Origin of the sequence: Bacillus sp. TH17 (assembly GCF_016651125.1) — a bacterium.
Lineage (GTDB): Bacteria > Bacillota > Bacilli > Bacillales > Bacillaceae_G > Bacillus_A > Bacillus_A mycoides.
On record NZ_JAEKEN010000001.1, the window covers coordinates 4209757 to 4265601 of the forward strand.

The following is a 55845-nucleotide window of genomic DNA, read 5'->3' on the forward strand; positions in this document are numbered from 1 at the left end:
TTTAACTAGCGCATCATCTGGAAACTTTGAAACTTTTTTATATAAAGCAATGTCACCGATACAACCTGCTGTTAATAGAATCCCTAAAAATGAGAGTGGCTCCAGATTCATAGCTAATCCCAATACAATTGGTAAAATTCCAGTTGGTAAAAACGGAAGCATTAACACTGTCTTCATTTGCTTTACTGTAATCACCTGTTTAGAATGAGCATATGCAGCACCTAATTTCCAATTGACGCCCCATTTTAGTTCACTCCACGGAACATCTCCGATATAACGAAATCCAATTAAATGTATTGCCTCATGAATACAAACGAGAATAATCATTCCAATAATCAAAAGAAACATAATCGGCAATGTAATTTCAATTTGAAACTCGCCTGAAAAAAGCGCATGTAAATAACCAATTCCAATCGCCAGAGCGAATATTATAAAAAATGAATAAACATTTAATTTAACCATTGAAACAGAGACAGTTGTTTCTTTTCTGTTATCCACCTTTTCACCTCCTAAAATGTAAATATACCTTTACAAAATTGTATAATATACCCAAAATATTGTAAAGATATGTTTACATTTATTCTTGAACACAAAAAAGAAACCGGCCACTTTACTTCGTAAAACAGCCGATTTCTTCTATATGTTTCATCGTACGCGCTAATACATCATCGCGCATAATAAAGCTAAATTTTCTATCAGTTTTAATATTATCAGGAATGTCTTTTAATAAAACAGACCCTTTCGTTTCTTCGTAATGCGTATGTTGCTCTACCGCACTAATTGTTGCAAAATAAATGTTTTTAATGATTATTTTGTCTTTTCCGGATACTTTGTATTGCCCTAAGTAAGTTAAATCAGAAACTATGCCGCCGGTTTCCTCATGAACTTCTCGAACTGCCGCTTCTTCCGGTGTTTCCCCGAGTTCTACTTTACCACCTGGAAATTCAAGACCACGGCGTAAATGATGCGTTAATAACCATTGATCCCCGTACCGGCATACAACCCAAACATGCTTTGGCTCAGGAGAAAATGGGTAACGTTCAAACGATAATTGTACAGTGTTGTGGTAATAATCTTTAAATTTGTACATGCCATTACTCCCCTATTGATGATTACAAGTTTTTCCTACCACAAATTGTAGCATATTCTCGCTTTTCTGCATAATATTATCCAATTACAATCCATTGATTATTCCCATTTGTGCGACTAATTCTTTCGTTTCATGATTCCCTAGATCATAAATCATTTTATATGCTTTTTGTAGTTGTTCATCATATCGATCATTATTCGAATCGTGATGATACTCAACGAATGGAACGTGGGAGCGTACATACGAACCTAAGTCCTCTTCATACGCTTGATCAAAATACTCTCTTAACTCCGTAATCTCTTCGTCATTTGCATAAATTTCAAAATTATACGTATCCGCCGTCTTCACTTGCGAAATTTGACCATTTCCAACTGATATATAATATGTTTTTTTATTCTCCATGTAACACCCTTCTTTCATCCTTTTAATTTCTATTGTTTTCATCAATTACAAAATTATGTAAAATAAAGAAAAGGAGGGATTTCATGCTCAAAATATTAATTATCGGCATTATAATCGTACTGATCATATTAGTACTCTCCGTTATGACGATTAATAAAGGCTACACATATAAACATTCTGTTGATAAGCCCGAAGATAACCCTTACTCGAAAAATAATAAGGAGGAATCATAGTATGCTTCGTATACTTCGCATCGCACTCGCACTCACTGTGATAATTATGTCGGCAATTGGGCTCTATACAGGTCAAAATAACTTTCTACCACTTTCACAATTTCTATTAGGAGCTTTAATGTTTCTCATCGCAATTGAGCAAATAAAAAAGAAGGATTCAGGAACCGGATTTATTTGCATTGTTGCTGGAGCATTCTCTTGGATTGTTCTCATCATTACATACATAAAATAGAAGGAGGATTCTTTATGCTAAAAGGAGTTCGAATTACTTTTTCACTTATCGCTTTATCTATAGCAATCTATGGTTTTATTACTGGAAATAGAGGAATTATGCCTTATATGTTTATCTTTTTAGGCGGTATGGCTTTCATTGTAAGTATAGAGGAAATGATGGAACATAAAAAAGTAAGTAGTACACTCGTTTTTTTAGTCGGTGCAGCAGTTTTATATCTAGGTATCTCAGAAATACTTCGTTAATTTGTCTATTTAAAGGAGGATTATATGTTAAAAAACATTCGAATTATAATAGCTACTATTGCCCTCATTCTCGCTCTACTTAACCTCTTTGCAAACCTCCCTATGCTTTTACCATTCGTATTTATCCTTTTAAGTATTATGTTTATCCTTTTTGGAATCGATGAAATAAAAGAGCAGCAAAAAGCAAAAGCATTTGTTTATTTTCTTGGTTCTGCCTTTATTTTATATGTTGGGGTGTCTAGTATGCTTTCATAAAAAGAAGAGCAAGTTTTCTCTTAACAAAATAAAAAAAACTGCCCTTTCACAGGCAGTTTTTCTTTCTATCCAAATACTTTCTCAAGTTCATCTTTATCTTGGCTTAACCAGAAGTTCATTAAGCGTTGTGCTCCTTCTAAGTCGTGAAGCTTCGCTTGACCACATTGTGTTTCATTTGCAGCTGGAATTTCTGTAATTTGAACCGCATCTTTTAATGTTAGTTCTAATAAATCAATAATTTCTCGAACCGTTGGTGTTCCGCTTACTACAAGATAATATCCTGTTTGGCAGCCCATTGGTGAAATATCGATAATATCAAAATGCGGATAACGATCAATATATTTACGTAAATTAAATGCTAATAAATGTTCTAACGTATGAATAACATCTGGTTTCATTGCTTGTTTATTCGGTTGGCAAAAACGAATATCAAATTTATTTACAATACCGTCACTACCTACATTGTGGACTCCGCAATGTCTTACATAAGGCGCCTTTACAATCGTATGGTCTAATTCAAAGCTTTCTACTGATGGCATACAACATCTCTCCCGCTTTTAATTTAATTCCGTTATATCCAATATGATATAACGGAAATCAACATTAGTAAAGAATTATGTACTGTCGTGCTATAATACTTTAAGACTATGCTGAAAAGGAGACCATTATGAAACAGATTTTTATCGGTATTATACGCTTTTATCAAAAGTTCATTTCTCCGATGACACCACCAACGTGCCGCTTTTACCCAACTTGCTCTCATTATGGATTAGAAGCGTTTCAAAAACACGGTACCTTCAAAGGATTTTGGCTTACATGTAAGCGTATATTAAAATGTCACCCTTTCCATCCAGGAGGATTTGATCCTGTCCCAGATAAAAAGGATGACAAAGTAAATTCTTAATTGTCGTAACCATTCACAACTAAATCTAATTTTCCTGTGTCAGGATCTATAACAAGACCGTGAACAGGTACTTCTTCCGGAAGTAACGGATGGTTGCGAAGTATTGACACACTATGTTCTACACTTTCTTCTACACTAGAGAACCCTTGTAGGAATCTTTCTAAATCGATTCCAGAATAACGAAGTGTATCTAATTTCTCTTCTGTTACGCCGCGCTCTTTCATTTTCTCAATTGTACTGCTTGCTTGAATTTTTGCCATACCACAATCATGATGACCGACAACACATACTTCATCAGCTCCAAGCTCATATACAGCGACTAAAATACTACGCATAATACTTCCGAATGGATGTGAAATAACAGCGCCTGCTACTTTAATAATTTTTACATCACCGTTACGCATATTCATAGCTTTCGGTAATAATTCAACAAGACGAGTATCCATACAAGAGATAATTACCATCTTTTTGTTTGGAAATTTCCCTGTTTCATACTCTTCGTATTTTTTCTCTTCAACAAATTTTTCATTGTATTGTAAAATCTCTTCTAATGACTTCATAGTAAAGAACCCTCTTTTCTCTCATTTACACTACATATATAGTGTACCAAAATTTGAAAAACTCAAAAAGGATATTGCTTTATAGTAAAAATAGGATGTTTTCAGATAATCGACATAATTCTTTCAAAATATACACACACCTTTGTAACAAGTCTCACATACTTTAAACGTTTTTTCACTATAAACTGATTGTAGATAATGTAAAAAAGGAGTGAATATTTATTATGTCCGACGTTCTGTTACTAAGTCGTTTTCAATTTGCAATTACTATTTTTTATCACTTTTTATTTGTACCTTTGACAATCGGACTTGTTATTTTAGTAGCATGTATGGAAACTCAATACGCCCGCACATTGAATCCAACATACCGAAAAATGGCAAATTTCTGGGGAAAACTTTTTACAATTAACTTCGTAATGGGGATTATAACTGGGATTACGATGGAATTCCAATTTGGAACAAACTGGTCTGAGTACTCCAAATATATGGGAGATATTTTCGGATCACCTCTCGCAATCGAAGCACTCGTTGCCTTCTTCTTAGAATCTACTTTCATGGGAATATGGTTATTCGGTAAAGACAAAATCTCACCAAAGTTCCGTGCTTTCTGTATGTGGATGGTTGCACTTGGAACAAATATTTCCGCCCTTTGGATTATTACAGCAAACGGCTTTATGCAAAATCCTGTTGGCTATGTAGTACGTAACGGCCGCGCTGAATTAAATGATTTCTGGGCTCTTGTTACAAATCCATATGCATGGAATATGTTCTTCCATACTGTAATTGGTTGTTATATTGTCGGTGCTTTCTTCGTTATGGCAATTAGTGCATATCATTTATTACGTAAAAACGAAGTTGAATTCTTCAAAAAATCATTTAAGTTTGGTTTAATGTTAGGTTTATTCGCTGCAACAATTACACCATTTATGGGCCATCAATCTGGTGTATCAGCGGCTAAGTATCAACCAGCAAAAGGAGCTGCAATGGAAGCTGTTTGGGACACTGGAAAAGGACAAGGTTTCTCAATCATTCAAATTCCTGATGTAAAAAATGAAAAGAACTTTGAATTCCTTACTATTCCAAAGCTCGGAAGCTTCTTCTATACAAACTCATTTGATGGCGAAATTGTTGGTTTAAAAGATATCCCGAAAGATGAACGTCCAAATGTTAACCTCGTGTACTATAGCTTCCGCTTAATGGTTGCACTTGGCATGTTCTTTATGGCATTAACTTGGTACGGTTTCTATTTAAACCGAAAAGGAAAACTAGAAAACTCAAAACGTTATTTAAAAATTACAATGTGGTCTGTTTTACTTCCATATATCGCAATTAACGCTGGCTGGATTGTCGCTGAAGTAGGTCGTCAACCGTGGACAGTTTATAAACTAATGCGTACAGCAGAATCCGTGTCACCTATATCAGTTCCACAAATTTGGTTCTCATTAATTAGTTTAATATTGTTCTACACTTTACTCTTAATTGCAGACGTATACTTAATGCTGAAGTTCGCGAAAAAAGGACCCGCTGCATTAGAAGAACCTGCTACTGAAGGAGGTACAGCTCATGTCTCATGATATGCTTGCAATTATCTGGTTCGGTTTATGGGGCGTAATTTGGACAGTTTACTTCATTCTTGATGGCTACGCACTCGGTAACGGAATGATTTTCCCATTCGTTGCGAAAGACCGACAAGAACGAAATCAATTACAAGAAGCAATTGGTCCATTCTGGGGTGGTAATGAAGTATGGTTAATTACAGCTGGTGGTGCAACATTTGCTGCCTTCCCAATCACATATGCAAATATGTTTAGTTACCTATATACACCACTGTTTTTAGTATTACTTGCACTATTTGCTCGTGCCGCTGGACTTGAATTTATGCATAAAGACGATTCACCAATTTGGCAAAAAACTTGTAAATGGGCGTTTACAATTGGTAGTTTCCTAATCGCCTTCTTATTCGGTGTTACATTCGCTAACCTGTATTACGGGCTGCAAATCGGAAAAGATGGTTATGAAGGAACTTTACTTAGCTTACTAAACCATTATGGTATTTTAGGTGGTCTTTTCTTCACTGCTATATTCGTCGTATCTGGTGCCCTTTGGATTATGATTAAAACAACTGGCGAAGTATCTGATCGTGCTTATAAAATCGCAAGACCATTTTCAATGGCAGCTGCTATCATTTTAGCTATCTTCTATGTCGCAACTGCAAATCGTACAAATTTATTCCAAAACTTCACGGAATATCCTGTACTATTCATTCTTCCAGTACTTGCAATGTTAATGAGTGTACTCACACTTATTATGGTGTACAAACATAAAATCGGCCTTGCATTCACATTCGTTTGCTTAACAATCGCAATGTTTATGACAACTGGTTTTGCAGGTATGTTCCCAAGAATGTTACCATCTCGTATTAACGACGCTTATAGTACAACGTTATACAACGCAGCTGGTAGTGAATTAAACTTAAAAATTATGTTCTTCGTTGCAATCGTCATGGTACCAATCGTTATTGGATATCAGCTTTGGAGCTACAGCATATTTAAAAATAAAATTCATAAAAACTCTGCTAAAGGATATCACTAAAATAAAAAAGACACTTCGAGCGAAGTGTCTTTTTTATTTTACGTATGATTTTCGATAAGATGTTACATTTCTAATCTAACAACTATGATAAAAAAGAATCACTAACAGCTCACAACTAAATTGTATCACAGGGCAAGCACATCATTTTATGCAATTTTACATATAAAAATTATAACGTAGATTGAATTACTTGGTCATACACATCGTTATCCGTTACATCTGCCGTACTAATACCACTGAATGTCCTCACATTTAATCCGGTATTTGAAGATCCCGATCCATTATAAGCTTTCGTTTTTTCAATCGGATGCACATTATATTTATCACCTAAATTAATTGTTCCGTTACAGTTTTCAATAATAACACCTTCAACGACTGCCGGCATTTTTTCACCTACTTTCATTTCGTTACTTTTATTTTATGAACATCGCCTAAAAAAATAGCATGTTTCAATAAGAAAAAGCACTCAAATTGAGTGCTTTTTCTCTAAGCATTAATGGCAAGTTTGGAGACAGTTGACTTCTTCAAAATTTTATTAGGGGTAATATTTTGAAAAAGAAAGCCTTTCATATGTAGCTTAACACCACTGGAATATATAGTAAATTGATAATCTTTATACGGAAGATTGCTAATGTTTAGTATAGATAGTTTGCACTACGTTAATAGTGGAAATTATCTATACTAAGAAACAAAAAGACGCCTTTCAAGAAGACGTCCTTTCCCCTGTATATATATACCCCATCCCGCTTTTTGTAAACACACACTAGAAAACAGAATCATGAATTGTTACAAGATTGTTAGGTACAAAAGAGTAGAGGTAAATATTAATATAAAATTCTGCTTTATAGCGTGTATCCACAACTTATATTTTAATCCTCTTCCCTTGAAAATAAACATAATATGCATAATTACATACCAAAAAGAAAAAGACACTCCACAGAGTGCCTCTTCAACCATTTTACTTTTAATATATCGCCTTGAATACATTTTACCATATTTAACTATATCAATTGTCGAGAAAATTCGAAATCGTTATTTTTTTATCAACATCTTCAAAATCATGTAATATTAAGGATGCAATAAAACATTATACAAATTGAGGTGTACTATATTTATGTATTTCGGAATTATTCCTCTTATATTGTTTATTATTTTTCTTATCTCTTACTTAAAAGATCCACGGAAAATAATAAATGGCTTTTTATTTAATGCCTTTTTCTGTTCTTTCCTTATTTTTTGCACTATTACATCCTATGATTCAGGCAATAATACCCTGCATTCAATCATATTGCTACCTATTTTAGCACTTATCATTATGATTCCTTTTGGTATTATCGCTTTAATGTTTGGGTTATTTCTGAATGCTAGAATTTTAATGAAACGAGAAGGAAGACGTTTCACTAACTGTTTAACACTCATTGCTGCTTTAGGTATTTTATTCTTTATGTTACTCCCTATTATAAATCCAGCAAGTTTGTTCTCATCACATTTCCAGCCTATTTTCGCTGGTATTTCTCTTATAACTGTATATTTCTTTATACACTTATCTAACTTCTTAACTGCTTATTTTTTATACCAATTCAACAGACCAAGGCGTAATCAAGATTTCATCATCGTTCTTGGTAGTGGCTTAATTAATGACAAAGTGCCACCTTTACTTGCAAGTCGTATTAATAAAGCAATCGACTTTTACTGGAAACAAGCCGCTGTGAATACACCACCAACAATTATTTTCTCTGGTGGACAAGGTCCAGATGAAGGGCTTCCGGAAGCAGAAGCGATGCAAAAGTACGCTGTTGAAAAAGGAATTCCGCTTGAACATACAGTGCAAGAAAATCGCTCTGTAAACACGTATCAAAATATGTCGTTCTCTAAAGAAATTATGGATTCTTTAAATCCTGAAGGTAAGTATAGAAGTATTTTTACAACGAATAATTTCCACCTTTTCCGTGCTGGTATATATGCAAAACAAGCTGGTCTTAATAGCCAAGGGATCGGATCAAAAACTGCATTTTATTACTGGCCTAATGCAATGATTCGCGAATATGTCGCAATTGTTGTGATGGGACGTAAACGTCATATGAAAGTTTGCGGAACGGTTTTAGGATTTGCTTTATTCGTATCCGTGCTTAGTTTTATTGTTTCTTAATAACTAAAAAAATGCCCCTTTTCATGAAAAAGGGGCATTTTTTAGTTAAATAATTAACATAAACGCATACAGAACATTAATAATTCCAAAAACAACTCCTATGATAGCAAACACTTTACTAGTCCCTGTCACCTTTTTATTTAAACCTAATATAGAAAAAACGATAGCTATAAAGCCAACAAGTCCCCACAAATTAATAAACCAAGATATTAATCCTGTTATAAAACCAACTAATGAAAACACCTCTATATCACTATTTGAATGACGATTTACTGGATTTCCCTTAACTGTTGCATAACTAAGACTCTCTCCACACTGTCCACAAAACTTATTACCATCGTTCGTTTCATTTCCACATTTCGCGTACAGTATCTCACAGAATCCCTCCTTAAAATCAACGTCCAAGTGTACATATCCATACTGTTCATTCCCACTTGTTTATATCAAATTATGACCACTCACTTATCAGCTACAGGCGTATTTAAATTAATAATATGGTGATAATATCCCCTGCATACATCCATTAAAGGAGAATTTTTTCAAATTAAATGTTAAAATGGAATTTAGGTGTGAATTACGTAACAAATAAGAAACTAGTTTGAAACGAGGAAATTACATGAAGAAAATTGTCAAGAGTAAGCCCAATAAGCTGAAAATCGCTTCAAAAGCTTTGATGATTATTATTGGGGCATTTATCACAGCGTACGGATTAGAATCGGTATTAATTCCAAATAACGTATCAGACGGTGGTGTGACTGGTTTAAGTATCGTTAGTTCAAGATTATTTGGATTGCCATTAGGAGCTCTAATCGCAGTTATTAACATTCCTTTCGTTTGGTTAGGATATAAACAAATTGGTAAAAGTTTTGCAATTTATTCTATTATCGGGATTGCTTCGTTAGCAATAGGTACCGTTGTCATGCACGGAATACCAATTATTATTGAAGGTGATACATTACTCGTTACAGTTGTTGGTGGTATTATTATCGGTTTTGGTATGGGACTAGCATTACGTAACGGCGGCGCATTAGATGGAATCGATATGCTAGCTGTATTACTTTCTCGTAAGTTACCTTTTGGAACAAGTGACCTTATTTTATTCTTAAATATGTTTGTCTTTATTTTTGTTTCAACAGTATTTGGTCTTCAAGGGGCTATCCTTTCGGCAATTGCTTACTTTATCGCTTCGAAAGTGATTCATATCGTTGAAGTTGGTTTAAGTGGTTCGAAAACATTTAAAATCATCACGAAAGAGCCTGAATTAATGGTAGAAACAATTCGCGATCGTTTAGGCCGAAGCGCAACGTATAACGAAGTATACGGTGGTTATTCAAGAGAGAAATTCAAAGAAATTTCTTGTGTAATTAACCGTTTAGAAGAAAGTAAAATGAAGGACCTGATTAATGAAATCGATCCTAATGCCTTTATTACAGTTTATGACGTAGCTGAAGTAAAAGGCGGTAACTTTAAGAAACGTGATATTCATTAATCATTATGAAAAAAGAGGCTGTGCCAAAATTTTGGTGCAGCCTCTTTTTATTATGAAGTTGGTAAATCGATATTCCTTTTCGAATCGTTGATATATTTTGAGCTACGATAGATATAATGGAAAAACCGTTGATATATTTTACTCCCCCCATCTTCCCCCGCTTTTAATCCAATCGACGTACTTTTGAAAGGCGGGCACTTCATGCTGAAAGCGAAGCGGAACATATAGAAAGAGAGTACATGTACACAGTATCCATAGAATACCTACTATAAAGTGAAATTTCATCGTTGTGCTAATAAACAAACTGAGGAATAAGACGAGGAACATAATCAAACTAAACCTTTTATATATACTCATAATAATCTCCTCCTTATAACTTAATTGCACCAGCTATAAGGAATTAATTCCCATAATAAAAAGACCGAAAAGCAAATTCCACTTTTCGGTCTCTATACTATCTTCTCTTCATAATTTTCCCTGAACCGCCAACCCTTGTTTTCGGGGGCGACGTATTCTTTGGTGGGGTTTTAATGGATGATTTCGGCTTCACATCAGATCCACTCGAGCCACCCGAATTTTTCGTAATTTTCCCTTTGCTTCCGGTAGAAGGCGGTGGCGTCGTTTTACTTCCTTTTTCCGTAATACTTCCTTTATCACCTACAGATGATTTCGGATCTACATTATCGCCTCGCTTAATAATAGATCCTTTCCCTTCCTTCGTAATTGGAGGCGGGGTTTTCTTTTCCTCTTTCGTAGGTGGTCTTTCCGGGATCACCGGTTTATGATTTTGTCTGTCATTATATCCGCGGTAATCACCGTATGATGATTTGCGTGAACCGAATATATCGTTTAATATACTCCCCATGATATATCCTTGTAAGAAGGATGGTTGGTAATTTTGACGGACAAATTCTTCATTGCTTATTTCAATTAACGTATCAGATGGTTTCTCTTTATCCTTTTGTAAATTATACATTTTATCAGAATAAACGAGGAACATTTGATTTTCGTCTTCTTTAGATGCTTGCTTCGGTTTCCTTTCGGCTATAAGTTCCTTTGCAACTTCAGGAACTGACCGATTGGCGGCCCTATACACGTAAGATTCTTGTTTACCATCCTTTGCGACAGACTCTAGTGGGTAACGGTCCTGAATTGACTTCGCCTGACCACTTTGACAGCCCGATAAAGCATAACCGGCAATAACAAGTAATGTAACGATAGCAAGTATAGGGATCACGAACGATTTAATCATGGTAAACAATCGGTTTGACATGATTACGCCCCCCTTATGTTGCTCTTATGATTTGTACATCAGCAGGAATAATTACTTCTCCCTCATACATCATTGTGCGACCATTTTGCCATTCAACACGTAATAATTTGCGGTTATCAGATTGGAATTCCCATACGTACTGTTCTTCTGAAGCAGCGAATGGTGTTTTCCCCATAACAACAACACGTCCATTATATTGTTCTTCCATATGATACTCTATATCATCCATTTCAATCGTCGTCGGAATTTCATCGATTGAATCTAAACGACCATCAATCGGTGTATACAATTTGTAATACGTATTTTCACGGTCTTCAATTTTCAAATAACGAATATCTTTCCCATCCTGCAAAGTTAAAATAATCTCCTTGCGAGAATGCATGCTCGTTTTCCCAGTTAATTCGTACATGACTAACGAGACTTCAATCATATCGCCAGGAGCCAACGTTAAAAGACTCTTTTCTGGCTTCGGCGGCTCCGGACTCTTCATTATATTTTTAATACGTTTAAATAAACTCACAATCTACCCCTCCTTTTCTCTTTATAAACAAGCACCTAAAATAAGTGCACCAACGATATGTAATGAACCAGCTAACAACGCATGTGCTATGCTGCCTTCTTTCGTTCCTTCTTCTAAATCTAAACCAGACATTTTCTTTAACACAAACTCAATGAACATTTCTACAATTAATAAAATAACGAATGAAACTGCTGAGGCAAGAAGCGCTTGCCATAAGTCATTCGCTTTCGTTATAGATTGAGATAAAATGTACCCTTGCGCAAATAATTTCATAACGAAACGCGTTGTCACTGCTGTATTTCCATTTTTCATTTCTTTTAAATCATTGTATTTTGTAAAAATCGAATCAACCCACATAATTGCAAATAAAAGTACCGCACTCGCTCCAGTCCATACAAGCATAGCTAAAATATTCATCCACGTCATTACAAAACCTCCTCTAAAAAAGTAAGAGAAAACCGACATGAATTCTCTTCAGACATGTCGGTTTCTTTGTCTATTCTATATTATTTCTCGTACTGCTTCATAATACGAGCTAATTCATCGTCAACAACAGAATTTTTGTTTAAGCTTGCGAATTCATCATCTAACGACTTTTCTTTCTTGTAAATTTCACCGCTTGCTTCTGCTTCAGCCTCTAATTGAAGTGCTTTCTCTTCCATACGGCTTAAACCAGCTTTTGCTGAATTTGAATCAAATCCAGACATCGCCTGATTAATATTCTTTTGTGCTTTGGCTGCATTTACACGTGCAACAAGTGTTTCACGTTTATTTTTCAGCTCTGTTAATTGCTTACGCATTTCTTCTAGCTTAAGACGAAGGTTATCAGCAGCTGCTTTGTTTTGCTCATAGCTCGCTTTATACTCATTCATCTTTTGCTCTGCATTTTGTTTTTCTTCTAAAGCACGGCGCGCAAGATCTAAGTTGCTAGCTTGAACAGCCATATGAGCTTGCTCTTCACGTTTTTTCACAAGTGCTTCTTGCTCTTCAAATAATATTTTGAATTTCTTCTCAAGTGCGATTTGAGCTGCTACACTTTTCTCAGCTTCTTGTACATCCGCTTGCATATCGCGTAAATATTGATCCGTCATCTTAACTGGATCTTCAGCTTTTTCAATTAATGAATACACATTCGACATTGTTAAATCTCTTAATCGTTTAAATACAGACATCCAAATTCCTCCTATGATATACCTCATATTTCAAATTCACTACTTGGAAAATTAAAAATCTCCCTTTTCAGTAAGAATATTCATTTTTACAACCTATGTGTTTATTATAACAAAACTAAGATGTCCTTACATGTTATTTCCAAAATACAACTAATATAATATGACATTCCAGATATAATATTGTATTCCTACTATATCCTTATTATTTCTGCCTCCAAAATTAACTTATTTTTGCGCGATTTCACTAAATTACATAATTGTAATGTTACTGTAAGCTAACTCGATAGTTACGTTTCAATATTTCTTATACACTAATACCAGAAGCAACGGAATAGCAAAAAAGCTTCTCATACTGTAAGGACTAATACAAAAACTGTATTTACTATAAAACATATAAAAAGGAGCAATCATCATGAAAAAATTAGTAGGAATCGGGTTAGCAGCAGCAATTTCATTCGGAGCATTATCAGGTTGTTCTTTATTAGGAGAAAAAGCGAACGGCTTAGTATTATACGGAACGGAAGATCAAGTTCAGCAAATCGCAGATAAAAACAAAAAAGATGTAAAAGAAAAAGATGTCTATAAAATGAAAGTTGCAACACTTGAAGGTAAAAAAGTACTTGTAATGGATAAGAAAACTGGTGAAGAACTCGTTAAGAAAGAACTACTTAAAAAAGTCGATAAAAATGATGACACAAAAGCAATTGATAAGTTACCAGCTGTAACAGCAGAACAAGGTGTATTATTTGCAAAAGAGAAAGTTGAAAATGCTACACTTGATGGAGCCAAATTAAAATATGAAGGTAACACAATTATCGGTGACGGCCGTTCTTATGGAGATATGTTTGCCATCGTTGATGACGCAGCATATGGAAATGTAAAAGGTGAAGAAAAATCTGTAGGTATTCTAAAATTTGATAAAGACCCTAGCAAAGAATTACCTGGAGCAAATGGAGTAGAAGCATCACAACTTGTAAAAATTAAAAAGTAAACAAAAAAGCTTTGCGAAATTCGCAAAGCTTTTTTCTATTTCTGAGCAATTTGCTCCATATCTGGACTACAAGTTTGCGATTGACATGACTTACTTAAAGAGCATGCTGCGCATTTTCCCTTTTTACTTCTCTTTACAAAATTAACTAACGTATATGCTGCATAACCAAAAATGATAGCTCCAATTATAATATTGACCATCACCGCGATACATCTCCTTCTAGAATCCGAGTAAGGACCCAACTTGGTATATAATGAGCGTTAATACATAAGCAACAACGAGCGGATAAACGACAGAGAAAACTGTCCATTTCATCGATCCTGTTTCACGTTTAATAACAGCTACTGTCGCTAAGCACGGAACATATAATAAAACAAAGAACATAAATGCATATGCTGATAGCGCAGTATAATGTGCTCCCATTACATTTCCTAGCACATCTTCTTTAACCGCATAAATAATTGCCATTGTAGAAACGACAACTTCTTTCGCTAAAAATCCTGTTAAAAGGGATGCCCCAGCTTGCCACGTTCCAAAACCGAGCGGTGCAAATAGTGGTGCGATAAATCCACCAATCATCGCTAAGAAACTGTCTCCCATATCAACACCAAATCCTGATGGACCTGCATAGTTTAATAACCAAATGACAACAGAACCACCGAAGATGAATGTACCCGCTTTACGAACAAATCCTTTACCTTTCTCCCACGTGCTCAGCCATAACGTTTTCGCTTGTGGCACACGGTAAGGTGGTAGTTCAATTACAAAAATAGATTTTTCTGCTTTTAAAATAGTAAGAGACATAATTTTTGTAACGAGTAATGCAAGAACAATCCCTGCGATATATAAAGAGAACACAACAGTCGCCTGACTATGAGGGAAGAAAACTCCCGCAAATAGTGCATATACAGGTAAACGTGCCGAACAAGACATAAACGGTGTTACAAGAACTGTAAGTAACCTTTCTTTTTCTTGTTCAATCGTTCTCGCTGCCATAATACCTGGAACGTTACATCCAAAGCCGATAATCATCGGAATAAATGCTTTTCCGTTTAAACCGAAAAACTCCATAATTCTATCCATAACAACTGCAATTCGTGCCATATATCCTGAGTCTTCTAATAATGAAATGAAGAAAAATAGTGCAAAGATTTGTGGAACGAATACTAATACCGCACCAACCCCAGCAATAATACCTTCTGTAACGAGTGCTTGAATAAAGTCAGAAGCCCCAACACTTGTGAGCCCAGCTGTAACCCAATCAGTAAGTTGTCCGCCAAAAAATCCATCAAGCATATCAGATAAAGGTGTACCAATCCACGTAAACGTAACCTGAAAAATAAAAAACATAACTGCTAAAAAGATTGGAAGTCCTAAAATTTTATGTGTAATTAACCTATCAATTTTTTCTGAAAAAGGAATTTTTCCTTCTTTCTCATGTTGCATAACATTTGTTTTTAACTTTTCAATATACGCTTCACGAGTCTTGTAAATGTGCTCTTCCAACGTACAATCAAGTTTTCCATCTAAACGAGATCGAATGGCTATAAGTTCCTTATAAATTGGTAATGCTTTCATTTCTTTTTCTACTACTTCGTTATTGCTTAAAAATTGAAGGGCTAACCATCTCGGATGCTCATAATTCGCTGTCTCTAAAAGAGCGATTACCTCTCCAATTCCTTCATCCATTTGTACACCATATGAAATAATGAATGGCTTTTTCTCTTTTTGTTTCTCTTCATGAAGAGTAGTAAGTAATTCTTCACAGCCTTTTCCGGTTCTTGCGATGACAGGAACGACTGTTACACCTAATATTTCTGATAGCCGTTTTACATTAATCACAATTCCTCTTTGCTTTGCCACATCAATCATATTTAAACCAATTGAAACGGGCTTACCAAATTCAAGTAATTGCAATGTTAAATGCATATTTCGCTCAAATTGAGAAGAATCCACTATATTTAACATATGATGAAATTCATCTGTTAGTAGAAAATTCGTAACGACACCTTCATCACGTGAAACTGGATTCAAATCATAAACGCCTGGTAAATCAATTAATGTTCCTTGCTTATCTTTTAATTTACCAACCTTCTTTTCTACTGTTACACCGCTCCAGTTTCCTACATATTCATAAGAACCAGTAAGTGCATTAAATAATGATGTTTTCCCTGTATTCGGATTCCCTAGCAAAGCAACCTTATTCACGCTAATTCCACCTTTATCATTTTCGCGTCACAATGACGAATACTAATTAACTGTCCACGACACTCCAATGTACAAGGACCTTTAAACATCGCTTTCTGTTTCAAGCGAAGTTCGCTTCCTTCCGCGAGACCGAAAGCAGCTAGTCTACGCTTTAATAACTGATCTAAAGACTGAATACTTTTTACTAACACTTTCTCGCCAATTTTAATATCTACTAAGCTCATAACCTTCCCCCTCAGAAGAGAATGATAATTATTTTCAGAAAAATTATATCATACTCTATTTCAATTGGACTATACCCTTTTGCTTCATATTTATTAACATTTCGCTACAATTCTATTTCAATAATTGTCATACGGTATTCATTTGCCATTCTCATCCATTTCGCTTACAATGAACAATAGCAAATAAAGAATCTCGTTATCACAGGGGGAGCCTTACCGCTGAGAGGGAACAATTCGTTCCGACCCTTTGAACCTGTTAGTTAATGCTAACGCAGGAATTGTGCAAACGTCCGAAATACACACCTCTTTTTTTATTTACGTATTTCGTATCCTCCTATGATAATGTTCTTTTTTGTGCAACTTGGATTTAGGGGGAGACAACATGCGTAACACCAATTTACAAGCGATGATCGAATCTGCTATTCTTGCAGCCTTCGCCTTGATTATCGATATTCTACCATTATCAATTAAACTTCCAACAGGCGGTTCCATCTCATTTGCTATGATTCCCATTTTTATTATCGCATACCGCTGGGGCTTCAAAAGGGCTTTCTTAGGAGGCTTAATTTGGGGACTTTTACAAATTGTCGTAGGCGATGCTTACATTCTAACACCAGTTCAAACATTCATTGAGTACTTCATTGCCTTTGCCTTTATCGGCTTTGCTGGTTTATTCTATCGTCCAATTCAAAAAGCACTTGCCTCAGACAACAGTAATGCAGAGCATTCAAGTTTTGGTAGTCGCAAAGATAAACCAAAACAAAACAAAGGAAAAAAAGCACTTGTTTACATTATCATTGCAACATTTGTCGGTAGCTTTGCACGCTATTTCTGTCATTTTATCGCTGGTATTATTTTCTTTGGTCAATATGCACCTAAAGGACAATCAGCTGTGCTATATTCATTAATTGTAAACGGCAGTACCATGATCGGTTCTTTCATACTATGTACTGTATTACTAATTCTTTTATTTACAACTTCACCACGCTTATTCAAAAGCATCGGTGCTTATCAAATGAATACACAAAAAAAGGGCGCTTAATTAGCGCTCTTTTTTTCATATCGTAATATCAATTAAAAATACAATAAATGCACAAAAGAAAATAAATACCATTATACTTAGCCAATTGCTATGCACGGTTCATCGACTCCTTACATAACCTCATTTTCTATTCAAATTATACTGCTCCAAAATAAAGATTAGGTAAAGATAATATGAAAATAAATTAAAAAAGCGTAGATAGTATTGTCTACGCTTTTTTCGGTAAATAGAAGTAAAATAACACACCATCTTCGGTATTCTTCACCCCATATTCAGCATCGTGCAATTCTAAAATATTCTTTGAAATTGCAAGACCAAGCCCTGTTCCACCTTGTGAACGTTTCCTTGCCGCATCCACGCGATAAAAACGATCCCAAATTTTATCTAATTGTTCTTCTTCAATGTGAGCACCTTTATTTTCAATACATACTTTTATATGATCCTTCCCGTCTATTGTGGAAATAATAATATCTTCTTTTTCTGGTGTATAACGTATTGCATTCGTAATAAAATTCACAATTACTTGTTCAATTCTATTTTGATTCCCAACCACTTCTGCTGGACATATATGTTTGTGCACACTCAGTTCTTTTTTCTCTATCTCCGCTGAAAGCTGTTCACATATTTCTTCAATCACTCCATCGATATAGAAAGAATCCATCTTCATGTTATATGTGCCAGACTCAAATTTAGCTAATTCAAGCATATCCAAAATTAGTATATCCATCTTGTCTACTTCTTTTTCCATCGCCTGAAAATAGTAGTCTTTCTTATGTTCAGCTACCCCATCTTTTAAAATGGAAATACAGCTTTTCATAATACTCAGCGGCGTTTTTAGTTCATGCGATACACCCGCAATAAATTCTTTCCTTGTGTTTTCTAACTTTCTTTCTTTTTCAATATCTTGTTCTAACTGTCCAATATGTGAATGTAGTTTATTAGATAATGTATTAATATTTTGCGATAAATCACCAATTTCATCTTTTGAAGTAATCGGAATTTTTTCTGTGAAATCCAAATGAGCTATTTTCTTCGTTGTATCATTTATTTTTAGTAACGGTTTTGCAATTTGTTTTGAGTAATAGAAAGAAGCTAGAAAAATTAGAACGACTACAAATGCAACAATATAGATGTAATAATCTTGCACCATTTGTACAGCTTCATCGACAGGTTGCAAAGAAGCCATCGCGTATATATATGTTACCGATCCGTCTTTTTCTTTTTTGGGTTTAATTAATAATTTATATTTTATATCATTCTTTTCATAGTCCGTTATTTGTGTTGAATACTGTATATGATTACTCTCTTTTAATAATAAATCAGTTTGAAATTCCTTTATTCTATCTAAGAATAAACTATTTTTATAAATTGGATTCACAGGACCTTTTACATCGGGGAACTGTACTTTCGTAACACGTCCTACTATGAAAGCATCTAATTCCTGAGCAGCTTGCTCCTGAACGGCCGGCTTCTTTTCCTTAACAACTTGTTCCTCAGCTGCTTTCTTTTTCTCCTGATCTAATTTAATCATTTTCTCATTAAATGCTTTTTCTAACGGTTTATTAGATCCACTTAAATTTTGCTTACCTAACGAGAAAGAGAATGGAATAAAACTTTCTTCTTTTCTCACTCCAGAAAAATAAATTTCTTGTCCTAAAAACTTCTCTGATAATTTATTATCAATCTCCTCTATATTGACGAGATTACCTAAGGGAATCTTGAATATTTGTTTTCCAAAACTCTTCTGTTGCTTACGGTCAATCGTTACCTCAAAATAAAAATCATCCGCATGTTTTAAATTCCCATACTGGTCTAAAGTCGTAATCCACGTATTATTTTCTCTTAAAAAATCTTGCTCCAGCTTCTGAATTCCTTCTGCATTTCCTACATAATTCAAATAATTCTTCTCAAAGGAATTTAAATTCACTTTAATATCTTCTACTTTTCGGTTCGCATAATATTGTTTAAAAAATATCGTTTGACCAATAAATATCGTCGCTAAAATCAACATACATAGAGCTGTTGTAAGGGTAAATAATTTAAGTACAATCCCTTTTCTCATATGTTCCCCTCGAATTTATAACCGGTTCGCACTACAGTTGTAATGTACTTTGCTTTCTCTCCTAATTTATTTCGCAAATTACGAATATGACTATTAACCGTTCGATCATCGCCAGCAAATTCGTACCCCCAAATTCTTGAAATTAACTGTTCTCTCGTTAAAACAATCCCTTGATTTTTCATGAAATAAGCTAATATTTCAAATTCTGTATGTGTTAAAGTAATGTCTGCCTCATCAACAGTAACAGTACGTGACGGAAAATGGACGTGAATGCCATGAATTGATAACGTATCATCTTCATTTTCTAAAGGTTTCTTTGATGCTTGTCTACTTTCTAATAATCGTTTCGCTCTCGCTAATAAAATAGGCGGACTATATGGTTTCGCAACATAATCATCTGCCCCAAGCTCAAATCCAAGTAACGTATCATCTTCATCTACACGTGCCGTCAGCATAATAATTGGGACCCCGGACGTCTTACGGATCCTTCGGCAAACAGACCATCCATCAAGTTCCGGCAACATAATATCAAGTATAACTAAATCGACCCCTTCTTCTTCAAATAAGACTAAAGCTTCTTTTCCATCTCTCGCTTCAAGCACTTTATATTGTTCACTCAAAAAGTAATCCTTTAATATTTCGCGTAAAATATCTTCATCTTCAACAATTAAAATGTTTTTTGACATAATCTATGTCTCCCCCTCTCATTTTAAGTAGCTAGCATTTTGTACTTGATAATTTTATTTTGAATTGCTCGTAATTAACTTTGCCTCGATAATATATCGATCCGGTGCATCCCCTATATAATCAAATGGATAGCAAGTCGTCAGTGTTAATGTCGGTTCTTCTTTTTTTACAATAACAGTGCGATCATCCGCATGTGTAATCCATGTCTTTTGAATTTCGTATGTGTAAATTTTATTATCATACTCCAAAATAAGGTTATCCTTTTCTTTTAACTCTCCTAAATCTGTAAATACAGTATCTCGATGCCCACTCAGTACAGTATGTCCCCCTCCAGATGGTGTTGTCGTTAAATCACTAACAAACATACCGACTCCTTTTTTCAATGTTGCATCATTTGCTCCCCAATATATAGAAAACTTCTTCTTTATTTTCGGTATATTTAACATTGCTACCTTTTCTCCTTCTTTATGCTCGGTTTGAGAAGAAGGTACTTGGGAAGTTACAGGTGTTTCATGTGAAAGTTGATTATCTTGTATATTTTTAAGGCTCTTTATTTCTTCTTTCGTTAATTCTTGAGCAGAGCTTTTTCCTTTATACCATTCCACAGCGTAATACGATCCCATGAATAGCCCTATGGCCATCAATATGATACCGATATAATTGAGTAACTTCATGTTCCATCCCTCCATGCAAAAAATGGTAGGAATAACCTACCATTTTTAATATATGAAATTATCCCATTCTTTATAGAAAAATATTTTATTTACGCCTTAACTTTATTACGACGCTTCAAACCAAATAATGTCCCTATCCCTACAAGACATGCGCTTAGTGCCATCATTGCTACATTATTTGATGCTGTGTTTGGTAATTTTTCACCTTGTACAGCTTGTTTCGCTACTTCTTTTTTCGCTGCATCATTCTTTTGCCCTGCCTTAATTGCTGCTTCTTTTTTTGCAAGAGCTTCCTTTTCTTGCACTTGTGGTGTTACTTCTTGTTTCGCTGTATCATTCTTTTGCCCTGCTTTTATTGCTTCCTCTTTTTTAGCCATATCACTTTTTTCTTGTACTTGTGCTGCTTCTTTTTTCTCTACTTCGCTCTTTTGCTGTTCCTTAATTGCTTCTTCTTTTTTAGCTTTATCTTGCTGCATTTGCGCTGATTCTTCTTTTGTTAATGTTCCAGTAGAAGCGCTCGCTACTGAAGAATATCCTACTGTTAAAAGTGCCATTGCACAAATTGGTAATAGTTTTTTTTTCATTTTATTTCTCTCCTTTTATACTTTATTCTAGTAACACATCACGTCGCACCGGATGTATTACTAGAATAAACAAGAGATGTAAATATAAGATGCAGATGAAATGGAATTCTGTTAAAGATTTCATTTTAGAAAAATAAAAAAACACCGTAATATATACGATGTTTTTTCGGGTGTGTGTCTCGATATTTATTTGTTACTTTCGCGTGATTGAGAAGTAGAAAGGGCCGGAGTGATAACTAATTGTCTCGGCTCAGTTTTCTTGAAGTGATTTTTGACGTTACACTTACGACATTGAACGACCCATGCTTTAATAGGATTTGTTAAAATAATTTTTTGCCTTTCGTTAGGGGCCTCTTCTTCCAATTTACAACTATCGCTCCACTTACTCCATTTCATTGTAAATTTAGAAGAAGAATGATCGTCTTCTCGATCAAACGTATGCAAAAAATCCATTTCTCCAGCTAGCATTACGGTGTTACTAGTTGCTAAAAAAGAAAAGGTCGTCCAATGTTTCTCCATGCCCTCCTACTCCTTTTTCACATATAGAGTGCCTAAAACTTAATTTACCTAAAATATGCTTGCCTTTTACCTTACACTTATAGTTTATCCAAAACACTACTATGCAACTATCGATTTGTCTTACAAATCACCTTACATTTTTGTAAGAAACGAAAAAACCTTCACTCTATATACGTGAAGGTTTCTCATTTCTTATCTATATGATCTTTCATATCATCAAGTCCAACTTCTTGCAGCTGTGACATCATACCGTGGGAAATTGCGCCTAATACTAAAGTCATTCCAATTAATGAAATCCGAATTGCAGGTACATCAATTATGTAAGCCAACATACCAAGAACGATTGTTAAAAGCAATGCTTTTATAAATGTTACACTTGTATACTGTTTCTTTTTCATCATAATCACCCTTCACGGAAGCGTTTTCTTAATATGATCAGTATATCATATCATCTGACTATTTTGTGGGCATTTCTGTAAAAACCTTATATCTTCTTTGACTTTTTTCTTTCTATCCTTTACAGTCGAAATGTTCACAAGTTTTACACTGTAGGAGGATTCAAATGAAAATTGAAATAAAAGACACTTTAATTTCTGAAGAACAATTACAAGAAAAAGTAAAAGAACTAGCACTTCAAATCGAACGTGATTTTGAAGGAGAAGAAATCGTTGTAATCGCTGTATTAAAAGGATCTTTCGTATTCGCTGCTGATTTAATTCGTCATATTAAAAACGAAGTAACTATCGATTTTATCTCTGCATCTAGCTACGGAAATCAAACAGAAACAACTGGAAAAGTAAAACTATTAAAAGATATCGATGTAAACATTACTGGAAAAAACGTAATTGTCGTAGAAGACATTATCGATTCTGGTTTAACACTTCACTTCTTAAAAGATCACTTCTTCATGCATAAACCAAAAGCATTGAAATTCTGTACGTTACTTGATAAACCTGAACGCCGTAAAGTGGACTTAAAAGCTGAATATGTTGGCTTCCAAATTCCAGACGAATTTATCGTTGGCTACGGTATCGACTGCGCAGAAAAATATCGTAACTTACCATTTATCGCTTCAGTTGTAACGGAGTAATATAAATAGAGTAAACTTCCATCAATTATTGATGGAAGTTTATTTTCTATCACGATTCGTAAAAGACAAAGGGAGAGAATAAAAATGACAAAGACAAAATTTGAAAAAGTACTCCTCATCGTAAATCCGAAAGCAGGACAAGGCGATTTACATACGAACTTAACAAAAATCGTACCACCTCTTGCGGCAGCTTTTCCTGACCTGCATATCCTTCATACGAAAAAACAAGGTGATGCAACAAAATATTGCCAAGAGTTTGCTAGTAAAGTAGATTTAATTATCGTCTTTGGTGGTGACGGAACTGTATTTGAATGCACTAATGGCTTAGCCCCTCTTGAAACTAGACCTACACTTGCAATCATTCCAGGCGGAACTTGCAACGACTTCTCTCGCACACTCGGCGTTCCGCAAAATATTGCAGAAGCAGCAAAACTCATTACAAAAGGACATATAAAACCAATCGATGTCGCAAAAGCAAATGGACAACACTTCTTAAACTTTTGGGGTATTGGACTCGTCTCTGAAGTATCAAACAATATCGATGCAGAAGAGAAAGCAAAGCTTGGTAAAATTGGTTACTATTTAAGCACCATTCGAACTGTAAAAAACGCTGAACCATTCCCAGTAAAAATCACTTACGACGGACAAGTATATGAAGACGAAGCTGTCCTTGTTATGGTTGGAAACGGTGAATATCTCGGGGGTATCCCATCCTTTATTCCGAACGTAAAATGTGATGACGGAACACTTGATATTTTCGTAGTCAAATCAACAGGCATTCAAGCGTTTAAAGATTATATCGGAAAAAAACTATTTGAAGACTCAAATGAAAATGACATCTTCCATGTAAAAGCGAAATCCATTCATATTGAAACAGAAGAAGAAAAAGAAGTAGATACAGATGGAGAAAGCTCACTTCATACACCGTGTCATATTGAATTGTTACAAGGACACTTTACGATGATTTATAATCCTAATATTGTGTAATGAAAAAAACGAGTGATATCACTCGTTTTTTTCTTCTAATCTAATTATGTCGTTGTATAATTTCTTGTATTTCTTTCACTCTCTCTAAAGTAATTCCATTTCTTTGTTCTATCGCTAAAGGGTGATCGGTTGGCTCTAATTCAACATACGGTGCCATTCCAACTTCTCTTATATGTACATTTGTCTTTAAATTTAGTGTTTCTGGATAAACTGGTATTTCTACAGATAACCAGCCAAAATGAGGATCACTATGCTCTCGTCCTCTCTCATCCCACTCTTCTAGTACTTGATCATAACTTTCTTTACTAAGTGATACCCACACAGTCCAGATGAAATTTTCGTGGTAATCAATTATAGGAATCTCTAAACAGCCTCTAATAAAATAATGTTCATCGTCCATTACACAAAGATCTGATGTTAAATGGAAGCGTCCCTCTCTTTCATGAGCCGCTACCTCGTAGTAATAAGATGGTGCTTCACTTCCGTAACATAAAGGGAATGTAAATCGGTTCATTTGTATCTTTTCTCTGGACTTTTTTCTTCTTTTCATCTATTATGAGTTCTCCTATCCTTTAAATTTCATTCACACTCAAAATCCATCCAATTTTTCCAATGTGTATTAGAATCCTTATTCACAATAACACTTGGATCTTTCTTCTCTATTGTAGCAGCTACTGATTGAAAAAATTCAATTTCACTAGAGTATAACATAGACATACTTGCCTTTTATTTTCTAATAATACTACTAATAAAATAGCAGAAGGGTCTGTTTGCATGCCCCAGTTCTTTTTAGATACAATGAAGGAAAGAAGCAACCTGATACAAGGGAGAGAAAAAACTGTGTTCAACCAACAGTTAGTTAATTTACGCATTGATTTTGCATTTAAACAATTGTTTGGTACGAATGGTAGTGAAGATATTCTAATTGCATTTTTAAACGCTATGTTACAAGAGTCTTTAGAGTCGCCCATTGCTTCTCTACAACTAGAAGATCCACATTTACATCGGGAATATGAAGAGGATAAGTTATCTATTTTAGACATTTCAGCGACATTAAACACAGGAACAAAAGTAAATGTAGAAATACAGCTCAATAATAATCACGATATGATAAAACGTAGTTTATATTATTGGGGAAAATTATACACATCCCAATTACAAAAGGGCATGCCATATAGCTCACTGCATAAAGTGAAACTTTAATCAGTGGGGGTTTTGTCCATCCCCCACTGATTATTAGTTGAACCAATCGGGCATTTACGGACAGCTATCTCCCACCTAACTTCCTCGCATTCGCCTAATTTTGAGGTGGGAGTTTTACTGCCCGTTAATGCGGGATAAAACCATCACCATAAATTTATTAAACTTCATAATGTTTTCAGAACAAAACGCCTTCCATTCAACGAGTATATTATGGAATACACAACAACAGAAACTCCTAAGTGACGACATAGAAATTCACATTGTAGAAATCCCAAAGTTAACAGAACAATGGCATGAAGAAAAAGTAAATCCGTGGAAAGATCCATTTGTTCGTTGGCTTTTATTACTTTCAGCAAATGAGGATGAGCACTTAACTAAAACATTGGAGGATATTGCTATGAACCAAGATCCTATTTTACAAAAAGCGATAAATAAATGGGAACGTATGAGTCAAGATTCTTCTTTCCGACAAGCCTATGACGCAAGGGAGAAAGTTTTAATGGATGAAGCAGCAAAATTCGCCCACGCAGAGACAGAAGGAATAAAAAGAGGAATGGAACAAGGAATAAAAAAAGGGATTGAACAAGGCATTGAAAAGGGTCGAAAAGAAGGGGTTCAGCAGGGGAAAATTCAAATGATTAAAAATATGTATGATCTTGGTATACCACTTGAAACGATTACTAAGGCAAGTAAATTAAGTGTGCATGAGGTTGAGCGTATTTTAGGACATAAATAGTAATAAAAAAGAGCTTGAATGGTTTCAAGCTCTTTTTTATCAACTTTCCTCAATTCTTTCCATCTTCCAAACTAAATTATCTGGATTGTTTTTCTCTAAAAAGGTTAACATCCACATAGTTTTTCCTTTGTCGTTCATCAACATCACTTTATGGTTTAACTTCCAAGCCACGTCACTAACATAATTAGACATTTTATACATATCTTCTTCTCTCATAAGCTTTTCCTTTTTGATTAATCGTCTCGTTCTATACTCCCTTATTTCTAAGTACATATCAGCATAAGCCACTTCATGCTGCCAAATTATACTACATACATATTTTTTATTCGGACTACTCTTCTTTATATATACAAGTTCATTTTTATAATCCAAATCCAGTACCTTATTGTATGCCTTTTCTAACATCTCTATATCCCAATCACATTCCACAGCTAAACTCTTCATTTCAGTATGAACGATTTGAAGTGCTAATTCTTTTTTCTCTCTATCTGATAAATATGGAAAATCCTTTACACTCCCACACTCTACAAACACATTCATATATTCAGGAAAAATTCGATATTTCTTCTCCCACTGATTTAATAATGAAATATCATCCACACAGTAAATCAAGATAACTTTTTCATAGTCTGTTCTTAACTTTGACATATGTCGCTCGTATAAAGAAGTAATACAGCTCGTTTCTTTTAAAAAAGATATCTCTTCCTCATAGTTACTCGAGGATGTTGATTGTAATATCTCTAGACTGCTTATATTCTCTTTTCTCTTTAGAAAACTTAATCGGATATCTCTTATAATCGGCATTTACTCTCTCCTTCTTAATTCTACGAATATATAATTGATTCTCTAGCGCCAACTAATCAATTTCAACCCATCCCATTCCCATATAGAGAAATAAAAGCCCCACTACAAAAAAGAGCGCACCAATTAAAAAGTAGAACGGTGCACCTCCCTGCAGCGCATCACAAAATAGCCCTAGAATGTTTTGTGATACTACTGTCCATTTATCTTTTTTTGAATCTTTTTCTTTTATTTATTTTACAAACCTATAAATACTTAGACCAATAAAAATGATGCCTATTAATAGGCACCCTACTATGATAAGAATTTCCAAATATAACACTCCATTTAAACCTTGCTATGTACACCCTATTTTAACTAAAAAAGCGAAAGAGAACATCATTTTCTCTTTCATTTTTCTGAAATCGCAATGTGATTTTTCAACGTAAAAAATCCAAAACCATACAAAGTGATTTTGGATTTTTTATAGTTAAAATGTTACATTGCATTTCGAACAAAAAGGAGCAGAATTGCCTCTCCTAATTTTCGCATCACATTTTGGACAATATACATATCGTTCTTCTATCTTTTGTCGCTCTATCCTATGTAAGGATACTATTCTCATACTACACATAAATCCAATTAAAATAAGACTAACAATGAGTAGCATCATTCTTGCCCCCTCCCACTACACTTTACCATAAAATAACAAAACCGATTCCTTCATTAAGAATCAGTTTTATACTTACAGTCCTAACTTAGCCTTCGCCCCATCAGGAATTTTATCTATCGTTACTTGCACTTTATCACGCAAGAACTCGCCTCTAGTAAGCACATGCCAGTACGAACCTTTTTGTAATTCATCTACTCCATCGATTGTAACTTCTTTTTCCTTACCATTTTCATCATAAGCTTTCACTTTATATTCACGACCTTTATCTCCACCTAACTCTTTGCCATCTGTATCAATTATTGCATAATGATCCTCTATATCAAGAAAGGGATTCATTTGATCTAGCTTAGCGCTCCCATTTAATAAATATACCGCTCCTGCCATGATGACAAGTAACGATGCAAGGATAAATCTTTTCATCTATATTCCACCTTTCATTATGTTTTTCTATAGGACGTTTCTAAATATAGAGTGTATTTCTTAATAAAAACTTGTACGGTTTCTTAACATTTTCTTAAACTAAAAGGGAACTATTAATTAGCAAGATCAAAAAAATAAAAAGTGACCCTTTACACCATTATTGACATTTTTACACCATACAAGAGAGGAAGATGTATGATGGACAAGCAAGAATTTATTGGATTAGTCAATTCAAAATTAAAACTCATTCGTGTTGAGAGCGATTTATCACAAGATAAAATGTCAGAAATTATTGGTTTATCAAAGAAAACATTAGTAGAATTGAAAAGGGTAGACGCACGCTAACATGGGCAGGCGCAGTTTGTGTCGTAACACTCTTCGAACAGAGCGATACAGTCCAAATGACATTCGGGGATGATGTGAATGAAATTATAAAAACGATCGCTTTTACACACTACAATACGAACTTCCCGAAGACTTTAGGAGGAAAAGTATGGTGGCGACAAATAAAAGAATTAAACGGTTACCAAATCCAACAAAATATTTTATCACAACATTATAGAATTTTAGATACAGAAGACCGCAGAATATGTCATTCATTCGAATTGGATGACATTGAACAAAGATTTACGGAAATGGCAAACTCGTCTCAATAAAATAAATTTCGGAGTATAATTCAAATGAAAAAACAGACAAATATCACGATTTTAAATACGTTAATCATTAGCACCTTAGTATTTAATTTGTTTATTTTCACATCGAGAATGAGCTTTTTACCTTGGTATATTGAAGATGGATGGGGATATTTAGGATTATTATTTACATCCTTTATTTTCTTACTTTGCTTCTTTCAATCTTCGAAGCTTCATAAAGATGGAAAGTTAACTACGCTACAAAAGTTCATTCCACTTGCTTCTGCCGCACTTTCAATCTTTGTTCTTATCACTCCATCAAGTGATTTTATGACTATATTAGCCAATCTGATCAATACAATCATATTAACAATTTATATAATTGTATTTCAGACAATGCCTAATGTAAGCAATAAGAAGCTATTACATTAAAGGGGAGAGTTATTCTACAAAATAACTCTCCCTAAGTATAAACCTCTATTCTACTTACTCATCACTGTATTTCTTCTTTGCTTATACAAATAAGCACCACTCGCAATAACAAAAACAATCCCGCCAAAATACGCGCCATACTTTATCGCAACTGCTACAATACTTTCAATATGTTGTCCAAATAAAGAACCGAGCACAAAATAAACAAGTGTCCAAACGAACCCTGTCGTATAGGAATATAAAGCATACGTCTTAAATGACATGTTATTCATTCCAACTAAATACGGCACAATATGTCTTACAACAGGTATGAAATAACTTGTAACTAACGCATAATGACCGTATTTTTCAACCATCTGTTGCGATTTTAAAAGATATTTTGCTTTTTTCTTTTTCATTAGCTTATCAAGTACTTTCGTACCAAATACTTTTCCTATTATATAACCTAAAGAAAGCCCTGATACAACGCCTAAATATGTTAAGACAAAAGCGGGAATTACATTTAATATGCCTAATGATGATACGAAACCACCACTCATTACAATCATTTCATCTGGAATCGGCATACCGATAATACCAAGCCATAAACAAAAAAATAGTGCCCAATAACCATACTGCTCAATGTATGACATTAATTCATGTAGCTCCATTATGCATATGCTCCCCTTAGCTCTTTTTTACAGCTAAAGACGTAAGCTGGTGGGAAATTGAACCACACTTTTTCTAGTGTAATTTCAGGGAAGAAATGCTGTATAAATCCTTTTTTCACAAGTGAATATTGGAATGTAATAAATTCTCCATTCTCATGTATCGTTTCCATTACACTGTTTAAAATGCGCTTTGAAACCTCTTCTGGTAAAGAAGTGAAAGGCAATCCCGATAAGACGTAATCAATACATTCTATATTCAATTGTTCCATATACTTCTTTATATTTTCCGCTGAGCCGTGTATAACAATCACGTTCTGCTCATCTTTAAATTTTCTCTTTAACTCTTTGAAAAATACTTCATTAATTTCAATAAGAAGAAATATTGTCTCCTTCTTCTTTCTCTTTATAATTTCTTTCGTAAAGGCTCCTGTACCAGGCCCTAGCTCTACAATGCATTTCGCTCTATTAAAATCAATTACATCTACCATTTTCTTTGCTAATATCTTTGAACTTGGCGCAATCGCACCAGTATGTTTCGGATGTTTAATAAATTCATTTAAGAATGTTATGAGCTGCATGTAACTTCTCTCCATTCGTTCAATAGTTTTCAACTTGTGTTTAAGTATAACTATCGTTTCTTAACAAAAATTGAGGAGATTTCTTAAGATTTTATGAAGATGAAGGAAATCTCCTTATTTACTATAAGCAGATATGAAAATTGAATTACAAGGATAAACGACTCGAACATATACGAGTAAGGCATCTTGTTTATTTACCATGAATGATCATGATCCTACTCCGATTTTGTATAGCGAAGTTACTATTTTTATGTTAGAATGCTCTAAGATATTTGGAATTAGTATAGAAATCATTTTTGGAGGCTTTATGAATAATCAAAACGATAATAAATCAAATGCATTATTTGCAGCTATACAAATAGTGCTACCACTTTTATTACCTATTCTTGTCCCTACATTTTTAATAGTGGGAATGAAAAAGTGGATACCCGATGAAGTTAAGTATCCAAGCATAATATCATTGTTCGCATTATGTATGGGATTTTTCATAGTAGGAATTCTCTTCTCTATTGTTTTACGTTTATGTAAATTATCTGAGGGAAAATTAAAGGAATTAGGATTTTTAGGATTTACACTTTCGGCTGTTAGCACATTTCTAAGTTTTTATGTAGGTTACTTTTTGTTGGCAGACCTTAACTTCACATCAGTTGAATTATCACCTCATGCCGTATTAATTTTCGCTATTCTATGTACCTTGCTATTGGAAGGTATTTTTAAAGTAATGGACATGTTTGATAGTTCGGACGAAAATAAAGCTCACGTATAGACAAAAAAGCATTCGACTAACATGTTAGTCGGATGCTTTTTTACTAAGATAAAACAACTCTTTCATTACTTCGCGCTCACAATCTTATAATAAGAGCGAACTGTTAAGAAGTAATATCCGATATAAATAACGCTGTATACTCCGATACTAATTAGAAGCGGAATCATAATTTCAAATGGTAGTATGTTCCCTAAACCTTTTAATGCAAACAAACTGTGTAGAATTCCGATTACTAGTGGAATTGCAAAGATAAAGCTCACTTGTTTTGCAATAGCTTTTTTCATTTCTTGTTTCGTTACACCGACTTTATGAAGGACAACGTAACGCTCACGATCTGCACTTGCTTCTGTTAGCTGTTTGAAGTAAATAATAGAACCTGTTGCTAGTAAGAATACAAGTCCTAAGAACATTCCGATGAACATCATTAGTCCAGTTGCTTCAAGTCCCATATGGAAACCAGTATAGAAGTCTCTAAATGGTGGTGCCATTTCTGATTCACTAGCTGGCATCACTTTTGTTAATTTTTCTGTTAATACTTTACTGCTTCTTTCATCTTTTACATCAATATTTTTTACAACACGTGTTCCAAATGCTTGCTTCGCCTGTTCATACATTTCATCTGAAACGACAACAACTAATTCACCTAAGTTCGTAATTGCATTATTATTTGCACCTTGGATCGTCAATGTCTTCGTTTCATTTCCAATTTGGAATACCGCTTTATTTCCTTTATATTCAGGGCTAAACTCATACCCTTCAATATAAGAACTATCATATATAAATGCTTCTCCAGTAGCTATATTCACTGTTTCCGCATCGATTTTTTTCGCAAGTTTGTTGAATTCAGATTGAGATATAAATTGATATTTCTCTGAGATACTGTAGTTCATATTAAAGATGAAATCGACTTTAGCTCCTTCAAACTTTCCTTTTACAGGAACCATCTCAACTTCAAATTGATCTTTTACAGGGTGATTCTCTTTCTCTTCAGCAAAAATCGCATTTACTTTCTTATCTAGTTCTGCATCTTTCTTCTCATAAGAGTAGCTGTATGGTGCAACTGCTTTTGATTGTGTAAATGTGTTGTAATACATCGTAACTGACGTACCAACCGCCGTTAATGTTACTGCACTTAAAATAGAAATTGTCGCAAGTGACTTTGCATTTCCTTTAATACGATATAGTAACTGTGACGTCGTTATCATATTCATACCGTTATAAAACGATGATTTATTATTTCTTGCACGTTTCAATACGAATACTGTAAAGAACATAAATAGTAAATACGTACCTAATACTGTCGCAAGTAATATATAAAGTGCGACTGCCATAAAGTTTGCATACATAACTGCCTTCATAAACATTAACGCTAAGAAATAACCTGAGCCGATTAAGAAAACTGAAATTAACGCCATAATTACGGATCCTTTTGGCATTGCTTCTCCTTCACGCTCTGCGCGGAAAAGTTCAATTAACTTAAAGCGATAAATTAAACGATACCCTTGAAGTGATGTATATAAAATAATCACAAAGAAAATAATTGCTGTATCAATAATCGCAGCCATCGGTACTTCAAAATGAACATTTAAGTTTAATCCCATCATACTTACTAGTAGTTCAAGGAATAGTTTCGAAAGGACGCTACCGATCGCAATCCCGATAATTAAAGACATTAATCCCATTAACATATTTTCATAAAAGAGCATTTTACCGATCTGTCTTTTTCGGATACCAAGTAACGAATATAGCCCAACTTCTTTTTTACGTTTTCTTGTAAAGAAACCGTTCGAATATATAATAAACACTGCTACGAAAATGATTAGCATTACACTGGAAACTTGGAATGCACCGCTAATCTTTTTTGATGCTTCCGCTGCTTTTTCCATTTGTGAATTATATTGCAGTGCTTTAAATGTAAAGTAAATTACGATACTAAATATCATAGATGCAAAATATACAAAGTAGTCTTTAAAGTTCCGCTGTATGTTGCGGAGGGCAATGCTAGATAAGGTCATCAGCCATACCTCCAGAAATGGAAGACATTACGTCAACGACTTTTTGGAAGAACTGTTTACGTGTTAATTCACCACGGTGTAATTCTTTATATAACTCACCATCTTTAATGAAAATAACTCGTTTACAATAACTAGCCGCAAACGCATCATGCGTTACCATTAAAATTGTAGAATTATCATATTCATTTAACGACTTCATACTTTCTAATAAATCTGTCGCTGATTTAGAATCAAGTGCTCCAGTCGGCTCGTCCCCAAATATCATACTAGGACTTGTAACGATCGCACGCGATGCTGCGCAGCGCTGCTTCTGTCCACCGGATACTTGATATGGGAACTGACTTAAAATATGATCAATACCGAATTTCTTTGAGATTTCAAGAACGCGGCGATCAATCTCACTCGCTTTCACCTTTGATAACGCAAGAGGTAACGCAATATTCTCTTTCACCGTTAACGTATCTAATAAGTTATAATCTTGGAAAATGAACCCTAAATGATCACGGCGGAATAACGCTAGCTTATCATCGTTCATCTTCACGATGTCTTTTCCATCAATTAAAATCTCACCGTTCGTCGCATTATCAATTGTAGAAAGAACATTTAAAAGAGTCGTCTTACCCGAACCAGAAGGTCCCATAATTCCAACGAACTCACCTTCTTTTACTTGTAAGTTAATACCTTTTAAAGCTGCAAATTTATTCCCACCTGTGTCATATACTTTTTCAATATTTTTTGCTTCTAACACTGTTTTCATCTCGACATCCCTCATTTCTTCTATTCTCTATTTTCAACTATATACACTCTCTACTCTTGCCACTATCGATGTTTCTTACACAAACATGACAGTTATGTAAGGCACATAAGTAAAGACATCAGAATTTAACCTAATGTACTAAAGTACTTTGTTACTATAACATCGGGATATCATGCCATCCATTCATTCTCCTTACAGGAACATTACAATTTTGTAAGGTTAAAAATGCCCCCACAAAGTTGTGCATGAAATGTCGGATGGAGCTATTTCGTTCCTGATATTCTATATACAAAGGAGGTCATATAATGGATTCACTTAAAAATATGAATGCGGCAATGCAGTATATTGAAGACAACCTTACACACGAAATTGATTTTAAAGAAGTCGCAAAAATAGCTTTCTGCTCCGAATATCATTTCAAAAGAATGTTTTCTTTTCTAGCTGGCATATCACTATCAGAATATATTCGCTGTAGACGTCTTACCCTTGCTGCCTTTGAACTAAAAGATAGCAATGTAAAAGTCATTGATGTCGCTATAAAATATGGATACAACTCACCAGATTCATTTACACGTGCATTTCAAAATTTGCACGGAATAACGCCTTCAGAAGCTCGAAGTACAATTCGTTCTTTGAAAGCTTATTCACCAATGACCTTCCAACTATCCATTCAAGGAGGAAATGAAATGAACTATCGAATTGAAGAAAAAGGGCCATTTCAAATCATTGGTATACAAAAACGAGTACCGATTGTTTTTAACGGTGTAAACGAAGAAATTGCTTCTATGTGGAAAAGTTTAGACAGCGAATCAATCGAAACATTAAAGTCCCTTTCAAATATTGAACCTACCGGAATTATTAGTGCTTCTACGAATTTTTCTGAAGGAAGAATGGAGGAAAAAGGCGAACTCGATCACTATATTGGAGTAGCTACAACAAAAGATTGTCCAAAGCAATTCAAACAACTTGAAGTCGCAGCTTCAACATGGGCTATATTTGAAGCTGTCGGTCCATTCCCTGATGCATTACAAAATGTATGGGGGCGTATTTATTCTGAATGGTTCCCCTCTTCGAACTATGAGCTAGCGGAAGGACCAGAACTTTTATGGAATGAAAGTAAAGATGTATCCCCGCCGAATTTCAGAAGCGAGATATGGGTACCTGTTTTAAAAAAGTAATATAAGGATCTAAACTGTTTCAAAATAAAGAAGCTGCTCTTCCTCTTTAAAGGAAAAGCAGCTTCTTATTTTATCCCGCTATTTGTGGGCAGTAAAACCCCCACCTCAAAATTCAGGTGGAGCAAAGAAGTTAGGTGGGAGTCGGGCTAATAATCAGTGGGGATGAACAAAACCCCCACTGATTAAAGTTTCACTTTATACTTCTTCTCGACTCGTTCTTATACAAGAAAATAGTAACAATCGTAAGTACTATAACAACTCCAAAAGTAAATACTCTGTAGTTCGAGATTGTAGCAGTACCGATTAATACGGCTGGTATAACAGCCGTAATTAAACCACCAAACATGCCGACAAACGATCCTACACTTTGTTTTACTATTTGAGTTTCTGATACCCAATCATAATAACCAAATCGATTATTAATAAAAATCCCCCATACTGCCGAAAAGAATGAATATGTTATCGGTGTTATTACGATGAAAAGAGAACTCCAAACATCTAGTTTTAACCCTATTATTAGTAATACGGCACTAATAAGTGATGCAGGTATACTTAATGAAAGATTCATAAGAATTTTACTGTCATAAATCATCTTTGGCGCTATAGGCAACGACTTAATAATCCATACATTTTTTCCTTCTAATGACAATGATACACATGTTGTACACGTCATCGAAATCGCTGCTGCAATAGCAAATGGCGCAACCTTTTGCAACAGGGCCTCTATTCCAGGATACGCTATTAATTGACTTGGCCCTACTACAACTATAGCTAGTGCGAAAGCTAGCGCCATCACAACTCCCATTCCGCTATTTACCACATACACTGTAGAAGAAAAGAAACGCTTCAGTTCTTTTTTATACAATGCGGCCAATACACTTTCTTTTCTCATGCTATGAATTTCATAATTTGAAAGCATATGATAAGTGGTAATCTCTGTATTTATTTGCTTATATTTTAACGAAAGGCTTTTTACAAAAAGATAATACCAAATAACCGATATCCCAACAAACAGGATGAAAGCTACAATATCAGCATGAACAATTGCTTTTTGAAACATGTTAGCTAATGGATACACTTTAGTTAGTTGCTCTGAAATAATTGCACCTATTCCGTTCATATCATTAAGACTATATTGAGCATTTCCGCTTTTTAGCATAAAGAAACCGAATGTAATAATTACTATAAAACTTAAAGTCGTAGTTATTTTATTCGTATTTTTAAATTTAGAAGCGATTGCCGTAATAGCAGCTCCAAAAATCGCTGCTATTGTTGTTGGAATTAAAGATGCTATAAACATACTGATGAACCACATAAAGTAAAAAGAAACTGATGGCCTCTCATGTATGCCATAAACAACTCCCATTGGTAGCATGATTATGATTGAAAAGATCGTATTCAGCAAATATAAATACAAAAACCTACTTGTAATAACCGTACTTACACGAATCGGTAATGACATTAAAAGATCGTAATCCTTAAAAGCAAAAATCTCTCCATTTGCCTTAAATATAGTGAAAAACAACGTCAATACACTGCTAATAACTAGTGCATAAACTGGGATAATTTCACTTATTCCTAGTCTCACCAATCCATATGCCGAGGCCCCACAATATAGCATTAACATGACACCCACCAAGGCAATAGATGCTGTCAGTAAAATCTTATTCTGCTTCTTTTTCTTATCTTTTTCGTATTTAAAAGTATTTAAACCAAGCTGCGTTATCAAGCGGATTTTTAAAAGACCTAGACTACTAATATTCATTAGCAAGCTCCTTCATAAAGAGCTCTTCCAATGATCCTTCCTTTATTAAAGAATTCACTTCCCCTGAAAGTGCTAATTTCCCTCTATTAATCATCGCTATTTTATTACATAACTTCTCCGCCACATCTAAAACATGCGTAGAAAAGAAAATCGCGCTTCCCTTTTCACAAAGCTCCTTCATAATACCTTTCAACACTACAGCAGCCTTTGGATCAAGACCAACGAAAGGTTCATCTAAAACTAATAATTTCGGTTTATGCAAAACCGCTGATATAATCGCCACTTTTTGTTTCATACCATGTGAATAAGAAGATATTAAATCACCTAGGTACGGTGTAATCTCAAAAGCATCTCCATACTTTTGTATCTCCTTTTCCCGATCTTTTGCAGACACTTTAAACACATCCGCAACAAAGTTTAAATATTGAATTCCTGTTAATTGCTCATATAAATCTGGATTATCGGGAATATACGCCACTACTCTCTTACATGCAATCGGATCCTTTTTTACTGAATATCCATCAACAAAAATTTCACCCTCTTCAAAATCTATAACTCCAACTAACGACTTAATTGTTGTACTTTTCCCCGCACCGTTATGCCCAATAAATCCAAAGATATCTCCTGCTTGAACAGTAATATTTAACTGATCTACTGCTTTTTTGCCACCTTTGTATGTCTTGCTAAAATTTATAATTTCTAACATGTGATTTCCCCCAAACTATCTTTTTAACTGAATTTTCAGACCCAAAAGCAAAAAATTTACTCAGCGAGCTTTTTCGTTATCCCCACTGAGTATTAAAATTTCTTAACACATAGAAACTATAAATATAAAATTTGACTAGTACAGTTCAATCCCTTATTGCTCACAATTGCATTTCTTTTTTATAAATAGCATATGACTTTATCGTTGATATGAAGATGCATATTAATATTATTCCAATCCCCATAAAAATATTGAATGGATCTGGAAGTACCGCCCCAGCATATATACAAAGTGCACCTATTACAAATACCTTCGAAGCAAATCTGTGTGTTTTTCTCCAAACTACAGGATTTTCTAATGTCCAGTCCATCCGGATTCCTACTAAGCCATTTGGCTTCGTTTGTTGCATATAATTGCCGAGTACTAAAAACAATGTTCCAAGTCCGAAATTAAATGCAATGGAGCCCGATGCAATATAATTAGACACTGCTAATAGCGCAAATATATTACAGCCGAACCCTATCAAAAGAATTGCATAATGGATTGCAGAAAGGACTTTAGCATGCTGTTTATACTTATCTTTCGTTACATCAATATACCCCATAGCTAGCCATATCAAATACAGCAACACCATACTACCTATTGAAACTGAACTCGCTTCTACTTTAGAAAAATATCCATCTACCATTCCTGCAGCATTATAATGACGTGGAATTTGTTTCGGTAAATAAGGCCATACAATGTACCAGCCAATTGCAATTGCAATAATTAAACTCCATGGTAATACGTGTCTTTTCATCCTCTCTCCCCCATAAATTTTATATTAAGCCCCTATCTCTTTCTTATAAGCAACATAGGAATATCCCATCGTTAGTCCTACTGCACCAATAATAATTCCAGCCATTACGAAAGATTTCCATGCTACCGGCGCGAAAACACTTAAAATCATAATGATTCCTAATGCAACAAACACCTTTCCACTAAAACGGTGTGTTTTTCTCCATACTTCTTCGTTACTTAACGTCCACGGTGTTTTTATGCCTACAAAGTAATTTGGTTTACATTGTGGTAAATAGTTTCCGATAACTATGAATAGAATACCAACTAATAATTCAGGCATGCGATTAATGAATAAGTTATATCCTAATCCACTTGTAATAATATCTATATTTCCTACAAATAGTAGCAATAGTATCCCGTTATTCATCATCATAAAAGCTTTAGAAAATTTCTCGTAATTTGCTTTCCTTGGATCAATCTTTGGTATCACATTTAGAAATACATATAACGCAATCATAATTCCAACCATAGAAATCATTCCATATAATTTAGAAGAATAACCATCTACCTTACCACCACTCCAATGTGTCGCGATTGTATCCGGCAAATGTGGCCAAGCAAACGCCCAAGCTAGACAAGTTATAAGAATTAATATAATTGCAAAAAGATGCTTTTTCATTTCCCCTCTTCCCCCTTATTTGTAAATGTAAACACCCAAGTCAATAAATCTTGAAAGACAGTTGTGTTCAAAGAGTACACAACGAATTGCCCTCTTTTTTCATCTTGAATAAGTTCAGCATTTTTAAGTGCATTTAAGTGGTGTGAAATACTTGGCTTTGTCATGTTGAACTGTTCAGCAATTTCCCCAGCTGTTAAATCGCCTTCTTTTAATAAATCTAAAATTTTTCGCCTTGTTGGGTCTGCTAATGCTTTGAATGCTTGATTCAATGTCTTTCTTCCTTTCACTAATTAGAAATTTAGATATTTATCTAAATGTTAAAATGATTTCAGTCAATTGTCAATTATATATAAGGCCCTTTTTACTTTTTCCACTTTTGACCCATACTGTTTACTATATAAATCCTGTTTAATCTTTCATCATATAAATACGCCACAACTATGCTATGTATAACAAAAAAGGAAAGCCTATTCATTTGATTTCTTTGTTTTTACTTCGGACGGGGCAAAAAAGGCTCTGACCGCTTCTATGCATGGCTGGATCCTCTCTCTCCCCTAAAAAGACAAGTTCTATGTCGTCTTTTAAACTTTTATATTTATATAGCTCTCATTTCAACATAATGAAAAGACTTGAAACACATGATACACTATAGCTACAATTGTTTTTTTAGGAGGAATATACATATGTATAAAATTTTAATCGTTGAAGACGATCCAAATATTTCATCATTATTACAATCTCACATTCAAAAATATGGCTATGATGCTGTTGTTGCAGAGAACTTCGATGATATTATGGAATCGTTTAACGCCGTGAAACCACATCTTGTTTTACTTGATGTAAACTTACCAAAATTCGATGGCTTCTACTGGTGCCGTCAAATCCGTCATGAATCTACTTGTCCAATTATTTTCATTTCGGCACGTGCTGGTGAAATGGAACAAATTATGGCGATTGAAAGCGGTGCGGACGATTATATTACGAAGCCGTTCCACTATGACGTTGTAATGGCGAAAATCAAAGGTCAATTACGCCGTATTTACGGTGATTATGCACCAAATATTTCTGAACGTATCGTTGAAGTTGAAGGACTAAAACTATTCCCTGAGCGTCCCGAAATTCATTTTGGCGCTGAGCAAGTTCTTTTAACGAAGAAAGAGGCAATTTTAGCAGAAATGCTATTATCTAAATTCCCGCGTACAGCGAGTCGTGAAGATTTACTAGCCGCTCTTTGGGACGACGAAAGCTTCGTTGAGGAAAATACATTAAACGTAAACATCACGCGTCTTCGTAAAAAGTTCAATGAGCTTGGTATTGAAAATGCTATTGAAACAGTACGTGGACTTGGGTATCGTTTTAACGCAACTTGGAGTGAATAAACATGAAGCTATTTTTACGTGATCATTTTGCATTTTTCCTACTATATGTATTAAACTTCGGAATCATTTTCGTTCTTTATGATGCAGTAGACGGATTTCAAAATAATAAGTTTTACTTCATCGTTTTAAGCTTATACTTATTCATCTGTTTCCTCGCTTATCGTTACGTTCGTAACCGTAGAATGTACCACAGATTAAGTGAACCACCAGAGAAAATGGAAGATGCGTTTATTGAAAGAGCGACTGCTCCTATGCCCCACAGTGTAAACGAGCTCGTTCGTACGCAATATCGCCTATTCCAAAAAGACCTACAAACATTCGAAGTAAAACAGCAAGAACACCAATTATTTATTAACCATTGGGTACATCAAATGAAAACGCCTGTTTCTGTTATGCAGCTTATGGTGCTTGAAATGGAAGATGAGCATTTAATCCCTAAATTCAAAAAAGAGCTAGAGCGATTAAATCAAGGGCTCGATATGGCTTTATACATGGCAAGATTAAATAACTTCCATGAGGACTTCCATGTTGAGACGATTTCATTAAAAGATGCTGTAACAAAAAATATTAACGGATTAAAAGAACTATTCATTCGAAACGGAGTCTTCCCCGTTTTAGAAGTTCATTCAGATTTAAAAGTTGCTTCTGATGCGAAATGGCTAAAGTTCATTATTTATCAGTTAATGACAAATGCAGTTCGCTACTCTGGTGAGCGCGGAAAGAAAGTTTTCTTATCAGCTTATCGCAATGGTAAAGATATTATTTTGGAAGTTCGTGACGAAGGCGTTGGTATTCCGCAAGAAGATATTCGAAGAGTATTTGAACCTTTTTACACTGGAAAAAACGGTCGTGCATTTGGAGAATCTACTGGTATGGGGCTTTATATTGTAAGTAAAATTTGTGATTATTTAGGTCACTCTGTGAAACTAGACTCTGAAGTTGGTAAAGGAACGACGATTAAAATCATCTTCCACAACGCTGCAAATAATCAAGCAGAAAATACGGAGAAGGTGACCGAAGCATGATCGTAACATATGCTAGCAAAATGTATGAGATCTCACTCTCATACATTTTTTGCAATAAAACTACATATCGGCCTGCTAACGGGAGGCATATATTATGACATTTTGGCAATTTGCATTTAAAAATGTAACGCGCAACTCAAGAGCTTATTTTGCCTACTTTATAAGCAGTGCCTTCTCTATTGCTGTTTTCTTTTCTTTTGCTGTTTATTTATTTCATCCGAAATTACAAAACTTCAATATGATCTCTGAAATTTCAGGGTTAATGATATTTTCAGAAGTAGTAATTGTTTTCTTCTCTTTCTTCTTTTTACTATATTCGATTGGATCATTTTTAAAAGTTCGTAAAAAACAATTTGGGATTTTAACCATTTTAGGTATATCGAAAAAGCAATTACATCGTCTCGTTTTTACGGAAAATATGTTAATTGGTATTTTATCTATCTTTTTCGGCATACAGTTTGGGTTTGTTTTTTCGCAATTTTTCTTATTAGTGACAGCGAAAATTACGCACGTACCAGGTATATATTTATACGGGCCTACTAACGCAATCATTCTAACGACCATCGTTTTTCTTAGTCTTTTTATCATTGTATCTGCATTCACACCAATGCTTATTCGTACAAAAAAAGCGGTACACCTTTTAAAAACAAATGGTGGAAAACAAAAAGAAAGAAAACCATCCATATTTATTTCTTTATTTGGTGCTATCTGTTTATTAGGCGGCTATGCTTTAGCTGGAAATCCTAAATATTTTGTCTCAGTAAGCCCGCAAATAGGTGTTATATACATGGTTTCAAGTATCTTCGTAATCCCAACGTTTGTTACAATGGGAACGTATTTTTTCTTTTCGCAAATTAGTTTTTCACTTATTTATATTTTGAAAAAAAGAAGAAAATTTTATATGAAACGGATAAATATGCTTTGGATATCTGATTTAGCAAACCGTATTCGAACAAATATTAATATGCTTTTTATTGTGGCCATGCTATCTACCGTCGCTTTTACAATGATTACGTTTTTATATGGATTCGGGAAATTTATTAAACTAGAGGTTACTAAAACTTCACCTTTTCCAATTTCTTATTTTTCTTATGATGCGAATCCTTTTGTTGCAGAACACTTGAATTGGCTTGAGCAGCAATTACAAAGGGAAAATTTCTCTTATGAGAAAATAAACGCTGATTTATATGAAGCACCATTAAAAGAAGATCAAGGTATAGCCATTTATAATGACGTATATGCAATTAAGCAAAGTGACTATAACAAACTTGCGGATTCTTTACAATTAAAACAACTATTCATGGATGATAACGAAGCATATGTTTTAACAGGGACATCTTATATCACCATATTTAATGAGTTTGAGCAAAGCTACAACAGAGACTACATTACACTCTCTAGCACAAATACGAAATTACGAGTAAAAGGCTATGAATATGTGAATGCAATTCCATCTACCTTTTCATATCAAACGTTAGTTTTACCTGATGCTGTTGTAGAAAATTTCCCCAATACAACTAAACATGTATCAGCGTACAATTATAAAGTACAAAACTGGGAAAAAACGTATAAAATTGCAGATGATTTTATAGAAAAGGTGCAAAAAGATCGAGATAAATCCCAGTACAAAGGACCTCTTATTCGCTCCTTTGAATCGGCAGGGTCACTATATAGAATAACATCAGGAAGTGCCGCATACTTCCTAATCGGGACATTCTTAGGTGTCATTTTCTTTATTGGAGCAGGTAGCGTTCTTTACTTCAGAATGTATACAGATTTAACGAACGAACAAGAAAAATATGTAGCAATTTCAAAAATTGGTGTAACAGATGCAGAGATGAAAAAATCTGCAACCATTCAACTTAGCATTTTATTTTTCGTTCCGTACGTTATGGCGTCCATTCATACAATGTTCGCAACAAAAATGCTTCAAGATGTAATTGGTTTATCTTTGTTCAAAGAAATTTCAGCTGTTCTTATTATTTTTGGAGTCGTTGAAATCCTATTTTTCTTATTCATTCGTTCGCTTTATATGCAAAAATTATCACAGTATACGAATGGGCAAAATATTTAAAACAAACTTTATGAAAAGAGTATCTCTCATACTCTTTTCATCTTCGCTCTATTAGGAGGTTTAGGTGAATGACATTTTGGCAGTTTGCATTTAAAAACGTAACGCGGAACGCTAGAGCTTATTTCGCCTATTTTATAAGCAGTGCGTTTTCCATTGCAATTTTCTTCTCGTTTGCAGTTTATTTATTTCATCCTAAATTGCATATGACAGGCGTGAATGCTGCTCTGAACATATTAATGACAATCTCAGAAGTTGTCATTGTATTCTTTTCATTTTTCTTTTTACTATATTCAATCGGTACTTTCTTAAAAGTACGAAAAAAACAGTTCGGGATTTTAACAGTACTTGGCATATCTCCAAAGCAATTAAAGAGGCTCGTATTTCTAGAAAACATGCTAATTGGTGGCCTATCCATATTTTTCGGCATTCAATTTGGCCTTGTCTTTTCACAGTTCTTTTTATTAGTTACCGCCAAAATTACGCATGTGCCTGGTTTATATTTATATTGGTGGCCTACAGCTGCTATCGTTTTAACTATAATTATCTTTCTTGGACTCTTCATTCTCGTATCATCTTTTACACCGATGCTAATCCGTACGAGAAAAGCTGTACGTCTTTTAAAAGAAGGAACAAAACAAAAAGAAAGAAAAGCATCTGTACTCATCTCTCTCTTTGGTGCGATATGTTTAATATCTGGATATGTTTTAACAGCAAACCCACTATATTTTATGTCACTAGGAGATATCGCTGGGCTTTTGTACGCTGCCTCCTGTATATTTGTCATCCCATCACTTGCTGCAGCTGGGACATATTTTTTCTTCTCACAAATTAGCTTCTTACTCATTCGCATATTAAAGACGAGAAGAAAATTTTATATGAAACGTATTAATATGCTTTGGGTTTCTGATTTAGCAACTCGGATTCGGACAAATATTAACATGCTCTTTATCGTGACGATGTTATCGACACTCGCTTTCACAATGATTACATTCTTATATGGGTTTGGGAAATTCACAAAGTTTGATGAAATAAGGCAAAATCCTTTCCCGTTTACTTATTTATCACATACTGAAAATACGCTTGCCGATGAACATTTAAATTGGTTAGAACAAAAATTTAACGAAGAGCAGTTTGCTTATAAGAAATTTAAAACGGATATATATGAAGTGTCTTCGGCAGAAGATAACGCGCAGCTCTATTATGCAATTAAACAAAGTGACTATAATATACTTGCTAAAGCATTAAATTTGGAAACGCTCACCGTAAGTAATAATGAGTCTTATATCCTTATTAAAGACATAGATGATCAATTCATTGGAACAGTTTTTGATCAAGAAAAGAGAAATACTCTGACACTTACTCAAAACTCTTTACAGCTACAAGTGAAAGAATATAAAAGTTATAACCCTTTCCCGAATAGCTTAATATCACAACTTCTCGTATTATCTGATGAAAATGTAGAAGCCTTATCAACCGCTTCAAAACAGATGAGTCTATATAGCTTCAAAGTTCCAGATTGGGAAAAGGCACATAATATCGGTTCAGCATTTATAACAAAAATTGATAATGACAATGCAGCTATTCAGGCAGAACATCCACCGTTTCATGCAAGTGAAGCAAGCGATTCTCTATACAAAACAAAATTAAATGTTGCTTCGTTTTTCTTAATTGGTACTTTCCTAGGTGTTATTTTCTTTATCGGAGCTGGCAGTGTTCTTTACTTCCGTATGTATACAGATTTAACAAATGAGCAAGAAAAGTATATAACGATTACAAAAATCGGTTTAACAGAAGTCGAAATGAAGCAATCCGCTACAATTCAACTTGCGATTCTTTTCTTTGTTCCTTACATTATGGCATCGATCCATACGATGTTTGCGACAAAGATGTTACAAGAGATATTACATCTATCATTATTCGCTGAGATTACAGTTGTACTTGTAATCTTTGGAACGGTTGAAATTATCTTTTTCCTTTTAATTCGTTCCTTTTATATGCAAAAATTATCACAACATATTAAGTTTTAAAAATAGAAAGGTGATTATTATGGAAGAAGTATTACACATAAAAAACGTCTCAAAAGTGTATGAAGGAAAAGTCCCTCATACTGCTTTAAAAAATATAAATTTACATGTAGATAAAGGAGAATTTGTTGCTATCATGGGACCATCTGGTAGCGGTAAATCTACATTTTTAAACGTTATCTCTACAATTGACTCCCCTACTTCTGGTGATGTCGTGATTAATGGAAAAAAACCGCACACATTTCGTAGAGAGAAACTAGCTATTTTCCGCCGCCAAGAGTTAGGGTTTGTTTTCCAAAACTTTAACCTATTAGATACACTAACAATCGGTGAAAATATCGTACTGCCTTTAACTTTAGATAATGTTCCTTTAAAAGAAATGGACGAAAAGCTCGATAACATTTCAAAGAAACTTGGAATTGATCATATTTTGGACAAGCGTATTTTTGAAGTTTCTGGAGGACAAGCACAGCGTACCGCGGTAGCACGCGCTGTTATTCATCATCCGTCACTTCTACTTGCCGATGAACCGACAGGAAACTTAGATTCTAAAGCAGCAATTGATGTAATGGAGCTATTTACGAAATTAAATAAAGAAGAGGATGCCACAATTTTAATGGTTACTCATGATCCGTTTGCAGCAAGTTATTGTAACCGCGTTATTTTCATTAAAGATGGTGGGCTTTACAATGAATTACACCGCGGACTATATCGCGAGAAATTTTATCAAGAAATATTAGATGTTTTAGCATTATTAGGAGGAAGGCGTGGATGACGTTTTGGCAATTTGCATTTAAAAATGTCTCGCGTAATTCTAAAGCATATTTTGCTTATTTTGTAAGTAGTGCTTTTTCTATTATGGTTTTCTTTTCATTTACTGTATACGCGTATCATCCACGCTTACAAAATGTACAAAGCTTTCAAGAACGGGATCCTCTAATGAACTTAGCGAGTACAGCACAGCTTGTGATTGTTATGTTCTCGTTCTTCTTTCTCTTATATTCAATTGGAACATTTTTAAATGTACGGAAGCAGCAATTCGGGATACTCACGATTCTCGGTATCTCACAGAAACAATTAAAAAGACTGTTATTTACTGAAAACATGATAATCGGGATATTGTCCATCTTTATCGGTATACAAGGTGGCCTAGTGTTCTCTAATTTTTTCTTATTAGTCACTTCAAAATTAACAAGTGCGAAAGGTCTCTATTTATATTGGCCAACAGAAGCGATTATCGTGACAACCGTAACGTTTATCATTTTATTTTTAATCGTTTCTACATTTACACCTATGTTTATTCGGACTCGTAAAACAGTCCATCTTATTAAAGGTAACAAGAAAGTGACAGCCGAAAAAAGGCCGTCTATACTCATTTCGATATTTGCTTTAACTTGTTTAGGGTTATGTTATTATATTGCTGGTTATCCACAAGGCTACGTAACCGAAAAAAATGTGCAAAACGGATCTGTCTTCTTTATTATATTATCTATTTTGCCACTCGTAGTAGTCGGAACATATTTTTTCTTTTCACAAACATTTCTTCTTCTTATCTATATTTTAAAGAAACGTAGAAAGTTTTATTTGAAACAAATAAACATGTTATGGATTTCAGACTTAGTTGCTCGTACCCGTAGTAATATTAATGTACTCTTTATCGTTTCTATGCTATCTGCGCTTGCATTTACGATTATTATCGGACTATTTGCTGCGAATAATAATACAAAAGCGTCGATACTAGAGCGATATCCTATTCCCTTCACATACAAATTAGAAGGGGATCATTCCCTTGAACGAAAGCACGTTAATACTATTGAATCCGAACTTTCCAATGCTCATTTTCAATATAAAAAATATAAATTTACGCTTTTAAAAGATAATGCTTCAAAAGAAGAGATTGCAATTATGAAAATGAGTGATTATAACGAAATTGCTAAGCAGTTAAAGAGACCTACAATCACCCTTGATTCAAAAGAAGTTTACATTATTTCTGGCTATTCACCAGAGCTATTAAACCTTGTATCAAATCCATTTGTAAAACAAAATACAATTACGCTTGAATCCAATAAAAAGGAGTTTTATATAAAGGGATTTATTAACAAAGGAATAGCACCACCATTTGCATTAGCAAATTTAGTTATTATGCAAGATTATGCAATCGATACTATGATTCCTCATATTGAAACCATTACAGTTTATAACTACTTCGTGGATAATTGGGAAAATGCAATTATTCCAACGAAAAATATATTAAAAAGTATTAGTAATGACACCGAAAAATATTATGAGGCACATAAAGATGATAAGCATGCATCTCCCGTCCCTTTTAATATTTATACAGCTACTGATGAGTTACTCCATAATAAAGAAAATGCAGTTGCTCAATTCTTTATTTGGGCATTTCTTGGCTTTATCTTCTTTATCGGAGCGGCTAGCGTTTTATACTTCCGTATGTATAACGACTTAACGAATGAAAAACAGAAGTACATTACCATTACAAAACTGGGCTTAACTGAATCAGAAATGTTTCGCTCCGCAACGATTCAGTTAGGAATTTTATTTTTCGTTCCTTACATCGTTGCTGGTGTTCACACGTTATTTGCGGTTAAGTTTTTACAAAGCATGTTTTCTTTCTCGTTACTAAAAGAGTTACTGATTGTACTCACCTTTTTCGGGATTATCGAGATTATTTTCTTTTTCTTAATCCGCTCTCTGTACATTAATAAATTATCACAGCATATAAAAATATGAATAAAATAGCCTTGTGCATATTGCACAAGGCTATTTCCAATAGTTTTTAATAATTAGCAGTATCCACCATAGCCGCCGCCATATCCACCATAACCGCCGTAACCACAACCACCGCCGCCTCCGCCGAAGCAGCTAGCACCGATGATAATTAATAAAATAAACAATACGATTAGAAGCGCAAAACCGCCGCCGCAGCCACGTCTACGGTCGCAATCATCATGTCTGCGGTTACAATCATCATGTCTGTGTTCACACTTTTCGCTCATTACTCTATTCCTCCTTTAGTATCATTCATAACAAGTTCAACTTGCTCTAAATGAGGGGATTCCATTTATATTATGTTTTCAGGGCAAATCGGAAGCTTGGCACTCCTAAAAACGGGCTTGTTTCATGAAAAGAGCCCCAACACAAAAAGAGGATACCTTTAAATAGGCACCCCCTTCTTCTAAACAAACATATTAAGTAAAAGCGCAAAGCCGAATGCAATAAATGATAACAATGTCTCCATCACCGTCCACGTTTTAAACGTTTCTTTTACTGTCAAACCTAAATACTCTTTTACAAGCCAGAATCCTGCATCATTTACGTGAGAAAACATTAATGAACCTGCACCGGTTGCAATAACGAGTAATTCTAAATTTACACCCGACATGTGCTGAATAACCGGTGAAACAATTCCAGCTGCTGTCGTTAATGCTACAGTAGCTGAACCTGTTGCAATTCGGATTAATCCCGCTACCATGAACGCTAAGACGATTGGTGATAATGAAATATGTTCTGCCATTTGAGCGATGGCTGTTCCAACGCCGCTTTCAATTAATATTTGTTTAAATCCACCGCCTGCACCAATTATTAAAATAATGGAACCGACAGGTAGTAAACTTTCATCTGTTAATTTTTTAATCATCTTTTTATTAATTCCTTGCTTTATACCAAGCAAATAAAACGCTGCGAAACATGAAATAAGTAAAGCGATTACCGGACTTCCCACAAATACTAAAAATTCAGTTATTTTTTTCGGTAATGAAATATATGGTGCGACTACTGATAAAATCATTAAAACTACTGGCAGTAAAATAATAAAAAATGAAACTTTACGACTCGGTAAATCAGTTGATACTGTCGTAACTCGAACAAGCTCCGGTTCATTTTCAGGTATAACCCTCTTATGTACCCACTTTGCAAATACCGGTCCTGCGATAATTGCTGTTGGTAACGCGATAATTAATGAATACAATAGTACCTTTCCTAAATTCGCATTATAAATACCGATTGCTGTCATCGCACCTGGATGCGGCGGCACTAGCCCATGTACAATCGATAATCCAGCAATAACAGGTAACGCAATTAACAATATATTTTGTTTCGTTGTTTTTCGAATTGAAATAACAAGTGGTAATAAAATGACGATTCCCACTTCAAAAAACACTGGAATACCTATAACAAATCCGGCGAATAACATTGCCCAAGGTAATTTTTTCACCCCGAAGAATCGAATGAAGAAATCTGCTACTTGCATGCCAGCCCCTGAATCGGACATCATTTTCCCTAAAATTGTTCCGAGAGCCAAAATACCAACTAAATGCCCTAGTACACTACCAACACCAGTTTCATAGGCAGTAACAATTTTGGTCAAGTTCAACCCAGACATAATAGCTAAAAATAGACTAGCAACTGTTAGACTAATAAACGCATGCCATTTCCACCATGATACCCCTAAAATAACAATTGCGATCGCAATTAACGTGACGATTAATAAGTATATATCCATATCCCATTCCCCTTCGATATGAAATTTTTTTACAAAAAAAGAGGGAATTGGTCCCTCTTCACTTTTTACACATCATAATTTACAACGTAATGCTGCATTTCCGTATTGTAGTAGCCTTCACTATATTCAATTACTTCTCCAACTTCATCGTAAGAATAGCGCATACGTTTTAATAACGCTGTTCCCTCTTTTTCTCCTAACGCTTCTGCAACGAAATTAGGCGCAAATCCAACAGCGAATTCATCTCTGAAGTTTTCTAAATGTATACCACGGTCCTCGACTAGATCATAAAGCGATTGTAAGTCAAAGTCCGCTAAGTCTGTACTTGCCATTTGTGCTGAGAAATAGTGCGTATAATGAATGTACGGAGTATCATTTAAAGCATATAGACGCTCAATACGAAAACTCTCTTTACCAAACAAACGAAATGGTACTGTTCCTTCTTCATTATGAACCACTTCTGCCTTTAGCAATTTCTTTTGTACTTTATAGCCTTCTTCCACTAACACTTCTGTAAATTTCTTTCCCTTTGAAAGCTTTGTCGCAGAAGTATTTCGAATGACTTTCGTTCCTTTACCACTTTTCTTTTCTAAATATCCTTCTTGAACGAGTTCTTTAATTGCGTTTCGCACTGTAATTTTACTCACTTTGAACTCTTCTTCTAATTGTGGTTCAGAAGGAATATTTGTATGAATGGCATAAACACCATGTAATATTCGATCACGAATAATATTTTTAATTTGTAAATATAATGGACCTCTTTTTCTCGTTACGTTCACCGTTACACCCACTACCTTTCTACATCACCTACTGATGCCGTCATTGCCCGAAGTATATCTTTCTCTGATGACATTGGCGTATCACCGACGATTGTATGTGCAAGCATTCCAGCTGCTGACGCAAATGAAACAGCTTTCTCTGGTGCAAACTCTTCTATCTCGCCATGAATAATTCCGCTCGTATAAGCATCTCCAGCACCTATTCTATCATATACAGAAAACGTAAGTGTTTTGGCAAAAGTGAACGTCCCATCTTTACATATGAATCCGCGAAGTGAGTGTGTATTATCGCTATTAATAGAACGATGTGTCCCAGCAATTGTAGCAATATTATATATTTCAGCCACTTTTGGAATAAGATCAACAAGCTGTGCTTCTCGCTCTGTCTCTTCCGTTTTCATTCCAAGAACGAACATTGCATCTTTTTCGTTCATCATTACAATATCAGCTAGCCCTAACATTTCTTCATAATGCGGTTTCGCCTGTTTATATCCATCTTCTCCCCAAAGCGATGGACGATAATTGCAATCAAAGACAACAGTGCCTCCATTTTCTTTAACTGCCTTCGCCAAAGATTTCATATGATGGCGCACAGTATCATTCATCGCAAGGGTAATCCCGCAAAAATGAACGATATCAATTTCTTTTGCGATTTCTTCAAATTGGTACATCTCTTCACATGCCGTATTGAAACTACTTTCTAATCGGTTCGAATATGTAACGCGGCTTGCGCGTGCTCCAAATCCATTTTCTAAAAAGTACATACCAACATATTTACCGCCTCTTGAAATAAACGGTGCTTGAATGCCTAGTTTTTGAATGTGCGATACCGCCGCATCTCCAACCGAATTTTCCGGTAAAGTTGAAATAAGAAGCCCTTCATGCCCTAGATGAGAAAGTGCTGCTGCAACGTTCACACCTGTACCTGAAAATGAGTAATTTAATGAGTTTGCTTGCGATAGCAATTCATACCCTGGCACTTGCAGGCGCATCATAACTTCACCGAATGCTGCAATTTTCTTACGCATATTGATCAACTAACTTCTTCACGACCGCTAGTAATTCACGAACATCTTCTGTTTTCGTATTGCCAGTTTCTTTATCAATAATAGAAGAGTACACATGCGGGATAACTTGCTCTACGTTTGCTTCTAATGCAATACGTACAATTGTTTCAAAGTTTTCTTTATCAATTCCGCCCGTTGGCTCTAATGCAAATCCTTCTTCCGCACATGCTTTCGCAACAGCGCGATATTCTTCTTCATGCGCTAAACCTTTCATTGGGAAGTATTTCAATGAATTCCCGCCCATATCACGTACAAGTGCGATCGCTGTTTTAATTGGAACGATTGCTTTTTCTTCTCCAGCTGCACTAATTGGACCAGTAGAAATATTTACGTACCCTACTTTTCCTGTTGGTGATACTAAACTATTAATCCAGCTATCTTTGCCGCCAAGATTTGCGCGCGTCGCTCCTACTGAAGGGAACACTTGGTTAATATGACTACCAGGATAATGCTTCGCAATTTCAGCTACAACTGCCGCTTGGCGATTATCCCCTGCTCCTAGTCCGATTGATACAGCGTCATCAATTTCTTTTCCGTATGCTTTCATCGCTGTAACTGCTTCTTCTACTGTTGGATAATCTTTTGATAACACTCCAACAACTACATAACCTTCTGCCGCTTCAAAAATATCTTTCGCATTTCGGGTATTGTTCGCTAATACATTTAATGCTACGCGGCCTTTATAAAAACGTTTTTGAATGTTTGTCATTTTAGTTTCCCCCTACAATTTCTCTCATTTTTTCTTCAATTACATGTATGTCATCACCTTGAAGTGGACGTGGATCGATATCAAAGAATCCTTGTCTTACTCCGTAATCACGTGTGTAAATTGCGATTTCCCCTTCGCGTAACGCGGTCACAATATCTTTTGCAGTTTTATTTAATTCGTTCTCGTTAATATGAATACGCGCTCTAAAAATTGCTCTTCCAGCTTCATCTTGAACGATCGTTACATTTACACCGTTTAACTCTTTCAGCGGCATAAGTACTTGTAACAACTCTTTTTCTTGTTCGCTCTTATCTTCTTTTACTCCGTACTCATCAAGCGCTTGAAGTAAACCGAAAGTTGTTTCTTTCCCAACTTTCATACTTCTACCACTGCAATGTAATTGCACTTTCAGCCACTCGATATATTTTCGTTTCCCGCCGACAATACCAGAAGTAGGTCCTTCAATTGCCTTTGAACCGCTATAAATGGCTAGGTCTGAATACTTCACATATTTTTGAATATCTTCTTCTGCTGCTGCATCAACGATAAGTGGTACATTATTTCGCTGCGCTACTTCCCACGCTTCTTCAACAGAAATCATATTTTTTTGCACTGCATGATGCGATTTCACATAAAGAATAGCTGCTGTATTTTCGCCAATTGCATCTTCAATATGCTCCGCTTTCCCTTCATTTGCGTAACCTACTTCAACGAGCTTACCGCCGCCTAAATAAATCATCGTTTCAACAGGAGCACCGTATTGAACGTTATGACCTTTTAACATAATCACTTCGTTTTTCGCGATTACTTCTTGATGAAGTCTTTCACTTTTACGGCGATTTCCTTCTGTAACGATACCAGCGATAGAAAGCGCAATTCCGCTTGATGCTGAATTTACAACAACTGCTGCCTCTGAATCTAGAATTCTCGCAATATGGTCTCCCGCTTTATCTACTAAATCAGCAATTTCTACATAATTTTGTCCACCATGTTTCATCGCATCCATAACTGTATCTGTAGGAGCGGATACACCTAAAATACTCATTCTACCGCTCGCATTAATAACTCTTTTTAATCCGTACTTAGCATTCAATGAATGACCCATTGATTACAACCCCTTTCGTATCAATTCTTATTTCAGCAATGCGCTGATCCCCTTCTGAATCAATTAACGTAATCGGTTCATCTTTCACCGTAAATAAAGTTAAGTTTGCAATATCGCCTTCTTGAATACGACCAAGCTCTGGTTTTTTCAGCCACTCTGCCGCATTTTTCGTAACTGCATCAATTACTTCTTCTAGCGGATAACCTAAGTAAAGGAATTTCGAAAGAACGTTAGCCATACTGTAAACTGGACCGTGTATACGATTCTTCCGGTAAATATCTGTACTAATCGTATTAAGGGCAATGCCGTAACGCTTCGCTGCCTCTGCTACTTTAAAAGAAAAACTAGCATTACCATGCCCAACATCTAAATGAACACCGCGTTTCACTGCATCTAATAACACAGATATCGGTTTTCCTTCTTCATCAAATAAATTATTTTCTTTCCCGTTTAAGTAATGTGTAATGACATCATCTTTTTCTAAAAGAGGTACAACTTCCTCTATACGCGGAGGAGCTGAACCGATATGTACCATAATCGGTAATGATGTTTCACGAGATAAAGAACGCGCTACGTGCAGCGGTTCAATTCCGCTATCACAAACGACACTTTTACTCATTCTCGCTTTTAATCCAACGATTACATCTTTATACTTTTCTACTGCATCTATTACTTTCTCTTTATCTATCCATTCCATATTGGATAATTCATCAATTCGTTTCAAACCGATGCGAGAAATATTTAAAAAGGCAAATAAATTCGTTTTTGCCTGTTCTCTACTTTGTACTAAATCTGCGATACGATCAGCTCCGCAGCTTCCCGCATCAACAATTGTCGTTACCCCTTGCTTAACGCCAATTTCATCTACCTCATCGCCATACGGATCAAACTCTGGAAAAGCATGAACGTGCAAATCAATCCATCCACTCGATACGTAAGTACCTGAGTAATCAAGAACCTTTCCACCCTCGCCAGCACCAGCTTTCGTCACCTGTGCGATTTTATTATTTTCAACTACAATGTCAATCTCTTCCCCGTTCACACGCTTCACATTACGTAGCACGAATCGTTCTGTCATTGTATTTCCACCCTTTTCTATAAGAAGCCATAAGAATACGCTTACATTAAAATTTCATTTTATATCTCTTCCACATATTTAGAGTATCACGAAAAAAAATAAAAGTAAATATAACGTTATAATGTTTAATGGTAAATAAAAAACAATCCACAAAATGTTGATAGTACAGGAAATTATATCAATGATTCGACAAGGAATATCGATTTACCGACAAAAAACGGCAATCTATTTCTTATATGCCAAAAGACTGACCCAAAACGGACCAGCCTTTTTCTCTATTCTTGAACCGTCACAATAACCCCGTCCATATTGTTCCCCGAAATTTCATATTGCTTATTTACTGGAACATTCACGTTCATACGATCTGAAACTTTATAATAAGAAACCGTATATTTCTTACCTTCAACCTCAGTTGAAACTTCTTTTTCCTCTTTTAAGAAGTCCAAATATTCCTCTAACGTAATCTTCTTTTTTTGCATAATTGCGCTATGTGGTAAGCCGACATAACGTATGTGCCACGGCTCATATTGAATGCCCGTAATATCACTTTTATTTTTCGGATAACGTAAAACAAATCCGTGCTTCCATACGTTCTCTTCAATCCATTTTCCTTCAGGAGCTTTCTCCATTTTCTTTTGAGTAGACCCAACGTCGAGTGATAACCCTAAATTATGTTCACTATATCCTGCTGGAAGTGCATAATCCGATCCCATTTCTTTATATAATTTACTTTGTTCTTGAAAATCTCGGTAACCGCTACTCATTAAGAAATGCTGTACTCCATCTTTCCCAGCTGCATCGACAACGTTCAAAAACTTTTTTACAACACCCTCTGATAAGCGAAGATTTCTATCAAATATTACATAGCCTCTTACTAATTCACTATTGTGATTTACATTGACAATATCGGACCTAACACTATCTTTTTTAACCGGATAATCTTTATTAACTAATAATAGATCACCTTTATAAATTTGTTCCTCTGTAACCTCTATCTTTTCAGTGTTCGCGGCTTTTACTTTGTAATCTTTTTCTGCAATTTTAACATCGATCTCCTTTTGAAATACTGGTGATATATAAAAGCCTACACATGCTGTACATACTATAAAAAGAGAAATAAATACCCACTTTTTCATTTCTAGTTCCCCC

General features: G+C 34.9%; 65 protein-coding genes, 3 pseudogenes and 1 riboswitch (1 of these 69 only partly in view). Of the genes and pseudogenes, 25 read left to right on the plus strand and 43 right to left on the minus strand.

The features are described 5' to 3' along the window. From JFT95_RS21610 to JFT95_RS21620, 3 genes are all read right to left on the minus strand, one after another. Nucleotides 1-498 carry the 5' portion of a DUF3267 domain-containing protein gene (locus JFT95_RS21610; RefSeq protein ID WP_201053234.1) on the minus strand. 39 nt of this gene lie to the left of the window's left edge, so only the first 498 of its 537 coding nucleotides appear in the window; the start codon lies at nucleotides 496-498; its stop codon lies off the left edge, out of view. Nucleotides 499-610: 112 nt separating this feature from the next. Continuing rightward, on the minus strand, nucleotides 611-1090 hold the full coding sequence (gene mutTA, locus JFT95_RS21615) for an antimutator 8-oxo-(dGTP/GTP)ase (RefSeq protein WP_002015736.1): 480 nt from the start codon (nucleotides 1088-1090) through the stop codon (nucleotides 611-613). Nucleotides 1091-1174: 84 nt separating this feature from the next. Beyond that, nucleotides 1175-1492 carry a hypothetical protein gene (locus JFT95_RS21620; RefSeq protein WP_002089150.1) on the minus strand — a complete coding sequence of 106 codons (318 nt, stop codon included), beginning with the start codon at nucleotides 1490-1492 and terminating at the stop codon, nucleotides 1175-1177. Between the two features lie 83 nt (nucleotides 1493-1575). On the opposite strand from JFT95_RS21620, the gene ytzI reads away from it, so the two are divergent. From ytzI to JFT95_RS21640, 4 genes are read left to right on the plus strand one after another with little or no spacing between them, the layout of a single operon-like run. Next, complete coding sequence (gene ytzI / locus JFT95_RS21625) at nucleotides 1576-1725, plus strand: YtzI protein (RefSeq protein ID WP_201053235.1); 150 nt, start codon at nucleotides 1576-1578, stop codon at nucleotides 1723-1725. A gap of 1 nt (nucleotide 1726) precedes the next feature. Then, the gene (locus JFT95_RS21630; RefSeq protein WP_012261874.1) at nucleotides 1727-1957 is read left to right on the plus strand and encodes a YczI family protein; all 231 of its coding nucleotides are present in this window, start codon (nucleotides 1727-1729) and stop codon (nucleotides 1955-1957) included. A gap of 14 nt (nucleotides 1958-1971) precedes the next feature. Then, nucleotides 1972-2202: a DUF3953 domain-containing protein gene (locus JFT95_RS21635; protein ID WP_012261875.1), complete on the plus strand. Its 231-nt coding sequence runs from the start codon at nucleotides 1972-1974 to the stop codon at nucleotides 2200-2202. 24 nt (nucleotides 2203-2226) lie between these two features. Next, nucleotides 2227-2457 (plus strand): YczI family protein, encoded by a 231-nt coding sequence (locus JFT95_RS21640; protein WP_040963128.1) that lies wholly within the window; start codon nucleotides 2227-2229, stop codon nucleotides 2455-2457. A gap of 65 nt (nucleotides 2458-2522) precedes the next feature. Here JFT95_RS21640 and luxS read toward each other — a convergent pair whose 3' ends face one another. Further along, the gene (luxS, locus tag JFT95_RS21645) at nucleotides 2523-2996 is read right to left on the minus strand and encodes an S-ribosylhomocysteine lyase LuxS (protein ID WP_001141371.1); all 474 of its coding nucleotides are present in this window, start codon (nucleotides 2994-2996) and stop codon (nucleotides 2523-2525) included. A gap of 128 nt (nucleotides 2997-3124) precedes the next feature. Between luxS and yidD the strand changes: the two genes are divergently transcribed. Next, complete coding sequence (gene yidD, locus JFT95_RS21650; protein WP_012261877.1) at nucleotides 3125-3361, plus strand: membrane protein insertion efficiency factor YidD; 237 nt, start codon at nucleotides 3125-3127, stop codon at nucleotides 3359-3361. On the opposite strand, the gene JFT95_RS21655 is transcribed toward yidD, so the two are convergent. Beyond that, entirely contained in the window at nucleotides 3358-3921 is a 564-nt protein-coding gene (locus JFT95_RS21655) for a beta-class carbonic anhydrase (RefSeq protein WP_002015742.1), read from the minus strand. The two genes, yidD and JFT95_RS21655, sit on opposite strands and share 4 nt — an antisense overlap. 224 nt (nucleotides 3922-4145) lie before the next feature. Here JFT95_RS21655 and cydA point away from each other — a divergent pair, with 224 nt between their 5' ends. Then, the gene (gene cydA, locus JFT95_RS21660) at nucleotides 4146-5495 is read left to right on the plus strand and encodes a cytochrome ubiquinol oxidase subunit I (RefSeq protein ID WP_012261878.1); all 1350 of its coding nucleotides are present in this window, start codon (nucleotides 4146-4148) and stop codon (nucleotides 5493-5495) included. After that, entirely contained in the window at nucleotides 5485-6513 is a 1029-nt protein-coding gene (cydB, locus tag JFT95_RS21665) for a cytochrome d ubiquinol oxidase subunit II (protein WP_012261879.1), read from the plus strand. The genes cydA and cydB overlap by 11 nt, the downstream gene beginning before the upstream one ends. Before the next feature lie 169 nt (nucleotides 6514-6682). Here the strand turns inward: cydB and JFT95_RS21670 are convergent, their stop codons facing one another. After that, a complete protein-coding gene (locus tag JFT95_RS21670) occupies nucleotides 6683-6916 on the minus strand; it encodes a spore germination protein (protein WP_088040298.1) in 234 nt (77 codons plus the stop codon). Nucleotides 6917-7627: 711 nt separating this feature from the next. Between JFT95_RS21670 and JFT95_RS21675 the strand changes: the two genes are divergently transcribed. Continuing rightward, nucleotides 7628-8662: a YdcF family protein gene (locus tag JFT95_RS21675; RefSeq protein WP_201053236.1), complete on the plus strand. Its 1035-nt coding sequence runs from the start codon at nucleotides 7628-7630 to the stop codon at nucleotides 8660-8662. Nucleotides 8663-8707: 45 nt separating this feature from the next. Here the strand turns inward: JFT95_RS21675 and JFT95_RS21680 are convergent, their stop codons facing one another. Continuing rightward, nucleotides 8708-9067, minus strand: coding sequence for a zinc ribbon domain-containing protein (locus tag JFT95_RS21680; RefSeq protein WP_242487617.1), 360 nt, complete (start codon nucleotides 9065-9067; stop codon nucleotides 8708-8710). 211 nt (nucleotides 9068-9278) lie between these two features. On the opposite strand from JFT95_RS21680, the gene JFT95_RS21685 reads away from it, so the two are divergent. Further along, entirely contained in the window at nucleotides 9279-10151 is an 873-nt protein-coding gene (locus tag JFT95_RS21685) for a YitT family protein (protein WP_012261882.1), read from the plus strand. Between the two features lie 138 nt (nucleotides 10152-10289). Here JFT95_RS21685 and JFT95_RS21690 read toward each other — a convergent pair whose 3' ends face one another. The 5 genes from JFT95_RS21690 to JFT95_RS21710 form a co-directional block, all read right to left on the minus strand. Beyond that, nucleotides 10290-10508, minus strand: a complete 219-nt coding sequence (locus tag JFT95_RS21690; protein WP_002167505.1) for a hypothetical protein — start codon at nucleotides 10506-10508, stop codon at nucleotides 10290-10292. Between the two features lie 97 nt (nucleotides 10509-10605). Next, nucleotides 10606-11424, minus strand: a complete 819-nt coding sequence (locus tag JFT95_RS21695) for a DUF4247 domain-containing protein (RefSeq protein WP_012261884.1) — start codon at nucleotides 11422-11424, stop codon at nucleotides 10606-10608. 13 nt (nucleotides 11425-11437) lie between these two features. Continuing rightward, nucleotides 11438-11944 (minus strand): DUF4178 domain-containing protein, encoded by a 507-nt coding sequence (locus JFT95_RS21700; protein ID WP_002015752.1) that lies wholly within the window; start codon nucleotides 11942-11944, stop codon nucleotides 11438-11440. A gap of 21 nt (nucleotides 11945-11965) precedes the next feature. Continuing rightward, nucleotides 11966-12370, minus strand: a complete 405-nt coding sequence (locus JFT95_RS21705) for a DUF350 domain-containing protein (RefSeq protein WP_201053237.1) — start codon at nucleotides 12368-12370, stop codon at nucleotides 11966-11968. An 80-nt stretch (nucleotides 12371-12450) separates the two neighbouring features. Beyond that, nucleotides 12451-13116 (minus strand): PspA/IM30 family protein, encoded by a 666-nt coding sequence (locus JFT95_RS21710; protein WP_002015754.1) that lies wholly within the window; start codon nucleotides 13114-13116, stop codon nucleotides 12451-12453. Nucleotides 13117-13528: 412 nt separating this feature from the next. Here JFT95_RS21710 and JFT95_RS21715 point away from each other — a divergent pair, with 412 nt between their 5' ends. After that, nucleotides 13529-14107, plus strand: coding sequence for a lipoprotein BA_5634 family protein (locus JFT95_RS21715; RefSeq protein WP_044443882.1), 579 nt, complete (start codon nucleotides 13529-13531; stop codon nucleotides 14105-14107). Nucleotides 14108-14142: 35 nt separating this feature from the next. Here the strand turns inward: JFT95_RS21715 and JFT95_RS21720 are convergent, their stop codons facing one another. Genes JFT95_RS21720 through JFT95_RS21730 form a run of 3 tightly spaced genes read right to left on the minus strand, consistent with a single transcriptional unit; the run spans nucleotide 14143 to nucleotide 16539 of the window. Further along, a complete protein-coding gene (locus JFT95_RS21720) occupies nucleotides 14143-14310 on the minus strand; it encodes a FeoB-associated Cys-rich membrane protein (protein WP_033708410.1) in 168 nt (55 codons plus the stop codon). Nucleotides 14311-14326: 16 nt separating this feature from the next. Further along, a complete protein-coding gene (feoB, locus tag JFT95_RS21725) occupies nucleotides 14327-16315 on the minus strand; it encodes a ferrous iron transport protein B (protein ID WP_033709533.1) in 1989 nt (662 codons plus the stop codon). Beyond that, nucleotides 16312-16539 carry a FeoA family protein gene (locus JFT95_RS21730; protein WP_000060512.1) on the minus strand — a complete coding sequence of 76 codons (228 nt, stop codon included), beginning with the start codon at nucleotides 16537-16539 and terminating at the stop codon, nucleotides 16312-16314. The genes feoB and JFT95_RS21730 overlap by 4 nt, the downstream gene beginning before the upstream one ends. 194 nt (nucleotides 16540-16733) lie before the next feature. Beyond that, nucleotides 16734-16835: riboswitch (TPP riboswitch) on the plus strand. Nucleotides 16836-16921: 86 nt separating this feature from the next. On the opposite strand from JFT95_RS21730, the gene thiT reads away from it, so the two are divergent. Then, a complete protein-coding gene (gene thiT / locus JFT95_RS21735) occupies nucleotides 16922-17581 on the plus strand; it encodes an energy-coupled thiamine transporter ThiT (protein ID WP_201053238.1) in 660 nt (219 codons plus the stop codon). A 208-nt stretch (nucleotides 17582-17789) separates the two neighbouring features. Here thiT and JFT95_RS21740 read toward each other — a convergent pair whose 3' ends face one another. The 6 genes from JFT95_RS21740 to JFT95_RS21765 all read right to left on the minus strand — a co-directional run bounded on the left by JFT95_RS21740 (nucleotide 17790) and on the right by JFT95_RS21765 (nucleotide 22508). Then, a complete protein-coding gene (locus JFT95_RS21740) occupies nucleotides 17790-19643 on the minus strand; it encodes a sensor histidine kinase (protein ID WP_201053240.1) in 1854 nt (617 codons plus the stop codon). Beyond that, a complete protein-coding gene (locus JFT95_RS21745; RefSeq protein WP_201053242.1) occupies nucleotides 19640-20329 on the minus strand; it encodes a response regulator transcription factor in 690 nt (229 codons plus the stop codon). The genes JFT95_RS21740 and JFT95_RS21745 overlap by 4 nt, the downstream gene beginning before the upstream one ends. 54 nt (nucleotides 20330-20383) lie before the next feature. Beyond that, entirely contained in the window at nucleotides 20384-21004 is a 621-nt protein-coding gene (locus JFT95_RS21750) for a class D sortase (RefSeq protein ID WP_002138791.1), read from the minus strand. A gap of 89 nt (nucleotides 21005-21093) precedes the next feature. After that, entirely contained in the window at nucleotides 21094-21588 is a 495-nt protein-coding gene (locus tag JFT95_RS21755) for an LPXTG cell wall anchor domain-containing protein (protein WP_201053244.1), read from the minus strand. Between the two features lie 186 nt (nucleotides 21589-21774). Beyond that, nucleotides 21775-22107 (minus strand): hypothetical protein, encoded by a 333-nt coding sequence (locus JFT95_RS21760; RefSeq protein ID WP_000410949.1) that lies wholly within the window; start codon nucleotides 22105-22107, stop codon nucleotides 21775-21777. A gap of 185 nt (nucleotides 22108-22292) precedes the next feature. After that, nucleotides 22293-22508 (minus strand): hypothetical protein, encoded by a 216-nt coding sequence (locus JFT95_RS21765; protein WP_002129607.1) that lies wholly within the window; start codon nucleotides 22506-22508, stop codon nucleotides 22293-22295. A gap of 161 nt (nucleotides 22509-22669) precedes the next feature. Here JFT95_RS21765 and hpt point away from each other — a divergent pair, with 161 nt between their 5' ends. After that, the gene (hpt, locus tag JFT95_RS21770) at nucleotides 22670-23197 is read left to right on the plus strand and encodes a hypoxanthine phosphoribosyltransferase (RefSeq protein ID WP_000687586.1); all 528 of its coding nucleotides are present in this window, start codon (nucleotides 22670-22672) and stop codon (nucleotides 23195-23197) included. Nucleotides 23198-23281: 84 nt separating this feature from the next. Further along, nucleotides 23282-24184 carry a diacylglycerol/lipid kinase family protein gene (locus tag JFT95_RS21775; RefSeq protein ID WP_002167501.1) on the plus strand — a complete coding sequence of 301 codons (903 nt, stop codon included), beginning with the start codon at nucleotides 23282-23284 and terminating at the stop codon, nucleotides 24182-24184. Nucleotides 24185-24224: 40 nt separating this feature from the next. Here JFT95_RS21775 and JFT95_RS21780 read toward each other — a convergent pair whose 3' ends face one another. Together JFT95_RS21780 and JFT95_RS21785 are read right to left on the minus strand one after the other, a co-directional pair. Then, entirely contained in the window at nucleotides 24225-24734 is a 510-nt protein-coding gene (locus JFT95_RS21780) for a DUF2199 domain-containing protein (RefSeq protein WP_105589939.1), read from the minus strand. Between the two features lie 29 nt (nucleotides 24735-24763). Beyond that, nucleotides 24764-24901, minus strand: coding sequence for a DUF7003 family protein (locus JFT95_RS21785; protein ID WP_002167499.1), 138 nt, complete (start codon nucleotides 24899-24901; stop codon nucleotides 24764-24766). 123 nt (nucleotides 24902-25024) lie between these two features. Between JFT95_RS21785 and JFT95_RS21790 the strand changes: the two are divergent. Both JFT95_RS21790 and JFT95_RS21795 read left to right on the plus strand, forming a co-directional pair. Next, nucleotides 25025-25372, plus strand: a pseudogene (locus tag JFT95_RS21790) (Rpn family recombination-promoting nuclease/putative transposase); the annotation flags it as partial. Between the two features lie 151 nt (nucleotides 25373-25523). Further along, nucleotides 25524-26123, plus strand: a pseudogene (locus tag JFT95_RS21795) (Rpn family recombination-promoting nuclease/putative transposase); the annotation flags it as partial. 39 nt (nucleotides 26124-26162) lie between these two features. Here the strand turns inward: JFT95_RS21795 and JFT95_RS21800 are convergent. From JFT95_RS21800 to JFT95_RS21810, 3 genes are all read right to left on the minus strand, one after another. Further along, nucleotides 26163-26927 (minus strand): hypothetical protein, encoded by a 765-nt coding sequence (locus JFT95_RS21800; protein WP_002129612.1) that lies wholly within the window; start codon nucleotides 26925-26927, stop codon nucleotides 26163-26165. 466 nt (nucleotides 26928-27393) lie between these two features. Then, on the minus strand, nucleotides 27394-27573 hold the full coding sequence (locus JFT95_RS21805) for a hypothetical protein (protein WP_033709536.1): 180 nt from the start codon (nucleotides 27571-27573) through the stop codon (nucleotides 27394-27396). A 75-nt stretch (nucleotides 27574-27648) separates the two neighbouring features. Beyond that, complete coding sequence (locus tag JFT95_RS21810) at nucleotides 27649-27996, minus strand: YxeA family protein (protein ID WP_002129615.1); 348 nt, start codon at nucleotides 27994-27996, stop codon at nucleotides 27649-27651. A 198-nt stretch (nucleotides 27997-28194) separates the two neighbouring features. On the opposite strand from JFT95_RS21810, the pseudogene JFT95_RS21815 reads away from it, so the two are divergent. Then, nucleotides 28195-28652, plus strand: a pseudogene (locus JFT95_RS21815) (transcriptional regulator). A gap of 24 nt (nucleotides 28653-28676) precedes the next feature. Then, nucleotides 28677-29060 (plus strand): hypothetical protein, encoded by a 384-nt coding sequence (locus JFT95_RS21820; RefSeq protein WP_002129618.1) that lies wholly within the window; start codon nucleotides 28677-28679, stop codon nucleotides 29058-29060. A 50-nt stretch (nucleotides 29061-29110) separates the two neighbouring features. On the opposite strand, the gene JFT95_RS21825 is transcribed toward JFT95_RS21820, so the two are convergent. Together JFT95_RS21825 and JFT95_RS21830 are read right to left on the minus strand one after the other, a co-directional pair. Beyond that, a complete protein-coding gene (locus JFT95_RS21825; RefSeq protein WP_002191018.1) occupies nucleotides 29111-29710 on the minus strand; it encodes a DedA family protein in 600 nt (199 codons plus the stop codon). Then, nucleotides 29710-30288, minus strand: a complete 579-nt coding sequence (locus tag JFT95_RS21830) for a class I SAM-dependent methyltransferase (RefSeq protein ID WP_002129619.1) — start codon at nucleotides 30286-30288, stop codon at nucleotides 29710-29712. Before JFT95_RS21830 ends, JFT95_RS21825 begins: the two co-directional genes overlap by 1 nt. Nucleotides 30289-30487: 199 nt before the next feature. Between JFT95_RS21830 and JFT95_RS21835 the strand changes: the two genes are divergently transcribed. Further along, entirely contained in the window at nucleotides 30488-31054 is a 567-nt protein-coding gene (locus JFT95_RS21835) for an epimerase (protein ID WP_201053246.1), read from the plus strand. Nucleotides 31055-31119: 65 nt separating this feature from the next. Here JFT95_RS21835 and JFT95_RS21840 read toward each other — a convergent pair whose 3' ends face one another. Together JFT95_RS21840 and JFT95_RS21845 are read right to left on the minus strand one after the other, a co-directional pair. Next, the gene (locus JFT95_RS21840; RefSeq protein WP_201053248.1) at nucleotides 31120-33069 is read right to left on the minus strand and encodes an ABC transporter permease; all 1950 of its coding nucleotides are present in this window, start codon (nucleotides 33067-33069) and stop codon (nucleotides 31120-31122) included. Then, the gene (locus JFT95_RS21845; protein WP_000859658.1) at nucleotides 33056-33826 is read right to left on the minus strand and encodes an ABC transporter ATP-binding protein; all 771 of its coding nucleotides are present in this window, start codon (nucleotides 33824-33826) and stop codon (nucleotides 33056-33058) included. Before JFT95_RS21845 ends, JFT95_RS21840 begins: the two co-directional genes overlap by 14 nt. 305 nt (nucleotides 33827-34131) lie before the next feature. On the opposite strand from JFT95_RS21845, the gene JFT95_RS21850 reads away from it, so the two are divergent. Then, a complete protein-coding gene (locus tag JFT95_RS21850; protein WP_201053250.1) occupies nucleotides 34132-35004 on the plus strand; it encodes an AraC family transcriptional regulator in 873 nt (290 codons plus the stop codon). A 190-nt stretch (nucleotides 35005-35194) separates the two neighbouring features. Here the strand turns inward: JFT95_RS21850 and JFT95_RS21855 are convergent, their stop codons facing one another. From JFT95_RS21855 to JFT95_RS21875, 5 genes are all read right to left on the minus strand, one after another. Further along, nucleotides 35195-36769 (minus strand): permease, encoded by a 1575-nt coding sequence (locus JFT95_RS21855; RefSeq protein WP_201053252.1) that lies wholly within the window; start codon nucleotides 36767-36769, stop codon nucleotides 35195-35197. Beyond that, a complete protein-coding gene (locus JFT95_RS21860) occupies nucleotides 36759-37475 on the minus strand; it encodes an ABC transporter ATP-binding protein (protein WP_002167491.1) in 717 nt (238 codons plus the stop codon). Before JFT95_RS21860 ends, JFT95_RS21855 begins: the two co-directional genes overlap by 11 nt. Before the next feature lie 160 nt (nucleotides 37476-37635). Beyond that, the gene (locus JFT95_RS21865) at nucleotides 37636-38274 is read right to left on the minus strand and encodes an SdpI family protein (RefSeq protein ID WP_002034494.1); all 639 of its coding nucleotides are present in this window, start codon (nucleotides 38272-38274) and stop codon (nucleotides 37636-37638) included. A gap of 24 nt (nucleotides 38275-38298) precedes the next feature. Next, nucleotides 38299-38934, minus strand: coding sequence for an SdpI family protein (locus JFT95_RS21870; protein ID WP_201053254.1), 636 nt, complete (start codon nucleotides 38932-38934; stop codon nucleotides 38299-38301). After that, nucleotides 38931-39203, minus strand: a complete 273-nt coding sequence (locus JFT95_RS21875; protein WP_001070538.1) for an autorepressor SdpR family transcription factor — start codon at nucleotides 39201-39203, stop codon at nucleotides 38931-38933. Before JFT95_RS21875 ends, JFT95_RS21870 begins: the two co-directional genes overlap by 4 nt. Before the next feature lie 414 nt (nucleotides 39204-39617). Here JFT95_RS21875 and JFT95_RS21880 point away from each other — a divergent pair, with 414 nt between their 5' ends. From JFT95_RS21880 to JFT95_RS21905, 6 genes are all read left to right on the plus strand, one after another. Continuing rightward, a complete protein-coding gene (locus JFT95_RS21880; protein WP_000276730.1) occupies nucleotides 39618-40313 on the plus strand; it encodes a response regulator transcription factor in 696 nt (231 codons plus the stop codon). A gap of 2 nt (nucleotides 40314-40315) precedes the next feature. Further along, nucleotides 40316-41338, plus strand: coding sequence for a sensor histidine kinase (locus tag JFT95_RS21885; protein WP_002167488.1), 1023 nt, complete (start codon nucleotides 40316-40318; stop codon nucleotides 41336-41338). A gap of 94 nt (nucleotides 41339-41432) precedes the next feature. After that, a complete protein-coding gene (locus JFT95_RS21890) occupies nucleotides 41433-43412 on the plus strand; it encodes an FtsX-like permease family protein (protein ID WP_002167487.1) in 1980 nt (659 codons plus the stop codon). A 68-nt stretch (nucleotides 43413-43480) separates the two neighbouring features. Continuing rightward, nucleotides 43481-45439, plus strand: a complete 1959-nt coding sequence (locus tag JFT95_RS21895) for an FtsX-like permease family protein (RefSeq protein ID WP_201053256.1) — start codon at nucleotides 43481-43483, stop codon at nucleotides 45437-45439. Between the two features lie 19 nt (nucleotides 45440-45458). Further along, nucleotides 45459-46211, plus strand: a complete 753-nt coding sequence (locus JFT95_RS21900) for an ABC transporter ATP-binding protein (protein WP_000393251.1) — start codon at nucleotides 45459-45461, stop codon at nucleotides 46209-46211. Then, nucleotides 46208-48187, plus strand: coding sequence for an FtsX-like permease family protein (locus JFT95_RS21905; protein WP_000144926.1), 1980 nt, complete (start codon nucleotides 46208-46210; stop codon nucleotides 48185-48187). Before JFT95_RS21900 ends, JFT95_RS21905 begins: the two co-directional genes overlap by 4 nt. A gap of 53 nt (nucleotides 48188-48240) precedes the next feature. Here the strand turns inward: JFT95_RS21905 and JFT95_RS21910 are convergent, their stop codons facing one another. From JFT95_RS21910 to JFT95_RS21945, 8 genes are all read right to left on the minus strand, one after another. Beyond that, nucleotides 48241-48453, minus strand: coding sequence for a YjcZ family sporulation protein (locus JFT95_RS21910; RefSeq protein WP_002129632.1), 213 nt, complete (start codon nucleotides 48451-48453; stop codon nucleotides 48241-48243). A 179-nt stretch (nucleotides 48454-48632) separates the two neighbouring features. Beyond that, a complete protein-coding gene (gene gntP / locus JFT95_RS21915; protein WP_002129634.1) occupies nucleotides 48633-49958 on the minus strand; it encodes a gluconate permease GntP in 1326 nt (441 codons plus the stop codon). Nucleotides 49959-50023: 65 nt separating this feature from the next. Beyond that, nucleotides 50024-50749, minus strand: coding sequence for a GntR family transcriptional regulator (locus tag JFT95_RS21920; RefSeq protein WP_002015828.1), 726 nt, complete (start codon nucleotides 50747-50749; stop codon nucleotides 50024-50026). After that, nucleotides 50749-51765, minus strand: a complete 1017-nt coding sequence (locus JFT95_RS21925) for a sugar kinase (protein ID WP_201053258.1) — start codon at nucleotides 51763-51765, stop codon at nucleotides 50749-50751. Before JFT95_RS21925 ends, JFT95_RS21920 begins: the two co-directional genes overlap by 1 nt. Continuing rightward, complete coding sequence (gene dagF, locus JFT95_RS21930; protein ID WP_002191030.1) at nucleotides 51758-52513, minus strand: 2-dehydro-3-deoxy-phosphogluconate aldolase; 756 nt, start codon at nucleotides 52511-52513, stop codon at nucleotides 51758-51760. The genes JFT95_RS21925 and dagF overlap by 8 nt, the downstream gene beginning before the upstream one ends. Before the next feature lies 1 nt (nucleotide 52514). Next, nucleotides 52515-53618, minus strand: coding sequence for a DgaE family pyridoxal phosphate-dependent ammonia lyase (locus tag JFT95_RS21935; protein WP_201053259.1), 1104 nt, complete (start codon nucleotides 53616-53618; stop codon nucleotides 52515-52517). Further along, a complete protein-coding gene (locus JFT95_RS21940) occupies nucleotides 53596-54696 on the minus strand; it encodes an amidohydrolase/deacetylase family metallohydrolase (RefSeq protein WP_016120965.1) in 1101 nt (366 codons plus the stop codon). Before JFT95_RS21940 ends, JFT95_RS21935 begins: the two co-directional genes overlap by 23 nt. Before the next feature lie 275 nt (nucleotides 54697-54971). Beyond that, a complete protein-coding gene (locus tag JFT95_RS21945) occupies nucleotides 54972-55832 on the minus strand; it encodes a M15 family metallopeptidase (RefSeq protein WP_061688380.1) in 861 nt (286 codons plus the stop codon). Between the last annotated feature and the right edge of the window lie 13 nt (nucleotides 55833-55845).

What these genes read in the sequence shown, in the direction of transcription:
- mutTA (WP_002015736.1), bottom strand. Translation starts at nt 1,090, where the DNA reads ATGTACAAATTTAAAGATTATTACCACAACACTGTACAATTATCGTTT.
- JFT95_RS21620 (WP_002089150.1), bottom strand. Translation starts at nt 1,492, where the DNA reads ATGGAGAATAAAAAAACATATTATATATCAGTTGGAAATGGTCAAATT.
- ytzI (WP_201053235.1), top strand. Translation starts at nt 1,576, where the DNA reads ATGCTCAAAATATTAATTATCGGCATTATAATCGTACTGATCATATTA.
- JFT95_RS21630 (WP_012261874.1), top strand. Translation starts at nt 1,727, where the DNA reads ATGCTTCGTATACTTCGCATCGCACTCGCACTCACTGTGATAATTATG.
- JFT95_RS21635 (WP_012261875.1), top strand. Translation starts at nt 1,972, where the DNA reads ATGCTAAAAGGAGTTCGAATTACTTTTTCACTTATCGCTTTATCTATA.
- JFT95_RS21640 (WP_040963128.1), top strand. Translation starts at nt 2,227, where the DNA reads ATGTTAAAAAACATTCGAATTATAATAGCTACTATTGCCCTCATTCTC.
- luxS (WP_001141371.1), bottom strand. Translation starts at nt 2,996, where the DNA reads ATGCCATCAGTAGAAAGCTTTGAATTAGACCATACGATTGTAAAGGCG.
- yidD (WP_012261877.1), top strand. Translation starts at nt 3,125, where the DNA reads ATGAAACAGATTTTTATCGGTATTATACGCTTTTATCAAAAGTTCATT.
- JFT95_RS21655 (WP_002015742.1), bottom strand. Translation starts at nt 3,921, where the DNA reads ATGAAGTCATTAGAAGAGATTTTACAATACAATGAAAAATTTGTTGAA.
- cydA (WP_012261878.1), top strand. Translation starts at nt 4,146, where the DNA reads ATGTCCGACGTTCTGTTACTAAGTCGTTTTCAATTTGCAATTACTATT.
- cydB (WP_012261879.1), top strand. Translation starts at nt 5,485, where the DNA reads ATGTCTCATGATATGCTTGCAATTATCTGGTTCGGTTTATGGGGCGTA.
- JFT95_RS21670 (WP_088040298.1), bottom strand. Translation starts at nt 6,916, where the DNA reads ATGAAAGTAGGTGAAAAAATGCCGGCAGTCGTTGAAGGTGTTATTATT.
- JFT95_RS21675 (WP_201053236.1), top strand. Translation starts at nt 7,628, where the DNA reads ATGTATTTCGGAATTATTCCTCTTATATTGTTTATTATTTTTCTTATC.
- JFT95_RS21685 (WP_012261882.1), top strand. Translation starts at nt 9,279, where the DNA reads ATGAAGAAAATTGTCAAGAGTAAGCCCAATAAGCTGAAAATCGCTTCA.
- JFT95_RS21690 (WP_002167505.1), bottom strand. Translation starts at nt 10,508, where the DNA reads ATGAGTATATATAAAAGGTTTAGTTTGATTATGTTCCTCGTCTTATTC.
- JFT95_RS21695 (WP_012261884.1), bottom strand. Translation starts at nt 11,424, where the DNA reads ATGTCAAACCGATTGTTTACCATGATTAAATCGTTCGTGATCCCTATA.
- JFT95_RS21705 (WP_201053237.1), bottom strand. Translation starts at nt 12,370, where the DNA reads ATGACGTGGATGAATATTTTAGCTATGCTTGTATGGACTGGAGCGAGT.
- JFT95_RS21710 (WP_002015754.1), bottom strand. Translation starts at nt 13,116, where the DNA reads ATGTCTGTATTTAAACGATTAAGAGATTTAACAATGTCGAATGTGTAT.
- JFT95_RS21715 (WP_044443882.1), top strand. Translation starts at nt 13,529, where the DNA reads ATGAAAAAATTAGTAGGAATCGGGTTAGCAGCAGCAATTTCATTCGGA.
- JFT95_RS21730 (WP_000060512.1), bottom strand. Translation starts at nt 16,539, where the DNA reads ATGAGCTTAGTAGATATTAAAATTGGCGAGAAAGTGTTAGTAAAAAGT.
- thiT (WP_201053238.1), top strand. Translation starts at nt 16,922, where the DNA reads ATGCGTAACACCAATTTACAAGCGATGATCGAATCTGCTATTCTTGCA.
- JFT95_RS21740 (WP_201053240.1), bottom strand. Translation starts at nt 19,643, where the DNA reads ATGAGAAAAGGGATTGTACTTAAATTATTTACCCTTACAACAGCTCTA.
- JFT95_RS21745 (WP_201053242.1), bottom strand. Translation starts at nt 20,329, where the DNA reads ATGTCAAAAAACATTTTAATTGTTGAAGATGAAGATATTTTACGCGAA.
- JFT95_RS21750 (WP_002138791.1), bottom strand. Translation starts at nt 21,004, where the DNA reads ATGAAGTTACTCAATTATATCGGTATCATATTGATGGCCATAGGGCTA.
- JFT95_RS21755 (WP_201053244.1), bottom strand. Translation starts at nt 21,588, where the DNA reads ATGAAAAAAAAACTATTACCAATTTGTGCAATGGCACTTTTAACAGTA.
- JFT95_RS21760 (WP_000410949.1), bottom strand. Translation starts at nt 22,107, where the DNA reads ATGGAGAAACATTGGACGACCTTTTCTTTTTTAGCAACTAGTAACACC.
- JFT95_RS21765 (WP_002129607.1), bottom strand. Translation starts at nt 22,508, where the DNA reads ATGATGAAAAAGAAACAGTATACAAGTGTAACATTTATAAAAGCATTG.
- hpt (WP_000687586.1), top strand. Translation starts at nt 22,670, where the DNA reads ATGAAAATTGAAATAAAAGACACTTTAATTTCTGAAGAACAATTACAA.
- JFT95_RS21775 (WP_002167501.1), top strand. Translation starts at nt 23,282, where the DNA reads ATGACAAAGACAAAATTTGAAAAAGTACTCCTCATCGTAAATCCGAAA.
- JFT95_RS21780 (WP_105589939.1), bottom strand. Translation starts at nt 24,734, where the DNA reads ATGAAAAGAAGAAAAAAGTCCAGAGAAAAGATACAAATGAACCGATTT.
- JFT95_RS21785 (WP_002167499.1), bottom strand. Translation starts at nt 24,901, where the DNA reads ATGTCTATGTTATACTCTAGTGAAATTGAATTTTTTCAATCAGTAGCT.
- JFT95_RS21800 (WP_002129612.1), bottom strand. Translation starts at nt 26,927, where the DNA reads ATGCCGATTATAAGAGATATCCGATTAAGTTTTCTAAAGAGAAAAGAG.
- JFT95_RS21805 (WP_033709536.1), bottom strand. Translation starts at nt 27,573, where the DNA reads ATGCTACTCATTGTTAGTCTTATTTTAATTGGATTTATGTGTAGTATG.
- JFT95_RS21810 (WP_002129615.1), bottom strand. Translation starts at nt 27,996, where the DNA reads ATGAAAAGATTTATCCTTGCATCGTTACTTGTCATCATGGCAGGAGCG.
- JFT95_RS21820 (WP_002129618.1), top strand. Translation starts at nt 28,677, where the DNA reads ATGAAAAAACAGACAAATATCACGATTTTAAATACGTTAATCATTAGC.
- JFT95_RS21825 (WP_002191018.1), bottom strand. Translation starts at nt 29,710, where the DNA reads ATGGAGCTACATGAATTAATGTCATACATTGAGCAGTATGGTTATTGG.
- JFT95_RS21830 (WP_002129619.1), bottom strand. Translation starts at nt 30,288, where the DNA reads ATGCAGCTCATAACATTCTTAAATGAATTTATTAAACATCCGAAACAT.
- JFT95_RS21835 (WP_201053246.1), top strand. Translation starts at nt 30,488, where the DNA reads ATGAATGATCATGATCCTACTCCGATTTTGTATAGCGAAGTTACTATT.
- JFT95_RS21840 (WP_201053248.1), bottom strand. Translation starts at nt 33,069, where the DNA reads ATGACCTTATCTAGCATTGCCCTCCGCAACATACAGCGGAACTTTAAA.
- JFT95_RS21845 (WP_000859658.1), bottom strand. Translation starts at nt 33,826, where the DNA reads ATGAAAACAGTGTTAGAAGCAAAAAATATTGAAAAAGTATATGACACA.
- JFT95_RS21850 (WP_201053250.1), top strand. Translation starts at nt 34,132, where the DNA reads ATGGATTCACTTAAAAATATGAATGCGGCAATGCAGTATATTGAAGAC.
- JFT95_RS21855 (WP_201053252.1), bottom strand. Translation starts at nt 36,769, where the DNA reads ATGAATATTAGTAGTCTAGGTCTTTTAAAAATCCGCTTGATAACGCAG.
- JFT95_RS21860 (WP_002167491.1), bottom strand. Translation starts at nt 37,475, where the DNA reads ATGTTAGAAATTATAAATTTTAGCAAGACATACAAAGGTGGCAAAAAA.
- JFT95_RS21865 (WP_002034494.1), bottom strand. Translation starts at nt 38,274, where the DNA reads ATGAAAAGACACGTATTACCATGGAGTTTAATTATTGCAATTGCAATT.
- JFT95_RS21870 (WP_201053254.1), bottom strand. Translation starts at nt 38,934, where the DNA reads ATGAAAAAGCATCTTTTTGCAATTATATTAATTCTTATAACTTGTCTA.
- JFT95_RS21880 (WP_000276730.1), top strand. Translation starts at nt 39,618, where the DNA reads ATGTATAAAATTTTAATCGTTGAAGACGATCCAAATATTTCATCATTA.
- JFT95_RS21885 (WP_002167488.1), top strand. Translation starts at nt 40,316, where the DNA reads ATGAAGCTATTTTTACGTGATCATTTTGCATTTTTCCTACTATATGTA.
- JFT95_RS21890 (WP_002167487.1), top strand. Translation starts at nt 41,433, where the DNA reads ATGACATTTTGGCAATTTGCATTTAAAAATGTAACGCGCAACTCAAGA.
- JFT95_RS21895 (WP_201053256.1), top strand. Translation starts at nt 43,481, where the DNA reads ATGACATTTTGGCAGTTTGCATTTAAAAACGTAACGCGGAACGCTAGA.
- JFT95_RS21900 (WP_000393251.1), top strand. Translation starts at nt 45,459, where the DNA reads ATGGAAGAAGTATTACACATAAAAAACGTCTCAAAAGTGTATGAAGGA.
- JFT95_RS21905 (WP_000144926.1), top strand. Translation starts at nt 46,208, where the DNA reads ATGACGTTTTGGCAATTTGCATTTAAAAATGTCTCGCGTAATTCTAAA.
- JFT95_RS21910 (WP_002129632.1), bottom strand. Translation starts at nt 48,453, where the DNA reads ATGAGCGAAAAGTGTGAACACAGACATGATGATTGTAACCGCAGACAT.
- gntP (WP_002129634.1), bottom strand. Translation starts at nt 49,958, where the DNA reads ATGGATATATACTTATTAATCGTCACGTTAATTGCGATCGCAATTGTT.
- JFT95_RS21925 (WP_201053258.1), bottom strand. Translation starts at nt 51,765, where the DNA reads ATGCGTAAGAAAATTGCAGCATTCGGTGAAGTTATGATGCGCCTGCAA.
- dagF (WP_002191030.1), bottom strand. Translation starts at nt 52,513, where the DNA reads ATGACAAACATTCAAAAACGTTTTTATAAAGGCCGCGTAGCATTAAAT.
- JFT95_RS21935 (WP_201053259.1), bottom strand. Translation starts at nt 53,618, where the DNA reads ATGGGTCATTCATTGAATGCTAAGTACGGATTAAAAAGAGTTATTAAT.
- JFT95_RS21940 (WP_016120965.1), bottom strand. Translation starts at nt 54,696, where the DNA reads ATGACAGAACGATTCGTGCTACGTAATGTGAAGCGTGTGAACGGGGAA.
- JFT95_RS21945 (WP_061688380.1), bottom strand. Translation starts at nt 55,832, where the DNA reads ATGAAAAAGTGGGTATTTATTTCTCTTTTTATAGTATGTACAGCATGT.